At 39.0% G+C, this 57,671-nt stretch carries 55 protein-coding genes and 1 other RNA gene (1 of these 56 running past the window's edge); 32 read left to right on the forward strand and 24 right to left on the reverse strand.

The window, feature by feature from the left end:
* The 4 genes from tuf to rimI form a co-directional block, all read left to right on the forward strand.
* Positions 1-1,179 (forward strand): elongation factor Tu (gene tuf, locus ACLCEG_RS15055; RefSeq protein ID WP_019456510.1); only part of this gene is annotated, 1,179 nt, incomplete at its 5' end.
* A 202-nt stretch (positions 1,180-1,381) separates the two neighbouring features.
* The gene (locus ACLCEG_RS15060; RefSeq protein ID WP_004703331.1) at positions 1,382-2,263 is read left to right on the forward strand and encodes a metal-dependent hydrolase; all 882 of its coding nucleotides are present in this window, start codon (positions 1,382-1,384) and stop codon (positions 2,261-2,263) included.
* Positions 2,264-2,501: 238 nt separating this feature from the next.
* Positions 2,502-3,377, forward strand: coding sequence for a metal-dependent hydrolase (locus ACLCEG_RS15065; protein ID WP_191105599.1), 876 nt, complete (start codon positions 2,502-2,504; stop codon positions 3,375-3,377).
* A 108-nt stretch (positions 3,378-3,485) separates the two neighbouring features.
* Complete coding sequence (gene rimI, locus ACLCEG_RS15070; RefSeq protein ID WP_191105598.1) at positions 3,486-3,941, forward strand: ribosomal protein S18-alanine N-acetyltransferase; 456 nt, start codon at positions 3,486-3,488, stop codon at positions 3,939-3,941.
* A gap of 38 nt (positions 3,942-3,979) precedes the next feature.
* Here the strand turns inward: rimI and ACLCEG_RS15075 are convergent, their stop codons facing one another.
* From ACLCEG_RS15075 to trxB, 3 genes are all read right to left on the reverse strand, one after another.
* On the reverse strand, positions 3,980-4,795 hold the full coding sequence (locus tag ACLCEG_RS15075; RefSeq protein ID WP_004703325.1) for an arginyltransferase: 816 nt from the start codon (positions 4,793-4,795) through the stop codon (positions 3,980-3,982).
* 18 nt (positions 4,796-4,813) lie between these two features.
* Positions 4,814-5,545 carry a leucyl/phenylalanyl-tRNA--protein transferase gene (aat, locus tag ACLCEG_RS15080; protein ID WP_191105597.1) on the reverse strand — a complete coding sequence of 244 codons (732 nt, stop codon included), beginning with the start codon at positions 5,543-5,545 and terminating at the stop codon, positions 4,814-4,816.
* A 119-nt stretch (positions 5,546-5,664) separates the two neighbouring features.
* Positions 5,665-6,612 (reverse strand): thioredoxin-disulfide reductase, encoded by a 948-nt coding sequence (gene trxB, locus ACLCEG_RS15085; RefSeq protein ID WP_004703323.1) that lies wholly within the window; start codon positions 6,610-6,612, stop codon positions 5,665-5,667.
* A gap of 269 nt (positions 6,613-6,881) precedes the next feature.
* Here trxB and ACLCEG_RS15090 point away from each other — a divergent pair, with 269 nt between their 5' ends.
* Positions 6,882-9,914: a DNA translocase FtsK gene (locus tag ACLCEG_RS15090; RefSeq protein ID WP_410568128.1), complete on the forward strand. Its 3,033-nt coding sequence runs from the start codon at positions 6,882-6,884 to the stop codon at positions 9,912-9,914.
* A gap of 150 nt (positions 9,915-10,064) precedes the next feature.
* The gene (gene rhtC, locus ACLCEG_RS15095) at positions 10,065-10,685 is read left to right on the forward strand and encodes a threonine export protein RhtC (protein ID WP_004703321.1); all 621 of its coding nucleotides are present in this window, start codon (positions 10,065-10,067) and stop codon (positions 10,683-10,685) included.
* Positions 10,686-10,741: 56 nt separating this feature from the next.
* Here the strand turns inward: rhtC and ACLCEG_RS15100 are convergent, their stop codons facing one another.
* The 7 genes from ACLCEG_RS15100 to ACLCEG_RS15130 all read right to left on the reverse strand — a co-directional run bounded on the left by ACLCEG_RS15100 (position 10,742) and on the right by ACLCEG_RS15130 (position 15,787).
* Positions 10,742-11,281: a hypothetical protein gene (locus ACLCEG_RS15100; protein ID WP_410568130.1), complete on the reverse strand. Its 540-nt coding sequence runs from the start codon at positions 11,279-11,281 to the stop codon at positions 10,742-10,744.
* Between the two features lie 145 nt (positions 11,282-11,426).
* Complete coding sequence (locus ACLCEG_RS15105) at positions 11,427-11,714, reverse strand: PA4642 family protein (RefSeq protein ID WP_004703320.1); 288 nt, start codon at positions 11,712-11,714, stop codon at positions 11,427-11,429.
* An 83-nt stretch (positions 11,715-11,797) separates the two neighbouring features.
* Positions 11,798-12,070, reverse strand: coding sequence for a cell division topological specificity factor MinE (gene minE, locus ACLCEG_RS15110; RefSeq protein WP_003653273.1), 273 nt, complete (start codon positions 12,068-12,070; stop codon positions 11,798-11,800).
* A 2-nt stretch (positions 12,071-12,072) separates the two neighbouring features.
* Positions 12,073-12,885 carry a septum site-determining protein MinD gene (minD, locus tag ACLCEG_RS15115; RefSeq protein WP_019456834.1) on the reverse strand — a complete coding sequence of 271 codons (813 nt, stop codon included), beginning with the start codon at positions 12,883-12,885 and terminating at the stop codon, positions 12,073-12,075.
* 70 nt (positions 12,886-12,955) lie between these two features.
* On the reverse strand, positions 12,956-13,678 hold the full coding sequence (gene minC / locus ACLCEG_RS15120; protein WP_410568132.1) for a septum site-determining protein MinC: 723 nt from the start codon (positions 13,676-13,678) through the stop codon (positions 12,956-12,958).
* A 121-nt stretch (positions 13,679-13,799) separates the two neighbouring features.
* Entirely contained in the window at positions 13,800-14,846 is a 1,047-nt protein-coding gene (locus ACLCEG_RS15125; protein WP_100192767.1) for a hypothetical protein, read from the reverse strand.
* Between the two features lie 14 nt (positions 14,847-14,860).
* A complete protein-coding gene (locus ACLCEG_RS15130; RefSeq protein ID WP_019456831.1) occupies positions 14,861-15,787 on the reverse strand; it encodes an acyltransferase in 927 nt (308 codons plus the stop codon).
* 245 nt (positions 15,788-16,032) lie between these two features.
* Here ACLCEG_RS15130 and ACLCEG_RS15135 point away from each other — a divergent pair, with 245 nt between their 5' ends.
* The 10 genes from ACLCEG_RS15135 to ACLCEG_RS15180 all read left to right on the forward strand — a co-directional run bounded on the left by ACLCEG_RS15135 (position 16,033) and on the right by ACLCEG_RS15180 (position 26,040).
* Positions 16,033-16,686: an OmpA family protein gene (locus ACLCEG_RS15135; protein ID WP_004703310.1), complete on the forward strand. Its 654-nt coding sequence runs from the start codon at positions 16,033-16,035 to the stop codon at positions 16,684-16,686.
* A 193-nt stretch (positions 16,687-16,879) separates the two neighbouring features.
* Positions 16,880-18,919: a UvrD-helicase domain-containing protein gene (locus ACLCEG_RS15140; RefSeq protein WP_039254369.1), complete on the forward strand. Its 2,040-nt coding sequence runs from the start codon at positions 16,880-16,882 to the stop codon at positions 18,917-18,919.
* Between the two features lie 23 nt (positions 18,920-18,942).
* On the forward strand, positions 18,943-19,395 hold the full coding sequence (gene dut, locus ACLCEG_RS15145) for a dUTP diphosphatase (RefSeq protein ID WP_000868152.1): 453 nt from the start codon (positions 18,943-18,945) through the stop codon (positions 19,393-19,395).
* Positions 19,396-19,590: 195 nt separating this feature from the next.
* Positions 19,591-21,009: a phosphomannomutase/phosphoglucomutase gene (locus tag ACLCEG_RS15150; RefSeq protein WP_410568134.1), complete on the forward strand. Its 1,419-nt coding sequence runs from the start codon at positions 19,591-19,593 to the stop codon at positions 21,007-21,009.
* A 15-nt stretch (positions 21,010-21,024) separates the two neighbouring features.
* Entirely contained in the window at positions 21,025-21,933 is a 909-nt protein-coding gene (gene argB / locus ACLCEG_RS15155) for an acetylglutamate kinase (protein WP_004703301.1), read from the forward strand.
* 118 nt (positions 21,934-22,051) lie between these two features.
* Positions 22,052-22,834 (forward strand): GNAT family N-acetyltransferase, encoded by a 783-nt coding sequence (locus ACLCEG_RS15160; protein WP_077170047.1) that lies wholly within the window; start codon positions 22,052-22,054, stop codon positions 22,832-22,834.
* A 108-nt stretch (positions 22,835-22,942) separates the two neighbouring features.
* Entirely contained in the window at positions 22,943-23,791 is an 849-nt protein-coding gene (locus ACLCEG_RS15165) for a class II glutamine amidotransferase (protein WP_019456827.1), read from the forward strand.
* 250 nt (positions 23,792-24,041) lie between these two features.
* The gene (locus ACLCEG_RS15170; RefSeq protein ID WP_004703295.1) at positions 24,042-24,497 is read left to right on the forward strand and encodes a bacteriohemerythrin; all 456 of its coding nucleotides are present in this window, start codon (positions 24,042-24,044) and stop codon (positions 24,495-24,497) included.
* Between the two features lie 152 nt (positions 24,498-24,649).
* Positions 24,650-25,717, forward strand: a complete 1,068-nt coding sequence (locus ACLCEG_RS15175; protein WP_134262938.1) for a hypothetical protein — start codon at positions 24,650-24,652, stop codon at positions 25,715-25,717.
* The gene (locus ACLCEG_RS15180) at positions 25,717-26,040 is read left to right on the forward strand and encodes an RnfH family protein (RefSeq protein ID WP_019456825.1); all 324 of its coding nucleotides are present in this window, start codon (positions 25,717-25,719) and stop codon (positions 26,038-26,040) included. The genes ACLCEG_RS15175 and ACLCEG_RS15180 overlap by 1 nt, the downstream gene beginning before the upstream one ends.
* Before the next feature lie 55 nt (positions 26,041-26,095).
* Here ACLCEG_RS15180 and ACLCEG_RS15185 read toward each other — a convergent pair whose 3' ends face one another.
* On the reverse strand, positions 26,096-26,494 hold the full coding sequence (locus ACLCEG_RS15185) for an outer membrane protein assembly factor BamE (protein WP_004703289.1): 399 nt from the start codon (positions 26,492-26,494) through the stop codon (positions 26,096-26,098).
* Positions 26,495-26,605: 111 nt separating this feature from the next.
* Here ACLCEG_RS15185 and fur point away from each other — a divergent pair, with 111 nt between their 5' ends.
* Positions 26,606-27,043 carry a ferric iron uptake transcriptional regulator gene (fur, locus tag ACLCEG_RS15190; protein ID WP_004703287.1) on the forward strand — a complete coding sequence of 146 codons (438 nt, stop codon included), beginning with the start codon at positions 26,606-26,608 and terminating at the stop codon, positions 27,041-27,043.
* A 69-nt stretch (positions 27,044-27,112) separates the two neighbouring features.
* On the opposite strand, the gene ACLCEG_RS15195 is transcribed toward fur, so the two are convergent.
* Both ACLCEG_RS15195 and ACLCEG_RS15200 read right to left on the reverse strand, forming a co-directional pair.
* Positions 27,113-28,231, reverse strand: a complete 1,119-nt coding sequence (locus ACLCEG_RS15195; RefSeq protein ID WP_004703285.1) for a PilT/PilU family type 4a pilus ATPase — start codon at positions 28,229-28,231, stop codon at positions 27,113-27,115.
* 27 nt (positions 28,232-28,258) lie between these two features.
* Positions 28,259-29,296 (reverse strand): type IV pilus twitching motility protein PilT, encoded by a 1,038-nt coding sequence (locus tag ACLCEG_RS15200; protein ID WP_019456823.1) that lies wholly within the window; start codon positions 29,294-29,296, stop codon positions 28,259-28,261.
* A gap of 126 nt (positions 29,297-29,422) precedes the next feature.
* On the opposite strand from ACLCEG_RS15200, the gene ACLCEG_RS15205 reads away from it, so the two are divergent.
* Both ACLCEG_RS15205 and ACLCEG_RS15210 read left to right on the forward strand, forming a co-directional pair.
* The gene (locus tag ACLCEG_RS15205; protein WP_410568136.1) at positions 29,423-30,115 is read left to right on the forward strand and encodes a YggS family pyridoxal phosphate-dependent enzyme; all 693 of its coding nucleotides are present in this window, start codon (positions 29,423-29,425) and stop codon (positions 30,113-30,115) included.
* A gap of 107 nt (positions 30,116-30,222) precedes the next feature.
* Positions 30,223-31,065, forward strand: coding sequence for an undecaprenyl-diphosphate phosphatase (locus tag ACLCEG_RS15210; RefSeq protein WP_410568138.1), 843 nt, complete (start codon positions 30,223-30,225; stop codon positions 31,063-31,065).
* 126 nt (positions 31,066-31,191) lie between these two features.
* Here the strand turns inward: ACLCEG_RS15210 and ACLCEG_RS15215 are convergent, their stop codons facing one another.
* A complete protein-coding gene (locus tag ACLCEG_RS15215; protein WP_410568140.1) occupies positions 31,192-34,788 on the reverse strand; it encodes an SbcC/MukB-like Walker B domain-containing protein in 3,597 nt (1,198 codons plus the stop codon).
* A gap of 9 nt (positions 34,789-34,797) precedes the next feature.
* Positions 34,798-36,066: an exonuclease SbcCD subunit D C-terminal domain-containing protein gene (locus ACLCEG_RS15220; RefSeq protein WP_410568142.1), complete on the reverse strand. Its 1,269-nt coding sequence runs from the start codon at positions 36,064-36,066 to the stop codon at positions 34,798-34,800.
* A gap of 164 nt (positions 36,067-36,230) precedes the next feature.
* Here ACLCEG_RS15220 and ACLCEG_RS15225 point away from each other — a divergent pair, with 164 nt between their 5' ends.
* On the forward strand, positions 36,231-36,704 hold the full coding sequence (locus ACLCEG_RS15225) for an OsmC family protein (protein ID WP_410568144.1): 474 nt from the start codon (positions 36,231-36,233) through the stop codon (positions 36,702-36,704).
* Between the two features lie 73 nt (positions 36,705-36,777).
* On the opposite strand, the gene ACLCEG_RS15230 is transcribed toward ACLCEG_RS15225, so the two are convergent.
* The gene (locus ACLCEG_RS15230) at positions 36,778-37,155 is read right to left on the reverse strand and encodes a VOC family protein (RefSeq protein ID WP_410568146.1); all 378 of its coding nucleotides are present in this window, start codon (positions 37,153-37,155) and stop codon (positions 36,778-36,780) included.
* Between the two features lie 374 nt (positions 37,156-37,529).
* On the opposite strand from ACLCEG_RS15230, the gene ACLCEG_RS15235 reads away from it, so the two are divergent.
* On the forward strand, positions 37,530-37,982 hold the full coding sequence (locus ACLCEG_RS15235) for an ABZJ_00895 family protein (protein ID WP_410568148.1): 453 nt from the start codon (positions 37,530-37,532) through the stop codon (positions 37,980-37,982).
* A gap of 83 nt (positions 37,983-38,065) precedes the next feature.
* Entirely contained in the window at positions 38,066-38,971 is a 906-nt protein-coding gene (locus ACLCEG_RS15240; RefSeq protein ID WP_410568150.1) for a TIGR01777 family oxidoreductase, read from the forward strand.
* On the opposite strand, the gene ACLCEG_RS15245 is transcribed toward ACLCEG_RS15240, so the two are convergent.
* Positions 38,963-40,078, reverse strand: coding sequence for an NAD(P)/FAD-dependent oxidoreductase (locus ACLCEG_RS15245; protein WP_410568152.1), 1,116 nt, complete (start codon positions 40,076-40,078; stop codon positions 38,963-38,965). The two genes, ACLCEG_RS15240 and ACLCEG_RS15245, sit on opposite strands and share 9 nt — an antisense overlap.
* 25 nt (positions 40,079-40,103) lie before the next feature.
* On the reverse strand, positions 40,104-41,117 hold the full coding sequence (gene hemB, locus ACLCEG_RS15250; RefSeq protein ID WP_410568154.1) for a porphobilinogen synthase: 1,014 nt from the start codon (positions 41,115-41,117) through the stop codon (positions 40,104-40,106).
* A 142-nt stretch (positions 41,118-41,259) separates the two neighbouring features.
* Here hemB and ACLCEG_RS15255 point away from each other — a divergent pair, with 142 nt between their 5' ends.
* The 7 genes from ACLCEG_RS15255 (at position 41,260) to ACLCEG_RS15285 (ending at position 49,709) form a co-directional block, all read left to right on the forward strand.
* Complete coding sequence (locus ACLCEG_RS15255) at positions 41,260-41,757, forward strand: thioesterase family protein (protein ID WP_004703260.1); 498 nt, start codon at positions 41,260-41,262, stop codon at positions 41,755-41,757.
* A 267-nt stretch (positions 41,758-42,024) separates the two neighbouring features.
* On the forward strand, positions 42,025-43,176 hold the full coding sequence (locus ACLCEG_RS15260; RefSeq protein WP_019456813.1) for an EmrA/EmrK family multidrug efflux transporter periplasmic adaptor subunit: 1,152 nt from the start codon (positions 42,025-42,027) through the stop codon (positions 43,174-43,176).
* Between the two features lie 6 nt (positions 43,177-43,182).
* Positions 43,183-44,706 carry a DHA2 family efflux MFS transporter permease subunit gene (locus tag ACLCEG_RS15265; protein ID WP_077163484.1) on the forward strand — a complete coding sequence of 508 codons (1,524 nt, stop codon included), beginning with the start codon at positions 43,183-43,185 and terminating at the stop codon, positions 44,704-44,706.
* 305 nt (positions 44,707-45,011) lie between these two features.
* On the forward strand, positions 45,012-46,997 hold the full coding sequence (gene ggt, locus ACLCEG_RS15270; protein ID WP_410568156.1) for a gamma-glutamyltransferase: 1,986 nt from the start codon (positions 45,012-45,014) through the stop codon (positions 46,995-46,997).
* 161 nt (positions 46,998-47,158) lie between these two features.
* Positions 47,159-47,518: a transfer-messenger RNA gene (ssrA, locus tag ACLCEG_RS15275) on the forward strand.
* Between the two features lie 423 nt (positions 47,519-47,941).
* Positions 47,942-48,532 (forward strand): hypothetical protein, encoded by a 591-nt coding sequence (locus ACLCEG_RS15280; RefSeq protein ID WP_319915308.1) that lies wholly within the window; start codon positions 47,942-47,944, stop codon positions 48,530-48,532.
* 226 nt (positions 48,533-48,758) lie between these two features.
* Positions 48,759-49,709, forward strand: a complete 951-nt coding sequence (locus ACLCEG_RS15285) for a hypothetical protein (protein ID WP_319915307.1) — start codon at positions 48,759-48,761, stop codon at positions 49,707-49,709.
* A 24-nt stretch (positions 49,710-49,733) separates the two neighbouring features.
* On the opposite strand, the gene ACLCEG_RS15290 is transcribed toward ACLCEG_RS15285, so the two are convergent.
* Complete coding sequence (locus ACLCEG_RS15290; protein ID WP_005129407.1) at positions 49,734-49,982, reverse strand: hypothetical protein; 249 nt, start codon at positions 49,980-49,982, stop codon at positions 49,734-49,736.
* A gap of 20 nt (positions 49,983-50,002) precedes the next feature.
* Positions 50,003-50,746 carry a hypothetical protein gene (locus ACLCEG_RS15295; protein ID WP_319915306.1) on the reverse strand — a complete coding sequence of 248 codons (744 nt, stop codon included), beginning with the start codon at positions 50,744-50,746 and terminating at the stop codon, positions 50,003-50,005.
* Positions 50,747-51,066: 320 nt separating this feature from the next.
* On the opposite strand from ACLCEG_RS15295, the gene ACLCEG_RS15300 reads away from it, so the two are divergent.
* Positions 51,067-51,405, forward strand: coding sequence for a helix-turn-helix domain-containing protein (locus tag ACLCEG_RS15300; protein WP_005129404.1), 339 nt, complete (start codon positions 51,067-51,069; stop codon positions 51,403-51,405).
* On the forward strand, positions 51,398-52,249 hold the full coding sequence (locus ACLCEG_RS15305; RefSeq protein WP_410568159.1) for an ImmA/IrrE family metallo-endopeptidase: 852 nt from the start codon (positions 51,398-51,400) through the stop codon (positions 52,247-52,249). Before ACLCEG_RS15300 ends, ACLCEG_RS15305 begins: the two co-directional genes overlap by 8 nt.
* Positions 52,250-52,414: 165 nt before the next feature.
* Here the strand turns inward: ACLCEG_RS15305 and ACLCEG_RS15310 are convergent, their stop codons facing one another.
* Positions 52,415-52,699, reverse strand: coding sequence for a hypothetical protein (locus ACLCEG_RS15310; RefSeq protein ID WP_410568161.1), 285 nt, complete (start codon positions 52,697-52,699; stop codon positions 52,415-52,417).
* A gap of 767 nt (positions 52,700-53,466) precedes the next feature.
* On the opposite strand from ACLCEG_RS15310, the gene ACLCEG_RS15315 reads away from it, so the two are divergent.
* On the forward strand, positions 53,467-54,306 hold the full coding sequence (locus ACLCEG_RS15315; protein ID WP_410568163.1) for a hypothetical protein: 840 nt from the start codon (positions 53,467-53,469) through the stop codon (positions 54,304-54,306).
* 45 nt (positions 54,307-54,351) lie between these two features.
* Here ACLCEG_RS15315 and ACLCEG_RS15320 read toward each other — a convergent pair whose 3' ends face one another.
* The 3 genes from ACLCEG_RS15320 to ACLCEG_RS15330 form a co-directional block, all read right to left on the reverse strand.
* Positions 54,352-55,698, reverse strand: a complete 1,347-nt coding sequence (locus ACLCEG_RS15320) for an OprD family outer membrane porin (RefSeq protein ID WP_410568165.1) — start codon at positions 55,696-55,698, stop codon at positions 54,352-54,354.
* 77 nt (positions 55,699-55,775) lie between these two features.
* Complete coding sequence (locus tag ACLCEG_RS15325) at positions 55,776-57,161, reverse strand: MFS transporter (RefSeq protein WP_410568167.1); 1,386 nt, start codon at positions 57,159-57,161, stop codon at positions 55,776-55,778.
* A gap of 172 nt (positions 57,162-57,333) precedes the next feature.
* Positions 57,334-57,671 carry the 3' portion of a dihydrodipicolinate synthase family protein gene (locus tag ACLCEG_RS15330; RefSeq protein ID WP_000050876.1) on the reverse strand. The gene runs 607 nt beyond the window's last position, so the window shows 338 of its 945 coding nt (coding positions 608-945); the start codon falls outside the window, past its right edge; it ends in the stop codon at positions 57,334-57,336.

The raw sequence follows: 57,671 nt of genomic DNA on the forward strand, positions 1-57,671 counted from the left end.
AAGTTTGAACGTAATAAGCCACACGTAAACGTGGGCACAATCGGTCACGTTGACCATGGTAAAACAACTTTAACTGCTGCGATTGCAACTATTTGTGCAAAAACTTACGGCGGTGAAGCGAAAGATTACTCACAAATCGACTCAGCACCTGAAGAAAAAGCACGTGGTATTACAATTAATACTTCACACGTAGAATACGATTCTCCAATTCGTCACTACGCACACGTTGACTGCCCGGGCCACGCCGATTACGTTAAAAACATGATCACTGGTGCTGCTCAGATGGACGGCGCGATCCTTGTATGTGCTGCGACTGACGGTCCAATGCCACAAACTCGTGAACACATCCTTCTTTCTCGTCAGGTTGGTGTACCTTACATCATCGTATTCTTAAACAAATGCGACCTTGTTGATGACGAAGAATTACTTGAATTAGTAGAAATGGAAGTTCGTGAACTTCTTTCTACTTATGACTTCCCAGGTGATGACACTCCAGTAATCCGTGGTTCAGCTCTTGCTGCTCTTAACGGTGAAGCAGGTCCTTACGGTGAAGAATCAGTTCTTGCTCTTGTAGCAGCTCTTGACTCTTACATCCCAGAACCAGAACGTGCTATCGACAAAGCATTCTTAATGCCGATCGAAGACGTATTCTCAATTTCTGGTCGTGGTACTGTAGTAACAGGCCGTGTAGAATCAGGTATTGTTAAAGTTGGTGAAGAAGTAGAGATCGTTGGTATTAAAGATACAGTTAAAACAACTGTAACTGGCGTAGAAATGTTCCGTAAACTTCTTGACGAAGGTCGTGCAGGCGAGAACTGTGGTGTATTACTTCGTGGTACTAAGCGTGAAGACGTACAGCGTGGTCAAGTACTTGCTAAACCAGGTACAATCAAGCCGCACACTAAATTCGACGCAGAAGTATACGTACTTTCTAAAGAAGAAGGTGGTCGTCACACTCCATTCTTAAATGGTTACCGTCCACAGTTCTACTTCCGTACAACTGACGTAACTGGTGCAATCCAGTTGAAAGAAGGCGTTGAAATGGTTATGCCAGGTGACAACGTTGAAATGTCAGTAGAATTAATCCACCCAATCGCAATGGACCCAGGTCTACGTTTTGCGATCCGTGAAGGTGGTCGTACTGTAGGTGCTGGTGTTGTTGCGAAAGTAACTGCATAATCACTTTTCAGTGAAAAAAGCGCTCCTTTTGGAGCGCTTTTTTTATGCTTGTTGTTTGACAATTCAATTTAAAGCTGGCCTTAACTGATACTTCAATGTCCTTATTTGCACTTAAGCCTTTTTATTAAATTTGTATGATAAGAATCAAGAAAATGAACAATAAAGTTTATGTAACTTAGGTTACTGGTAAGGAGCTTTCGATATGAACGCTAAAGTGAATATTACGAATCGTGCTGGAGCAAGCTTTCCAGTACGTCGTATGAATTTTGACTTTAATGATGTACCAGAATATTGGATGAATGGTTCTGCTGGACTCACACATTTTATGACTGCATTATCAGCATTGTTTCCTGCTGGTGAGAAATTCTTCATCGATAGTGTACGTGCTGTACGTTATCATCCAGCTATTAAAGATGATGAACTGCTACAAAAAGAGATTAGTGCTTTCATTGGGCAAGAAGCAATGCACACTCAAGAGCATGTAAATTTTAATGCTTCTGCTCAAAAGTTTGGTCATGATGTAGAAACGTTAGAGAAATTTACTGATACAGCGATTCAAACAGCAATTAAAACTTTTGTAAAAATTGTCAAACCTTTTGGCATGACAAAAGAAATGGTGGATCTGACTGCTACTACTGCACTTGAGCATTTTACAGCTACTATCGCCTCACAATTATTAGTAAATAAGAACATTCAAGAGCTGATGACTGATGAAACCATGTCAACTATGTGGTATTGGCATGCAGTTGAAGAAAATGAGCATAAAGCTGTAGCTTTTGATGTATACGAGGGTGTATTTGGTAAAGGTGTAAAGGCTTATGCTTTACGTACGAGCTCTTTAGTATTTGCTATGACTTTAATCTTTTTGATTCAGTCATCGTTTGTACTTCGTCTTTTAAAACAAGATAATAAATTAAACTTAGCTGAGCTGTCTGTAATTTATAAATATGGTTATAGCCCATCGAAAGGTATTATTACAGGTATGGCGAAAGAAATGCTTGCTTATTTTAAACCAGGTTTTCATCCTAATGATTTAGATACAGTTAGCTTGTTAAAAACATGGAAAGCTAAACTTGGACTTTAACCAAAAAATAAAGTGAAAAGGGCTGTGAATAGCCCTTTTTTGTTGTCTTAAAAGTGCTACTCATTTTTAAAATTATAGAGTTTTATTTTGATTCAGGAAGGGGCTTTTAATGACCTCATCTGATAATTCGCTGTCCTCATCTGCACTTAAATAGCGATTTTAAAAGCGTATTATTATAAATATTAAGAAAATAAATAAGGATATAAGTGAATTTTTGGTTCACTTAAAGGAGTCTAACATGAATGCTAAAGTAAATATTTCTAATCGTGCTGGAGCAAGCTTCCCTGTACGTCGTATGGACTTTGAATTTGATCAAGTTCCACGCTATTGGGCAAATTACGATGCAGGATTAACTCACTTTATGACAGCATTATCGGCTCTTTTTCCTGAAGGTGAACAATTCTTTGTAAATAGCACGCGTGCTGTTCGAAATGATCCAAAACTTGCTGACCCAGCTCTTCAAAAAGAAATTAGCGCTTTTATTGGTCAGGAAGCCATGCATTCGAAAGAGCACTTAGCATTTAATGCTTCAGCGCAGGCTTATGGTTATGATGTTCGTCATATGGAAAAGCAAACTGGAAAAGTCATTAAGATGGGTACGGCTGTTGTAACCAAATTAATGAAACCTTTTGGCTACACCAAAGAAATGATTGATTTGACGGGAACATGTGCTCTAGAACATTTTACTTCGACCATTGCCGCTGAACTTCTACAAAATCCTGAAATTCAGGCGATGTTCCAAGATAACACCATGTATCATTTGTGGATGTGGCATGCAGTTGAAGAAAATGAACATAAAGCGGTAGCTTTTGATGTTTATACAAGCATGTATGGGCAAGGTCCGAAAGCTTATTTTATGCGTTCAACTGCTTTAATTATTGCCATGGCTTTAATCTTCGCAACTCAATCTTACTTTACGGCTAAGTTACTCAAGACTGATGAAAAGTTAACTTGGAACGATACCAAATACATGCTTAAGTTTATGTATGGTCGTAAAGGTTTTATGACACGTCAAATTCCAGAATTGTTGGACTTTTTAAGACCAAAATTTCATCCAAATGATTCGGATACCACGGCTTTATTGGCAACTTGGCGTGAAAAGTTAGGTTTCTAATAAATCACATAGAAAAAGAGCAATTTAATTGCTCTTTTTTTTGCTCGTTTTTTCTATTTAAGTTTCTATAATACGCTTAACTAGAAATCTGTAAATGTGTTGAAATTCATGATTCGTACTATGCAAGCCTCCGATGTGGATAGTGTTGCTCAAATTGAAAAGCTTGTTCAGACACACCCATGGTCAAGACAGCAATTTATTGAATCTTTGAATTTTTATCAATGCACAGTGATTGAGTTAAATAATAAGGTTGTTGGTTTTTGTATTTTACAACCCGTTTTAGATGAAGCAAATTTATTACTCATGGCAGTTGATCCTAAAATGCAAGGGCAGGGTTTAGGATATGAATTATTAAGTGCTTCAATTGATCAATTAAAAAATGAGCCAGTACAAATCTTTTTAGAAGTCCGTGAAAGTAATAAAGCAGCTATTGGTTTATATGAAAAAACAGGCTTTCACCAAATTGATCTGCGTCGCAATTATTATCCTACTCAAGAAGGTGGGCGTGAAAATGCGGTGATTATGGTAAAAACCTGTACTGATGATTTTGCATCATTATTTTAATCACTTATCTGCTTGCATTTGATAAGAATAGATTAAAACTATTTAATAATTAAGTTGTTCCATTCGGAAGGTAAGGTTGTCATAAGAGACGTGCCTAACTGTTGGATCTCTTCTGGTGACAATGATCTATTTAAACGGCGCCATTGCCCATCTAGTAAAAGTTCTAAAGGTGTATATTGCGATTTGTAGTTCATTTTGGCAGAGTGAGGTACCCAATAGCCTAAATAAAGATATTCTAAGCCAAGTGATTTTACATATTCGATTTGATTCAAAATCGAATAAACACCTAAAGATCTGCGGTGCTCATCTGGGTCGAAAAATGTATAGACCGCAGATAATCCATCATCCATTAAATCACAGGTAGAAACGCTAATAAGACGATTATCTTTCCATAGTTCCAAGAAGAAACTATCTGTACAGCTATGAACCAAGAATTTTTCAAACTGATCTAAACTTGGTGGAAACATATCGCCATCGGCATGGCGCTCGTTAATGTAACGTTCGTATAAATCATAATGAATTTGCGCAGCTTGCCGTGTTGGCAGAACAGTCATAGTAAGGTCTTGATTTCGCTTCCACGCTTTTTTTTGCATGCTGTTCATTTGGAAGTCGGCAACTGGAACACGACAAGACAAACATTGTCTACATAAGTGACATTCAGGACGATAAACAAAGTCGCCACTACGGCGAAAACCTAAACGAGAAAGCTCTGAAAGAGTCACCACATCGATGCGATGAATCGGGTCTAAAAAGACCATACGTGCTGACTTATTTTCTAAATAGCTGCAATCGTGAGGTGGGGTAATATAATATTGCAGATCATTTAAAAGGGACTTCGGGTGATATGATTTCATGATTGGTCCCTCCTGTTATCATTCCATTAATTTTGCATTTAATGCTATTGTTTTACTTGAAAATACACGTTCTTGATACTTTTTCCAATTGATAGAGGGGTGAATAATTACATCTTGTAACGATTTAAGATATTCCTGCCGAGAAAGTGTACAAGCCCCAAGGCTAATTAAGTGACTATTTACCAGTTGGCAGTCGACCCAAGGAAGCTGATTTTCTTGACCGATTAACATTAAAGTATAAAAAGCCATTTTAGAAACATCGGTTTGAGTACTAAACATAGACTCGCCAAAACAACCTTTTCCGATCGTTACCCCATATAAACCACCTACCAGCTGTTCGTCTTGCCAAACTTCTACGCTATAGCCATAACCTGCATCAAACATTGCACAATATCCCTGAATAATATCTTCGCTAATCCAAGTTTCGTTGGCATAGCTTCGAGGTAGTGAACATGAGCGGATGACTTGTTCAAAAGCACGATTTACCGTAATGGTGTAATCGTGCTTTTTCATGTTTCGAATGAGCGATTTACTTGGTTTATAGTTTTGAGGATAAATCACACAGCGTGGTTGAGGGCTCCACCAACAAATAGGCTCATCTTCATTAAACCAAGGGAAAAGACCATGGGTATATGCTTCATAGAGCGTAGAAGGCGAGAGGTCAGCACCAATACAAATTAGACCATGACCATCTGGATCGGCTTCCTCTGGATCTGGGAAAATATATTGAGATAGAGGTAGTGTGTTCATAAGACTAAAATAATATGTGCTTAAGGGTTATGCTATAAAAATTAATTTGAGACAGCCAGTAATTATTATAAATGATAAAAAAACAGCCGTTATAAAACGGCTGTTTGAAATATCTAAACTTAAAGGTTGTCTAGATATTTCTCTGCATCTAATGCTGCCATACAGCCTGAACCAGCTGAAGTAATGGCTTGACGGTAGATACTGTCAGCAACATCACCAGCAGCGAAAACACCCGCTACAGAAGTTGCTGTTGCATTACCTGAAGTACCACTTTGTACTTGGATGTAGCCATCACGTAAGTTTAATTGACCATCAAACATTCCTGTATTTGGTTTGTGGCCAATTGCTACGAATAGACCATGAACTTCTACATCTTGCTTAGTGTCATCTTTGGTTGATTTAAGGCGAACACTTGTTACGCCAGTATTATCACCCAAGACCTCTTCAACTTCATGATTCCAAACGATGCTGATTTTGCCTTCTTTTTCTTTAGCAAATAAATGATCTTGTAAAATCTTCTCAGAGCGTAAAGAATCACGACGGTGTACTAGAGTTACATGTGAAGCAATATTTGATAGGTAAAGCGCTTCTTCAACAGCAGTATTACCACCACCAACAACCATTACTTTTTGGTTTTTATAGAAGAAACCGTCACATGTTGCACAAGCACTCACGCCTTGGCCCATAAATTTTTGTTCAGACTCTAAACCAAGGTATTGAGCTGTTGCACCTGTCGCAATAATTAATGCATCACAAGTGTACTCTTCCATATCACCTTTAAGAACGAAAGGACGTACATTTAAGTCCACTTCGTTAATATGGTCATAGACAAGTTCGGTACCGAAGCGTTCAGCATGCGCTTGCATACGTTCCATTAAAGCAGGACCAGTCAAACCTTCAGGATCGCCCGGCCAGTTATCAACTTCGGTTGTTGTTGTAAGTTGGCCACCAAGCTGTAAACCAGCAATAAGTGTTGGTTTGAGGTTTGCACGTGCTGCATAGACAGCCGCACTATAACCTGCAGGGCCTGAACCGAGAATAATTAACCGAGAATGACGAGCACTCATTGAGGGTATCCTTATTTATTTCGAGAATTTTGAAAATTATACGTGAAATTGCCGACCAATAGCGTGAAATCGATGTGGATAATATTGATCAGGTCAATCGAATTAAGTTATATAACAATATAGAAGAGCCTTATGTTAACAACAACTGTAAAGAATCATGCACCTTTTTTGTAAGAACAGGTGCATAATATAAAGTTCATTCGTTGAAGATCTGAAATGTTGGTCTTCACATCTCTAAACCAATAATTAAATGGGTTACAGGACAGTATATGACTGCGGTGTCAAGTGTTTATGCACAGCGCTTATTGATGACATTATTCTTGGTCTCTTTTGGTATTTATATGTTTCTGGCGACAGTAACGTATACGCCATTTGATCCGGGCTGGATGCATATTTCAAGTGATACTCAGCAAGTATCTAATGCAAGTGGTATTGCTGGTGCATGGATTGCAGATTTGCTGTTTGGCTTTTTAGGCTGGGCAAGTTTGCTTATTCCAATTTTCTTGTTTGTTGAAGCCATTCAAGTCTGGTGGCCGCATAGTTTTCTAAACCGCCCATTTCGTTATGCTGCTCAATTCTTCTTAATTCTTGTTGTGTCGAGCTTACTCTATTTACACTGGAATGTACCTGCAGATACTTTAGATAATGCCGCAGGTGGGATTATTGGTTATGAATTGGGGCAGAGCTTATCTCAAGTGCTAACAATTTATGGTGCGACACTCTTTTTATTGGTTTTTGGGGTGGTTTTGTTCACTTTGGCATTTGGGGTGCAGTGGAGCAAAACTTGGGTTACGCTCAAAGCGATGCCAAGTTATTTACAAGACTTATTCTATAAGAACGTATCGCCAAATGAATCTGCTTATGATTTAACTACACAGCCAGCAAATAAAACAGCAAAGGTAAAAGTTGCAGAGATGCCTAAGGCCGAAGTTGCTGATGAGGCAGAGTTAAATATTCAACCAGAAAAAACACAAACAAAAGTTAGCTCTACACGACACGATGAAGTGGCAGAGCGTTTATTTGCCGATGTTTTAGCAAAAGAGCAAAGTCAGCCTGAAGCTGTGGAAGAAAAGCAAACTCCTCAACCAGAAAACTTTGAACATACACTTGAACAAGCTCATCAGCTTAAAAAAGATAGTGAGCGTCTGGTTGCTACTGGTGAAGTTTGGCGCGCTTTGCAACGTGATGATGCAAGTCATAAGCAAGAAATTGACGCCTTATTAAGAGCAGCTGATGATTCTAATGAACATGCAAGTACTGAGCATTTCCAAGAGGTAGCTTATCAGGCTAAACAAACTCAGCCTCAAGTCTCGAATACTCATCAAAGTTTAGATTGGAATGATGATGAGATTTTTGACGAGTTACTTGCCGCAGTTCCAAATAGTAAAACTGCCACTGATGTGCATACACCGTTCATTCAAGACCATCATGTTGAACCAGTTGTAACGCCGCAAACATCTCATGCATCAGTTGAAACATCTGTAGCTCCATCGAATTTAAACCAGTCACCTAAAAATTTATCAAATGAACAGGTGTTTGATGATTTTGATGACTTATTAATTGATGAAGATATTGCTCCAGCAACTCAACCAGTCAAAGCAAGTAGTTATGCTCAATCTTCAGCATTCGTACAAGCACCGATTCAAACTGCGATTGGTGCAGAGAAGCTTTCAAAAGAAGAGTTTATTGAAGCTTGGCAAGAAACTGCTGGAAAGCCTGAGGACGATTTTGAAGATGAGTTCGATTTTGATGCACCATTAACTGATGCATCTGGTCGACCAATGTCTCGTGCAATGCAGGTAGCTAAGAAGCGCTTAGATTTACCAACATTACCGGGCTTTGAACTGCTTGATAAGGTTGATCCAAATAAGAAAGTTAACTTTACCGAAGAGCAGCTTTCTCGTTTGTCTGAATTGCTTGAGATTAAATTACAAGAGTTTAATGTTAAGGCTCAGGTGGTTGAAGCTCAGCCAGGTCCAGTTGTTACGCGTTTTGAATTAGATTTAGCACCGGGTGTTAAAGCATCTAAAGTGACTAATATTTCCCGTGACTTGGCGCGTTCAATGTCTATGGCTTCAGTACGTGTTGTAGAGGTTATTCCGGGTAAACCATATATTGGTATTGAAGTACCAAATAGTGCCCGTGAAATGGTACGTTTGATCGAGCTATTGGAAACACCAACATATCGAGATCCAAGCGCACTGATTAGCATGGCAATGGGTAAAGATATTTCGGGTAATCCGGTATTAACCGATTTAGCAAAAGCACCGCATATGTTGGTTGCGGGTACCACAGGTTCGGGTAAATCTGTTGCAGTTAACTCGATGATTTTATCGATGTTACTTAAATATACGCCAGACCAGTTACGTTTAATTTTAATCGATCCAAAACAGCTTGAACTTGCAAACTATAATGATATTCCGCATTTATTAACGCCTGTAGTCACTGACATGAAAGATGCAGTTAGTGCATTAAACTGGTGTGTAAATGAAATGGAGCGTCGTTATAAGCTTATGTCCTTCCTTAAAATTCGTAAGTTAAGTGACTACAACCGAAAAGTTGAAGAAGCAATTGCAAATGGGGAAGACTTGATTGATCCAACATGGAAGCCAAGTGACTCAGCGACACAAGAGCGTGCACCTCGTTTAACGCCGTTACCATCAATTGTAATTGTGGCAGATGAGTTTGCCGACATGATCATGCAGGTGGGCAAGAAAGCGGAAGAAATGATTACACGTTTGGCGCAAAAATCTCGTGCTGCCGGTATTCACCTTTTACTTGCAACTCAGCGTCCATCTGTAGATGTTATTACGGGTTTGATTAAAGCCAATATTCCAACGCGTGTAGCTTTACGTGTAAACAGTAAAATTGACTCACGTACTATTTTGGATGCAGGTGGTGCAGAAGACTTGTTAGGTCATGGTGATATGCTGTTCTTAGGGCCAGGTAAGATTGAGCCAGAACGTGTACATGGCGCATTTATTAGTGATGATGAAGTGAACCGTATCTGTGATGCATGGCGTGAACGCGGTGAACCTGACTATGTAGATGAGATCTTGACGCCATTTGATGAAGAACCTACATCTCGTGGCTTTGAAGAGGGTGATGGTGCTTCAGACCGTGATGCACTTTATGATCAATGCGTATCGTTTGTCCTCGAAACTCGAAAGGCATCTACATCTTCATTACAGCGTAAGTTTAGCTTAGGTTATAACCGTGCTGCCCGTATTATCGACCAAATGGAAGAGAACGGTATTGTGAGTGCTATGGGTGCCAATGGTAAGCGAGATATTTTAGTTTAATATCTTTACTTGAAATAAAGCCTCTTTGGAGGCTTTTTTTATAGTTCAAAATAATAGCTCTGAACTGAAAGTTTGAGATTTTATCAAATAGTAAAAAATGCTAATGTGTGCTTCTAAATAAAAAACAATGAAACAAATCAGGAGGACAACATGCTAGTCGCGTTAATTACGTTAGCTTTTATTCATTTTTGTGCGCTTATTACTCCAGGGCCTGATTTCTTTCTAGTATCGCAGACCGCGGTAAGCCGATCTCGTAAAGAAGCAATGCTGGTTGTAGCAGGAATAACAGCAGGCGTTATGTTTTGGGCATCTTTAGCACTGATGGGCTTAAATATTATTTTCGAGAAAATGGCCTGGTTAAAGCAAGGGTTACTCATCGCAGGTGGTTTGTACCTATGTTGGTTAGGCTATCAAATGTTACGTTCGGCATTTTCAAAAAATCAGCAGGAAGAGGTTACGGAGGTTGAGTTGCCTAAAGCACCTTACTTATTTTTTATGAAAGGATTGCTGACCAATTTATCGAATCCTAAAGCTGTGATTTATTTTGGTAGTGTGTTCTCTTTATTTTTAGCTAATCCTCAGCTTGATCAAGTTCATTGGTTGCTTTTTATTATTGTGTCGGTTGAAACGATTTTATGGTTCTGCTTTGTGACATTTATTTTCTCGTTACCGAGTTTCAGAGTAGCTTACCGTAATTTTTCAAAATGGATTGATGGGATTTCAGGTGGTATTTTCACTGTATTTGGTATTTTCCTCATTGGAAATCGGTAAATCCAGACAATAAAAAAGCCTCTTAAAGAGGCTTTTTTTAATTACTAACTTTTAGATCACTTATATAGGAATGATATAACAAAACCGATAAAAATCAGTAGCCACATAATAGATCCTATAATAATTAAAATGATTTGAGAGGTATTGAATTTCTCTTGCTCAATTGTCGTTACTATTTGTTTTTGTGCATAGTTCAGTGCTTTAAATGCGGGTATTAAAAATATAATGTCGCAGAGAGAGATGAGCCAATAGGGCTCTGGTAAGTAAACCAGTAAAGTTGTAATTAGATATGCTAAATACATCCAGCCTGACGAGAAGTCATTAATATACCCTTGTTCTTTTGCATAGTTTTTTATGCGATTAAATAGTGAATATAAAAAGAATATAGAAAAAACTGCACGAACAGCAGGCATAATATTTAATTTATCTTTGATTAGAAAAAATCGCCATGCTTTAAATATCCACCAAATTTGGTATAGACCAAAAGAAATAAAGGATAGAAAGATAAACTTATTAACGCTAATAACTTTTAAATTTTCTATATGATTTGATTGGATAGATTGTGTTTGATTTAAATTAATAGGTTCTGGATTCATGAATTTATATTTGGAATGAAATAGTGCTGATGACTTTAAGATTATTTTTTATAAAAGTAAATAATTTAGATATTTGGATAAACCACATAATCTATCTACTAAGTTTTACTAAGATAGATTATGCAGTCTTATTCAAATAAAAAGCTTAAGCAAATTTTGCTAAAACTTCTAAAAACGGCGCTGATTGACGAGGAAACTTAGCAATCACGTCATGGATGCGTTCACCTTCAGGATCTGTTGCATTGATATCTCGTCCATCTGCAACAAATTTAGTCAAAAGACGTTCATAGTCATTTGGACGCATATGTTTGAAAGCATGGTAGAGCACATGAAAATCTGCGTTCACACCATTTGGAGGAAGTTGGTTGAGGTAGGCAAAAACACGCTCATCGGACCATTCTTCATTGAAAGTTGCTGGCTGTGATAATGCCATGACAATCTCCTCATTTTAAAAAAGGCAAAATAACTTGCGTTATTTTGCCTTGATTCTGATGTGTTGAATAGTCAGAAATAGAATTATCGTTCTTCAGGTAAATTGATATTCATTTCTAACATTTCGATATTTGCTTCAGAACGAACTTGCATTTGGATATGCTGTTCGCCTACACCGCTGACATAACGACTCACCACCTGCATGATTTCTTTCTTCATTTGGTCAATCTTGTCTTGGCTTAAGCGACGGCCTAAACCTTGTTCTGATGCAACAATAACTTTTAAACGATCTTTAGCAGTTTGAGCACTTGATGGCTTTTCGTCACTGCTAAATAATTTACTCCAGAATCCTGCCATATCTACGCTCCAAATAGTCGTGCTAACCAGCCTTTAGGTTGAGCTGTGATGTGTCGATAAGGGCGTTCTTCGCCAAGAAAGCGAGCAACCAAGTCATCATACGCTTGGCCAGCTTTAGTTTCTGAATACAGAATAACTGGTTTACCTTCGTTTGATGCTTGTAATACGCTTGGACATTCAGGAATAACACCTAATGTCGGTACGCGTAAAATATCTTTAGAAATATCATCAATCGTCAGCATTTCCTGACGGTCAGCACGTTCAGGGTTAAAACGTGTAATACATAAATGCTTACGTATACGTCCTTCGTTGTGTTCAACTTTTTTAGTTTTACTGTCTAACATTCCGATGATGCGGTCAGAGTCACGTACTGAAGAAATTTCAGGGTTTGTCACAATGATTGCTTCATCTGCATGGTACATTGCTAAAATTGCACCACGCTCAATTCCAGCAGGTGAGTCACAAATAATGTAATCAAATTCTTGAGCAAGTTCGTCAATCACACGAGCAACACCTTCGTCGCTCAAAGCATCTTTATCACGGGTTTGTGAAGCCGGTAAAATGTAAAGGTTTTCGATATCTTTATCGCGAATAAGGGCTTGTTGCAGACGTGCTTCATTGTTAATTACATTGACAAAATCATAAACAACACGACGCTCACACCCCATAATTAAATCAAGGTTACGTAAGCCTACATCAAAGTCAATCACAACAGTTTTATGACCACGAAGGGCTAAACCTGTTGCAAAAGATGCACTCGTTGTAGTTTTACCTACACCACCTTTGCCTGATGTTACGACAACAATTTTGGCCACCGAATCCACTCCTATTATGGTCATACATACACCCTTAAAAGGGCTGTTTTTTGGTGATTTGCTTAATAAACTAAAGTTCTAGAGCTTCAAATTCAAGCTCTTGCTTTTCATTTAAATAAATATGTACTGGCTTTTTTACCACATGTTTAGGGATATCATCTGCGACACAATATGTTCCAGCAATGGAAACGAGTTCAGCCTCTAAAGATTGGCAAAAAATACGTGCAGCAGCGTGCCCACCCGCACCAGCAATGACTCTACCACGAACCGTGCCATAAATATGTATATTTCCTGAAGCAATCACTTCAGATCCACTATTCATGCCAGCTTTTAAAATAATATCGCCTTGGTCTTGTACAAGAGATTGGCCTGTACGCAAAATTTCATCATGATAAGAGGTAATATGGGCAACTGCATTATTATTTAGTGGTTTTTTTGTTTCTGCTGAGGCTTGTGCAGGTGCTGGTTTCTCTACAATTGCGACTTGCTCGGCAGTTGCTTTAATACGTTGTAATGGCTGATCTGCTGGTAATACAGGGAACTGAATAGCGCGTGCTTCATCACCCAAAATACCATCAATAACTGCCATTGGTTGCAAACCTAAGCTGACTAACAGCTGAATTAAAGCAATCAACTCTTGTTCAACAGTACTATCTATAATAACGAGAGTTCCCTGATAGAACCCTTCATTTAATATGTTTGATAATTGCTGGCGGATCACATCATGATCATTCGTATCGAAGGTTATCCTGCTAAAGTTAACCATTCTGCCGGTAATCCGGATATCAGCCATAAGTCTTCCTTCAAGGCGTTAAAACGAGCTGTAATATCGTTAAGTTTATTGTAAATAGAGCAAATGCTAGAACAAATCGTGCCAATTCTCTAGCGTGTTTCATAAAAAATTAAGTAAATGCTTATTCTTTGATTCGATCACGCTCCGCAAGGGTTTGTTGCCACTGTTTGACCTTAACTTGTTTGCGAATTGCTTCTAGGCTTTCAAACACCACAGACTCTACAAGTTGCTCAAGCTCACGGTTATTAATATTCACGTTACTTATTTTTTCTGAAATTAATTGATAAGTTGCATTTGGGTGCTCTTTTGATCCTTCAACTAGAGGTTCAATTAAACCTGCACTGATATTTTCACCGAGCCGTTGTCCAATACTTTGGATTTGCTGTTCGATACGACCACCCACTAAAGGAATTAAGCGTAATAATTGAGTTAACTCAGGCGTATCCTCTATTGCCTGATCAACAATCTGCCCAACGCCTTTTGTGATTGCTGGCTTTTGTTCTTTTAAAGCAGTCGCTAATGATTCTTGCAATATAGAGGTCAGGGTAATTGTAAATTGTTCACGATGATGATTAACCAAGTCGTGAATAATTTGTTTATGTGTTGAGCTGGTCTGTAGCTCATTTCGAATGCCATCAATAACTGTAATAACAACACGGTCAGATAGTTCTTCCATAACGACGCGATAATAAAATAGCCCGTTTTTTCTCCAGCCTTCAGGAATAATAGGATAGCCTAATTCATATAAACGATAGGCAATAATGCCAGCACGAAACAAACGTAAAAAACGCAATTGAGGAATGATGGCTAAAATTTCATACCAGTGAATAAATGGGAAGAAGAACCAACGTTTATGGTGTTTATAAACAATAGAAATGCCCCAACGGACAAGAAATTCAGTAATTAAAAAACCAATAAACCAAGCTTCTGTTGTAATTACCCATGGATGTAAGTAGGTTTTATAAAAGGTGAGTACTTGGGGCAAGTGGATATGTTCAAAAAACCATGCCCCAATACTGCTCATTAAAAAGAAATTTGCTGCAAGACAGAACAGATTGAAAATAATAATAAACACCATAAAGATGTCATAAACCAAAAACAGCTTAAATGAAATGCTGTTTGGATCCATATGATAATATTTTGCTTGTTTTCTGGAACTGTTTTGCATAGCTATAAATGCTTTTAATGAGTTGAAGTAGTATATCGAGCTTTCATTTGTTCGATAAGTTGATCTTTTTCAGTCCAAAGCTCGTGTACCCATTGTTGAAAACGTTCACGATAAACTGGGTCATCTTCATAGTTACCACCGAGTACCCAAGCTGGTATTTCAATTTTACGAAGATTTACCGCAATTTTTGAAACATCACCTAACCAGAAGTCGCCATAGCCCGGTACACCGTCAGGGTAGACAATCGTCATATCAACCAAAGCATCAATTTTGTCGCCCAAAATATTTAGAGCCAACGCCAAACCACCTGCTTTAGGTTTTAACAAATGTTTATATGGCGAATTTTGTTGATCATGTTTTTCTTGAGTAAAACGTGTACCTTCTAAATAGTTTAATAACGTAAAAGGTTGGCTCAAGAGTTGCTCGCACGCTTTACGTGCTTCCATCATATCGCGGTCTTTGAGCTCAGGGTTTTTCGCAATTTGCTCTTTAGTATGACGCTTCATCATTGGAAAGCCTAAAATTTTAAAGGCTTGACCAACGAACGGAATAAAGATGAGTTCCCATTTGGTAAAAAAACGGGTAAGGGGCATACGTGTTAAACCGAAATACTGATTTACTGTCGTATCAACCCAACTTTGATGATTACAGGTCATTACATAACGGCCTTGCATACTCAAATCAAGACCTTCATCGATTGTAATATCCCATTTTAAATTAGGTAAAACATGATCAATGAGCCAGTTATTTACACCAAGCCAACTATTTGTAATTTGAATATTGGTTTCATCAACTTTAGACGATTTTTTTAACAGCTTAGTCAAACCTAAAGCCAATACAGGTGGTCCATGAAAAAAAGTACTACCTGTGATGACTGTACCTACAGTGAGTCCACGTGTAATTTTTTTTAGCGCAGATTGCTTATTGGGTGCAGTTGACATATAAATGACCCCGAATATCTAAAATCCATGGAAAGTTGTTCAACTATAACTATCGTGAAATGAAATACAACGATATCTTAGATAACAATGAAGAAATTGTGATGAGCGCGCATCTTAAAGTGCATCAAAATATTACAAAAAAATAACTAAACTGTTTATTATTAACAAAATATCAATGTTTTATACTTCCTTTTTGTTTCATTATTCATCCAGACAACAAAACACACAAAGTGAGGAGGCATGCAATGCGTGCACTAGTTATTTCAACAGTCGTAGGGGCAGCAGTAGTATTATCTGGTTGTCAGACAACAGGTAACAACCTAGGTGGAATTGAATACGATAAAGCCGCATTAGGTACTTTAATTGGCGCAGCAGCAGGTTATGGTATTTCTAAATCAAGTGCAAACTCTAGCCGTCAAAACAACCGTGCTGCGGCAATCGGTGCAGTTCTTGGTGCAGCTGGTGGTTTATATCTTGATAACAAAGAGAAAAAATTACGTGAGCAAATGGCGGGTACTGGTGTAGAAGTAGGCCGTAACCCAGATGGTTCTGTTCAATTGATTATGCCAGGTAGCATTACTTTTGATACAAACAAATCAAACATCAAACCAAACTTCTATGCAACTTTGGATAAAGTAGCTCAAACATTAGCTGAAGATAACAAGAGTGCGATTTTAGTTACTGGTTATACAGATAACACTGGTAATGACTCTATCAACATTCCATTATCTCAAGCACGTGCTCAATCAGTTAAAATGTATTTAGCTGGTAAAGGTGTATCTTCTACTCGTATTGATGCACAAGGTTATGGTTCTTCTAACCCAATCGCAGACAACTCAACTGCTTCTGGTCGTGAACAAAACCGTCGCGTAGAAATCAGCATTTATGCTAAACAATAAGATTTAATTTATTGTTTCGAAAACCACCTTCGGGTGGTTTTTTTATGGGTGCAGTACAAGAAATAATCACGACATTCTACGGCGCATAAATTGCATTATTAGACATCATTTATACATATCCGCAGATTTATTATTGGGATTCTAAAAAAGAGATGACTATAATCATGCTCGAAAAATTAAGAGGTAATACACGATGTCAGCTGCCAGTCAATTGAACGACAAGCAAGAAGAAGCCATGAAATATACTCAAGGCCCTTTATTGGTGCTTGCTGGCGCTGGTTCAGGTAAAACATCGGTAATTACCCGTAAAATTGCCTATTTGGTGCAGCATTGTCGTATTCCTGCGCATCGTATTACAGCGATGACATTTACCAATAAAGCCGCACGTGAAATGAAAGAGCGTGTAACCAAGCTTTTATCACGTGAAGAAGCAAAAGGCTTATCTGTTTCGACTTTCCATACGTTTGGCTTAAATCTTTTACGTTTAGAACTTAAAAATTTACCTTTAAAAGCTAATTTTTCGATTTTGGATGCAGATGACTGTAAACGTATTTTGATGGATTTGATGCATCGCGATAATTTGTCTGGTGCAGAAAGCAAAGAATTAATTGCTAAAGCAATGAAGAAAATTTCAGATTGGAAAAATGATCTGATTTTACCTGAACAAGCACATTCGACGTGTGAAACTCCTGAAGATGTGCAGTTTGCGCATCTTTATCAACTTTATGAACGTAATTTACGTGCCTACAATGCTGTCGATTTTGATGACCTGATTGTTATGCCAACCCGCTTACTGCAAGAAAATGCAGAAGTACGTGACAAGTGGCAAAACCGCGTTCGTTATTTATTGGTCGATGAATATCAAGATACCAACACCGCGCAATATATTTTAGTGAAACTGTTGGTTGGTGTAATGGGACAGTTCACCGCGGTAGGTGATGACGACCAATCGATTTACGCATGGCGTGGAGCGAAGCCTGAAAACATGGCTTTGCTTAAACAGGATTTCCCAAATTTACATATTATTAAGCTTGAGCAAAATTACCGCTCGACCAGCCGTATTTTGAAAGCTGCGAACTGCGTTATTCAGAATAACCCGCATATTTTTGATAAGAAATTGTGGAGTGATAAAGGCCATGGTGAGGTCATCAGAATTATTACCTGCCGTAATGATGACGATGAAGCTGAACGCGTAGTCAAAGACTTACTGACTCATAAGCTGATGAACGGTAAGAACTGGAAAGATTACGCTGTATTGTACCGTGGTAACTTTCAAGCACGTGTATTAGAAACCCAGCTTCGCCAAATGCAAATTCCTTATAAACTCTCTGGCGGTACCTCGTTCTTCGCTCGTGCAGAAATTAAAGATGTGATGAGCTACTTACGTCTTATTATTAACCCTGAAGATGACAGTGCTTTCTTGCGTATTATTAATACGCCTAAACGTGCGATTGGCCCAGTTACTCTTGAGAAGTTGGGCTTATTCTCTCAAGAAAATAATTTATCTTTACTTGGTGCATCTTCTGACCAACGCTTAAGCATGGTTCTTCCTAAAAAAGCAGAAACTCAATTGCATGAGTTTGCCGACTTTATTGCGACATTTACGCGTGAGTTGCTAGAAGATGATGAGCCTGTGCCTAAAGTTCGTCAAATGATGAATGAAGCGGGTTATATCGATTATATTCGTGAACAGTCTGCAACGCCTGCTCAAGAGAAAAGTAAACTCGATAACATCGAGAATTTATTTACCAGTATTCAAAATCTGATTAATCGTGCAGAAGATGTTGATGAAAAGAACATTGAAAGTGTTATTCGAAAACTGGTCTTGCTCGATTTGTTAGAACAGCAGCAAGAAGAAGAGGACACTGACAAAGTAAACCTACTTACTTTGCATGCAGCAAAAGGTTTGGAGTTCCCATATGTGTACATTATGGGACTTGAAGAAGAGCTTTTACCGCATAAAAACTCGATTGCAGCTGAAACCATTGAAGAAGAACGCCGTCTTATGTACGTGGGTATTACCCGTGCACGTCAAGGCTTAACTTTAACTTTGGCAGAACAGCGTAAAAATGGTGGTCAAATGAAACAAATGACCCCAAGCCGTTTTCTTGATGAGCTTCCGCAAGACGAGCTCGAATGGTTAGGGCGTAAAAAGAAAATTGCAGCAAATGTTGACCCTAAAGAACAGGCTCAACAATATTTGGCAAATTTAAAAGCTTTATTAAAGCGTTAATTTTTTAATTTTTAGGAAATCTCATGAAAGTTCAAGTTAAATTGCTCGATCCGCGTTTAGGTAAAGAATGGCCTTTACCTTCATATGCAACAGCAGGGTCAGCAGGTCTAGATTTACGTGCCTGTTTAGATGAAGCAATTGAAATTGAACCAGGCCAAACTGTATTGGTTAAAACAGGTATGGCAATTTATATTCATGATGTGAATTTTGCTGGTTTAATTTTACCGCGTTCAGGTTTAGGTCATAAACACGGTATTGTTCTTGGTAACTTGGTTGGATTAATTGACTCGGATTATCAAGGTGAATTGATGGTTTCAGTTTGGAATCGTGGTCAAACGACTTTCCGTTTAGAACCGGGTGAGCGTTTAGCACAGTATGTTTTAGTTCCAGTGGTTCAGGCTGAGTTTGAGCAAGTAGAGGAATTTGAAGAAACTTTACGCGGTGCGGGCGGCTTTGGTCACACGGGTAAACAATAATTAGCTTATAAAAAATTATTGAAAGAAACGCCTGTTTTACAGGTGTTTCTTTTTATGTCTTGAATGTTACAATGAATTATATTACAAAACGCTTTACTCATACTCTTTTAACTTTTTTAGCAAATACCCTTTCAAATTTTGAATACTCTATGTTTTTGCGATAGATCAGATTGATCTTTAAATAGAAGATACGTTATGAATGTAAGACACTCATTTCCAAAAAATATTTTCCGTGCTTACGATATCAGAGGCAAACTTTCTTATTTAACTACAGACGTCGTCCGTTCAATTGCCTATGGATTGGCACAACAATATAAACAAGCAGCACAAACTCAATTAGTAATTGGCTATGATGCCCGTCTCACAAGTCCATCTTACGCTCATTTAATTGAAGAGATGTTAATAGAGCAGGGTTTAACAGTTACAAATATTGGTTGTTGCTCGACCCCGATGATGTATTACATTGCACGTGAGTTTGGCGGCAATGGTATTATGGTAACCGCTAGCCATAATCCTAAATCAGATAATGGTATTAAATGGATATTAAAAGGGGAACCCCCATCCCCAGAAATGATTCAGCAAGTCGGTGAGTTTGCGCAAACTTATGTTCCTGTTCATCCAATATCATTATTAGAATTATTAACTCCTCAATTTAAATCAGAATTTTGCAAAAAATACCAACAGGCTCTTTTTAACGATATTCAACTCAGACGCCCATTAAAAATCGTATTAGATGGTTTACATGGTTCGGCAGGACATTGTGCGAAACTGGTACTTGAAAAAATGGGATGTGAAGTCCTTGCTTTACGTACTACCCCAAATGGCGAGTTTCCTGACCATGCGCCAGACCCTTCACATGCTGCGCATTTAAAAGAACTGCGTAAAACGATTATTGAGCAGGATGCAGATATTGGTATTGCGCTTGATGGTGATGGCGATCGTGTCGTATTACTCGATGAAAAAGCAAATATTCTGACAGCGGATCGTCTTTTATCACTCTTTGCACAAATGTGCCTAGAACAGCAACCAGATAAAGAAATTGTATTTGATGTGAAATGTTCGCTTATGGTTCAAAGAACTGTAGAGCAACTACGCGGTAAACCGAAAATGATTCGTACTGGAAGTAGCTTCCTTCGTTCATATTTATCCAAGTCTAAAGGGCAAGCCATTTTTGGTGGTGAATACGCGGGTCATTATGTGTTTAATGACGGACGCGGTTTTGGATATGACGATGGAATATATGCTGCACTGCGTGTAATGGAATATTTTACCCAATCTAAAGCAAAAACTATTTCTGAGTTATTTTCTATTTATCCTGAAAGATGCTGTACCGAGGATACTTACATCAGTACTCACCATTCAGACCCTAAACATGTACTACAAGACATTGAAATTTTGAGCCATCGTCTAGGCGCACATATTAGTAAAATTGATGGTGTACGTCTTGATTTTGAGGATGGTTTTGGCATTATTCGAGCATCAAATACAGGTGAGTATTTTACCGTAAGATTTGATGCTGATAGTCCTTTACGTTTAAAGGAAATCCAGCAAAAATTTATTGATATGTTGCAAGAGCGTTACCCGCAAATTGCACAAGAACTTTCTGAAGCCTAAGTAAGGAGAGGCGCAATGCCACAACATCAGCACCTTGGCGTCGACAAAGCAAAAATCTTAATTGAAGCTTTGCCATATATTCAACGTTTTTCCGGTAAGACGCTGGTGGTGAAATACGGTGGTAATGCGATGACTGATCCAGAGTTGGAAAGTTCATTTGCCCGAGATATCGTTTTACTTAAAACAGTCGGTTTAAACCCGATTGTTGTGCATGGTGGTGGCCCACAAGTTGACTCTTTCCTAAAACAATTAGGTCGTGAGTCTGATCGTATTGACGGTATGCGTGTGACCGATGAAGCCACTATGGAAGTGGTCGAAATGGTATTGGGCGGTAGCGTAAATAAATCGATTGTTAATTTAATTAATAAGCATGGTGGACGTGCGATTGGTTTAACTGGTCAAGATGGCAATCTATTACGTGCCCGTAAATTATTAATGGAAAAACAAGAAGAAGACGGTTCGATCAGACATATTGACTTAGGTATGGTGGGTGAAGTTACTGGGGTAAAAACAGATGTATTAGAGATGTTTACTCAAAGTGATTTTATTCCGGTTATCGCACCATTAGGTGTTGATGAAAAAGGTAATACCTACAACATTAATGCTGACTTAGTTGCTGGTAAAGTTGCGGAGGCATTAGGTGCGGAAAAATTAATTCTGTTGACTAATATTACTGGTGTGCTTGATGAAAACAAAAATCTGTTAACAGGTTTAAGCACCCAAGAAGTTGACCGTTTAATTGAAACCGGCGTGATTTATGGTGGAATGATTCCTAAAGTCGGTTGCGCGCTTGATGCAGTCAAAGGCGGTGTTGTCAGTGCTCATATTGTAGATGGCCGTGTACCACACGCGACATTACTTGAGATTTTTACAGATCACGGTGTGGGTACGCTTATTTCTAATCGTACAAATGCTTCTCACTAAAGTGAGTATTTTTATGAAAAGATCACGCTAAGTGGTCTTTTTTTATGTCATTTAATTTTGGTCATTTTTTTGTCATGAGCTTTGACTAGTGTAAGGGGTGTCACTAGGAGCGTTCATTATGCTGGAAAAATTTAATCAATATCGCCAAACCTGGACTTTACCTCTAAATCGTCATAAGACTACTAATCAAACACAGTTTCGCTTTGAATGGGTTGATAATTTAAAAGAATTACAAGATGTACAACGGTTCCGTGCACAACAGTTTAGTAAACAATTTGGCATTCATTTTGAAGATAATTTAGATCAAGATATTTACGATTTTAGTTGTGAGCATGCAGTATTACGTGAGAAATGGACGGGAGAGATTGTGGCTTATACACGACTTAAACTCTTCCAAGGCCATGAAATTGGACAAAGCTATAGTGCCCATGAGTTTGATATTGTTCCTCAGTTATCACACTTGCCAAACGTATTGGAAATAGGGCGTACCTGTGTGCATCCGCGCTTTCGTAATGGTAAGGCACTTTCTACGCTTTGGATGAACCTTGCACCTAAAGTGTTGTGGTCAATGCGTGCTAAATACTTGATGGGCTGTGTGAGTATTCACCTTCAGGATAATTTGGCTAGAGCGTATTATACGCATCGTCAGATTCAGCAATTACCAGAAAGTAAAACGATTGATATTCGTTCTAAAAAGATTTATGAACCTGAATATCCAGAGTTTAGTTTTCCTCAAGATGAGCGCATGCCGAAACTGTTCCAAATGTATTTAAGCATGCAATCTAAACTGTCTAAAGAAGCTTTTTTCGATGATAAATTTAATTGCCTGGATTACTTTGTATTCTTAGAAGTGAATAAAATTGCTACTTCATTTGTAATGAACAAAATGGCTCAACGATAAAGATATCTTATATTTTGTAATAGCGAGCGCATATTGGGATTTACAAGCTATTTTACTCTCATGCACAATAGTGCGTATGGGGTAATGAAGCGAAAAGTTTAGAACAATATGTGCCAGCTATTAGGAATGAATTGTGCAACACCAACGGATATCACTTTTTCTTTCCGTGGTTTTTCACAGCGCGCAGGAATTACCTCTGACCATAGTGATGGCTTTGGTATCGCTTTTTTTGAAGACAAGGCATGCCGCTTATTTGTAGATAACCAGTCTGCGGTTGAATCACCAATTGCCGACCTTATTCGTAATTATCCCATCAAATCACGCAATGTGATTGCGCATATTCGTAAGGCGACCCAAGGTAAAATTACACTGGAAAATTCGCATCCATTTATTCGGGAATTATGGGGACGTCATTGGATTTTTGCTCATAATGGCGATTTACATGATTTTGATCCACCTTTGAGCGGACGTTTTACACCTGTAGGTAATACAGATAGTGAAAGAGCATTTTGTTATTTATTAGACCAACTGGTAGAAGTATTTGGTTATGAAGAGCCAAGTCTTGAGCAAATATTTGAAGTATTAGAAAAGATTTCTCCGCAAATTGCAGAATATGGCACCTTTAATTTCTGTTTATCTAATGGTAAAGCTTTATTTAGTTATGCAATTACTAAATTGCATTGGTTAGTCCGAGAATATCCATTTAACAATGCACATTTAATTGATTTAGATGTTGAAGTTGATTTTAGTCAAGTGACTACTCCAGAAGATCGAGTGGCAGTCATTACCACTGAGCCTTTAACCCATAATGAAAACTGGACAGCTTATCAACCGGGTGAAATGATTTTATTCCAAAATGGAATGCCTATAAAAAAAGCAATAACACATGTTGAAAGATTAATACGTGAAGAGAAAAATCCGGAACTTAAGCGTATTACTCGTGCAGATCAATATTAATTTTAACTAAAATAAATATAATTCTTTTAAAAACATATATTTTTATTTACTTAGCGATAAAGTATTTTGATTAAAAAATACTTTATCGTTTTAGTTGGTTAATATTAATTAATTTTATGTAAATCAATACTTTGGGTTTTAATTTATTTTTATTATATAAAGCCGACAAAATAGGTTTGTTTTTATTTATCCCCTTTAACTATAAAATGCGATTTATGCAACAGTCATTGAACATCATTGGGGGTGGTGTATGAAAATGAAATGGGCTTTAGAATATAATACCGGTATTGAAGTTATTGATGAGCAACATAAACGAATACTTGATTATATTAATCAGATTGATGATGTAAAAGATGATGAAGATAGACGTCGTATTAAAGATGTTTTAGATAATATTATCGATTATACGCAGTCTCATTTTACTTTTGAAGAAAGTTTACAAGAAGAAGCCGATTATAAATATAGAGTACCTCATAAACGTGTACATGACTTATTTATTAAAAAAATTGAGCTATATCGTGAACGTTTTGAAATGGGTCATACCATTGAAGCCGAATTACAAGAAATTTTGGCTAAATGGCTCATTAATCATATTCAACATGATGATGCCGATTATGTAGGAGCAGTAAAAGAAAATATGATGGGAATCATTAGAGAAAAGGAAAAGAAGAAAGGAAAAAACTGGTTCGCTCGTTTTTTCTCATAACTTTAACTAGAAAAACTCTAAATTATCGTTAGCGCAGCAAACTATCGTTTCGGTGGTTTGCTTTTTTTATGGCGCAAACTTTGATTTTCATGCATGAGACGGGCAAAATATCTATAGACTTTTTCAAGGAATGCATAATGCAGGACATACCTATGTCACGTTGGTTATCGCCTCTTATGGCGTTTTGCTTATCTTTTGTCATCATGGCTACTTTGGCCCCAACTATGGGCATCCAGATTGATCGTCAGCTCGATTTCTGGTTATTGTGGTTTGGTACAATGTTGTTATTGGCATTACCAGTTTGTTATTTGGAAATTGCTTTAGCAAAACGATCTAAAACGACCGCTTTAAATGCGCTATCGAGTCTAACTCGTGAAGCAGATAGTTCATCTAAATGGCGTGTGGTTGGCTGGCTTGCTGTTGTTTTTATTCCTTTCTTAGCTGGTAATGTTTTGAGCACTGCAAGCAATATATTAGTTGCACAATTTGCTCCAAGTATTTCTGGGCAAATTATTTTTGCAGGCCTTGCTGTTGCTGCCTTAGTACTATCTTTTATTCCACGTCAAATTCTTATTTTATTAATGACTGTTGGAGTAATTGCTTCTATTGTGTTGGCAAACATGATGGGAACGACTTTACAACCTTGGCATTGGACCAATGTTGAGTTCAAAGAGTGGGGTAATGCAACTGTACTTGCTCTTGTAGCGAGCGGTTTGGGTTTAGGACTTTACTGGCAAAATACAGTGGGTACAGTTAAAGCAGAAGACGGTGCAACTAAAACTGTGCTGCCAATTTGGTTGGCCCAGCTCATTGCTGTAATTGCTTTTGGCTTCTTTTCGCTTCAAGCTCAATTACCTGTTTTGACGTGGATATTTACAGGTGTGATGACATCTGCGCTATTTGTGCAATTGGCGCGAGAACAATTAGCTCAGCGTCAGCTCATGATTGTTTTACAGTGGGTAATTCTTGTTGTTGCCATTGCAGTTTGGGCGGTGCCTGAACTTCATCACTTATTTACGCTAATTCTTATGCTTTGGGGCTTACTCATTAGTTTGATCTATGCCATTTTTGCTGGCTGGATTATGAAAATTAGCCATTTGCGTAAATCAATGAATTTCAGCAACGAGCTTTTCTATAATTTATGGCGTATTGCTGTACGAATTGTTTTGCCACTTTCAATTGTTCTGGCAATGGTTGCCGTAATTGGACAAAGTCTTTAATGGAACGTACTCAGCAAGTTTGGGTGGCTTTTGCCGCACCAGAACAACAGTTTCTCATTTCTATTCCATTTGTAGAGGGCATGAGTGCTTTGCAGGCAGTACAAGCAAGTGGTTTGTTAAATCAAGTTGAATTGCCAGAACCTCTTCAGCTCGGTGTTTTTGGAGTAAAAGTAGAAGCGGATACAGCATTACATGCGGGTGATCGAGTTGAGGTTTATAGACCTTTAACAATTAATCCAAAAGACATCCGCCGTAATCGTGCAGCGAAGAACCCTGTAGGCCGTTACATTAAAAGTAATCGCTTTAAGCAATCAGCTCAATAAGCAAAACCCCTCAAGTTTTTTCACTTGAGGGGTTTCTTTTTATTAGAAAAAACGATTATAGTGGCGGAGCAGTTAAAATCGCTTCTTTCGAAGCTGGTAAACCTGGTTGCGATTCTGGAATAGTTTCTAAACCTTCAATTTTAGTTACAGTTCCAGTACTATCAAAGTAAATTTTTAAATGCTGACCATGTGCTGCGGGGATTTTCGCTTTTTTAGCATATGTTCCCGGGATATAGTTGTAAATATAGTCCCAACGTTGTGGATTGAGAGGATCAGTCACTGTTGGGCTACCAAGCAAAAAGCGCACTTGCTGGAAATTCATGCCGACTTGTACTTGAGAGGCTTGAGCTTTAGTCAATGGAGTCCCTTGAGGAATATCAACCTTATATACACCAAAGATTGAACAACCAGCTAGGAGTGAAGTGACGAATAACGTCAGCACGAGTTTTTGCATTTTGCTACACTATCCCAATAAATTATGATGCATTTGATCAAAGGATAGATCATACTTCATCTAAATTCTATTGCCTATTCCAACTTGAGATTTGTTGAGAGACCTTTTTTCATGCCTATTTCCAATCAAGATTTGCGCAAAGCTGGACTTAAAGTTACCCTTCCACGAATTAAGATTTTGGAATTATTAGAAAATTCAAAACAACATCATCTTAGCGCTGAAGATATTTACAAGACTTTGTTAGAGCAAGGGGAAGATGTCGGCCTTGCGACAGTTTACCGTGTGTTAACACAATTTGAAGCTGCGGGCATTATTCAACGTCATCATTTTGAAAATAACCATTCTGTTTTCGAAATTATGCAAGAAGATCACCACGATCACTTAGTTTGCCAAAACTGTAACAAAGTTATTGAATTTACTAATGATGTTATCGAGAAAGAACAGCATGCTGTAGCAGACCAACATGGGTTTACCTTAACAGGTCACTCGTTAAATCTCTATGGTTACTGTAATGAACCTGAATGTCAGGATGCATTGCGCAAGAAATAATCGTTTTCACATAAAGAAAACAAATAAAAAAGGAAGGTTACGTTTAACCTTCCTTTTTTTATGAAGAAATTACTGGCGGTCAAAAGTCAAATGCTGTTTTTCTTCTGCAATTTGATCTGGGCCTTCATTTGCAAGCTTAATCGTCAAACGTAAATCGTTTGGTGAGTCGGCATGTTTAAGCGCATCTTTATAAGTAATTTGACCTGTTTTATATAAGTCAAATAAAGCCTGGTCAAAGGTTTGCATACCGAGTTCACGTGAGCGTTTCATTAAGTCCTTAATTTCATGAATTTCACCTTTACGGATGTAGTCTGAAATTAATGGTGAGTTAATTAAAATCTCAATCGCCGCACGGCGTGAATTTCCATCTGGCGTTGGAATAAGCTGCTGTGCAATCATAGCTTTTAAATTAAGTGATAAGTCCATGTAGAGCTGGCTATGACGGTCACTTTCAAAGAAGTGAATAATACGGTCGAGTGCTTGGTTAGCGTTGTTGGCGTGCATTGTGGCTAATACAAGGTGACCTGTTTCAGCAAAGCCAATCGCGTAGTCCATTACTTCACGAGAGCGGATCTCACCAATTAAGATGACATCGGGTGCTTGTCGTAAAGTATTTTTCAAAGCAATTTCGAATGAGTCAGTATCAATACCGACCTCACGCTGAGTAATAATACAGCCTGCATGTTCGTGAATAAACTCAATCGGGTCTTCAATAGTAATGATATGACCTTTAGAGTTATGGTTACGATGGCTGATCATTGAAGCCAACGAAGTCGATTTACCAGTACCTGTTGCGCCTACAAAAATAATAATGCCGCGTTTGGTCATTGATAAATCTTTAAGCACAGAGGGTAACTGTAAGTCATCAATCGAAGGAATTTTCGTTTCAATTCGACGTAGAACCATGCCCGGCATGTCACGTTGCTGAAAAGCACTCACACGAAAACGTGCCGTTTTATCGCGGTTCATGATGGCAAAGTTACATTCACGAGTGTCCGCAAATTCTTTACGCTGCTTCTCACTCATAATCGAATGTAAGAGCTGTCCAATCACTTCGCCAGAAAGGCTATTCTTTGAAATGGGAACAATTTGACCATTAATTTTCATAGATGGTGCAACGCCATCTGTAATAAAAAGATCCGATGATTTTTTTTCAACCATCAGATTGAGCAAGTCATTAAAATCCATAATTGTACTCTCGCTATTTTGTTATTTTTATAGGAATGATTCAGGCTGTTTTGCCGCAGTACGTGCAGTTTGTGGGCTAATTACGCCACGTGACACTAAACCTTTTAAGCTTTGATCAAGCGTTGTCATGCCATAGTTAGCACCAGTTTGAATAGCTGAATACATTTGTGCGACTTTGTTTTCACGGATTAAGTTACGAATGGCAGGAATACCAATCATGATTTCATGTGCTGCCACACGACCGCCGCCGTTCTTTTTAAGCAGGGTTTGCGAAATAACAGCTTGCAAAGATTCAGACAGCATGGCACGTACCATGTCTTTTTCTTCGGCAGGGAATACGTCAATTACACGGTCAATGGTTTTAGCGGCAGATGTGGTATGAAGCGTACCAAATACCAAGTGACCTGTTTCGGCAGCTGTAAGGGCCAAACGAATTGTTTCAAGGTCACGCATCTCACCGACCAAAATAATATCAGGGTCTTCACGCAGTGCTGAGCGAAGTGCTTCATTAAAGCCATGTGTATCACGATGGACTTCACGTTGGTTAATGAGGCATTTTTTTGACTGGTGTACAAATTCGATGGGGTCTTCAACCGTTAAAATATGGTCATAACGGTTTTCGTTAATGTAGTCCATCATCGCTGCAAGCGTGGTTGATTTACCCGAACCTGTTGGACCTGTAACTAGGACAATCCCGCGAGGATAGTCACAAATGTCTTTAAAGATTTGACCTAAGCCTAAATCTTCCATGGTGAGTACTTTAGATGGAATGGTACGAAATACTGCGCCAGCACCACGGTTTTGGTTAAATGCATTCACACGGAAACGTGCAACATTAGGTACTTCAAAAGAAAAGTCTGTTTCGAGTTTTTCTTCATAGTCACGGCGCTGTTTATCGTTCATGATGTCGTACACAAGGCGGTGGACATCTTTATGTTCTAAGGCTGGTAAGTTAATACGGCGAACTTCACCATCGACACGAATCATTGGTGGCATGCCAGCAGATAAATGTAAATCGGAAGCGCCATTTTTCACAGAGAAGGCGAGTAGCTCTGTAATATCCATAATTTCCCCAAGTAAATCAAAATATGTCATTATTTTGTAGAATAATATACGGCTTTCACTGAGGCTTACCAACACCTCGCTTTAGGTGAAAAGCAAAAAAGTTTTTTGAAAATGAGAACCTTGTCAATGAATTACCTGCAAGATGCGCGGCAGCACGTATTACAGCAAATTAAAACTGCTTGTGAACATGCTCAGCGTGCGCCTGAAACTGTGCAACTTTTAGCCGTATCAAAAACACATCCAAGTGAAAGATTGCGTGAAATGTATGCAGCTGGGCAAAAGGCATTTGGCGAAAATTATTTACAAGAAGCTTTGGACAAAATTGAAGCTCTGCATGACTTAGATATTGAATGGCATTTTATTGGTCATGTTCAACGCAACAAAACTAAGCATTTGGCTGAAAAGTTTGATTGGGTACATGGTGTAGACCGTTTGATTATTGCAGAGCGATTATCTAACCAACGTGGTGATGACCAAGCTCCACTTAATATTTGTTTGCAAGTGAATATTGATGGACAAGACAGTAAAGATGGCTGTGCACCAGAAGAAGTTGCTGAATTGGTTGCTCAAATAAGTCAACTGCCGAAAATTAAACTACGTGGCTTAATGGTCATTCCGGCACCAGACAATACCGCTGCTTTCGCAGATGCTAAAAAGCTATTTGATGAGGTGAAAGGGCAACATGCTCATGCGCAAGACTGGGATACATTAAGCATGGGAATGTCAGGCGATTTAGATGCTGCAATTGCAGCAGGTTCAACCATGGTCCGTGTAGGTACAGCTTTGTTTGGTAAGCGTGACCCGATTGAGAAAAAATAACTTTTACGGGTTAGCTAAATATTTTGTGGTGGAACTGTAATCAGTTAATTTAAATTTAATTTTCCTCATTTATAAACCAGATATTTTAATATTTGAGTGTGTAATGTATGGATTTGTTGCATGTTTTCATTCTGGCGGTAATTCAGGGTTTTGCTGAATTATTGCCGGTCTCTAGTTCCGCACACGTTATTTTAGCTGAAAAGCTCATGGGGTATGATCCATCTGCACCTGACATGACATTCTTACTTGTAATGTTGCATACAGGTACAATGTTTGCAGTGATCGTTTACTTTTGGAAATCTTGGCGTAAGACCTATTTTTCTTCTTGGGAAAGTTTTAAAAAACAAGCCTTCTATATTATTTTGGCAACGCTCATTACAGGCGTGCTTGGTTTAGCGCTCCAATCTATGATTAAACATGTGTTCTTCGGTGGCGCGAGTAGTTTCGAAATTGAGCACTTGTTTAGTAACTCTAAACTCATGGCGGCTGCGCTGATTTCGGCAGGTGTCCTGATTATTTTATCTTCGCGTTTAGATCGCGGCCAGCAAGGTGAAATTAGTTTGCGTAGTGCTTCTATTATTGGGGCAGTGCAGGCGTTATGTTTACCTTTCCGTGGCTTTTCACGTTCTGGTGCAACCATTTCTACAGGGCTATTTTTAGGTGTATCTCGCCAAAAGGCTGAAGAGTTCAGTTTTGCGTTGGCTGTGGTATTAACACCAGCAGTAATTTTAAAAGAATTATATCGTTTAGTTCATGCCCAAGGCTTACAAACTGTAGCTCATGGACAAGTGTTCCATTCGATGGTTCCAAGCTTGTTGGGTATGTGCTTTAGCTTTGGTGCTGGTCTTTTGGCGCTAAAATGGTTGTCTTCATGGTTAGAGCATGGCCGCTGGCATTTATTTGGTCTGTACTGTATTGGTTTCGCAATTGTAGTACTCTGCGTGAATTAATTTTTGATGTTTTAAAAATAAAAAATTAGTACAAGACTAAGACCATACAATAAACAAAGGGGCGTAAATGAAACGCCCCTTTGTTATATAAAATTGAATAAAGATTGAGATAAAGAACTTACTTAATTAACCCACGACCTCAATGGTACTTGCACCAGCACCAAGTGGTTTCACTTGTATTTGTACTGGAATACGCTCATGCATTTCTTGAATGTGTGAAATAAGAATGACCTGCCGACCCTGATTTTGCAATTGGTCTAAAGCATTCATGACCATGTGCAAAGATGAGGCATCCAAAGTACCAAAACCTTCATCAATAAACAGTGATTCAATTTTCATTGAACCCGAGGCCATATTGGCGATTGCCAATGATAAGGCCAGTGCAGTTAAGAATGACTCACCACCAGATAAAGAAGCGACAGAGCGAGTTTCTCCATCCATGTCGTGGTCAATAATCGCAAGACTTAAAGATTGATCTAGGCGTTTTAGCGTATAACGTTGCGACAGCATCGCCAGTTGTTGATTCGCATGTTCAACTAAAATATCTAAATGATATTGCTGTGCATAATCGCGGAACTCTTTACCTTTAGCGTCGCCAATCAAGCCTGAAATTTTGCTCCAGCGATGTTCTTCTTGCTGAATATTCTGAATTTGCTCGCCGTATTGTTGCTGTTTGGCAAGGTTTTGTTGGTGCACTTCAAGCTTAAGCTTAAGCCGATCACGTACTTCAAGTTGGGCTTTAAGCTCTGCAATATTGTCTTGAATGAGGCTAACAAGCTTTTCATGTTCAATATCTGACTGAGTTTGTAAGTGCTCGCTTAATTGCTCTTGCATGGTCTTAAGGGCAGAAGAAGCTTCACTTAATAAACGCTCGGCATGATTAAGTCGGTTACGAATGTCTTGCTCTTGGGCTGAATTAATTTGCATGAGCGCTGTAAGATCAGAGGCTTGAAAATCAGCGTGGGCCTTTAACCAGTTTTGAATTTGCTCATCAACCTGCTGCTGATGTTGCGAGGTGTGTTGATGTTGATGTTTAAGTTGATCAAGCGCCTGCTTTTGCTGTTCAAAGTGCTGTCTGGTTTGTTCGAAAAGTTGTTTAGCTTCATGATACGCCGTTTGTTGCTGCTGACGTTTAGCGTCGTGCTCAATTAACCATTCGTGCGGTTTAATATCAGAGCGGCCAGTCATTTGTTGAATGAGTGACACCGCTTTTTCATTATTTTGTTGGCCTTTAAGCGTAATCTCTTTGAGATTTTGATCGATCTCATCAATTTGCTTGGTTAATTGCTCAAGATTGGCAACTAACATTTTAAGTTCTTGTTGCTGCTGTTCAAAACGCTGTGCAAGCTGTTCTTGTTGCTCAAGTTGCTTGGCGCGTGCATCAAGAATAGTCCAAGTCTGCTTAGCTGTTTGGCTACTTGCTTGCTGCCATGCGTGTTGTTCAGTTTCCGATAAACACTCAACAATATGCTGAACTTGTTGTTGCCATTGCTGTGCCGTATTGAGCAAGCTTTCATTATGCTGAATAGCTTGAACAAATTGATTATGTTGTTTTATCGCTTGGGTTAAGCGAAAGTTTTCTGAGTCAAATGAATTTATGGCAGTTTGCGCGGCTTGTCTGAGTTCGTTAAGCGTTTGCAAGATTTGTTCAGGAGCTTGATTAAGCTCAATGTGTAATTGATTGAGGTTAAACGCTTGCTCAAGCTCTTGCTGCAAGCTTGATTGTTTGGCTGTAAGTTGAGTTAAGTACTTTTGAACTTGTTCAAGCTCGGCACTACACTGGGTCAGTGTTTGTTGTTGGGTTTGCCATGTATTAAATTTAGTTTGCTCTAACGCTACTGCCTGTTGCTCTTGTTGTTGCTGCAAGTCGAATAAAGCTTTAGAAACTGCATTGTCATCAACACGATAGGGATGATCTGTGCTTCCACACACTAAGCAAGCTTCGCCGTCTTTAAGATCGGCCCGTAATTTTTCGATATTTTCTGTGTGTAATAAACGCTGCTGTTGTAAAATGTGCTGTAACTTTTCACGTTCAGTTTTTGCTGTTTGGTACTCTTGCTCAGCTAACTGGCAAAGGGTTTTAAGTTGCTGCTCTTGCGCAGAGGTTTGAGTATGTTTTTCAGTGAATTGCTGAAGCTCAGCATAGAGCTCATGATAAATTTTTATTTTGTGCTGAATTAGATCTAACTGCATGATTTGGGCAAGTTTCTGATCTTTATCTTTACGCTGTTGCTCAAGTTTTAAATCAATTTGTTCAACTGTGCCTAGTAAGGCTGTCAGTTGTTCGAGTTCACTTTTAGCTTCCGATAGCTTTTGACGAGCAAGAGTAGGGTTTCCAAGCTGTTGTTCAACTGCTTCATAATTTTGAATAAATTGTCCAAGCTGATGTAGATGTGCTGAAAGTCCTTTGTCTAATACAGCGTATTGCTGAGTCTGAGTAAGCTGCTGTTGTAAATAAATTTTGTTCTGCTCAAGCTGTGCAATCTGCTGTTGCACAATGTTTTGCTGTTGTTGCAGTGGACTGAGTTTCTGCTCAAGTACATTTTTCTTTTCTTTGCACTTTTTATATTCATCGGCAATAAATGCGCGTTCTTGAATGGACTGTCGAACTTGATTTAAAGCTTGTTGATGCTGTTGCTCAAAATCGAGCGTGTGTTTGAGCTGTTTTTCTGCAAGTTGATATTGTTTTTGTTCCGTTTCAAAAACTTGTAGCAGGTCATTAAATTTGGTCTGAGCTTGCTGAATTTGTGGCTCAAGTTGTTGTAACGTTTGTAAGTTTTGAGCTTGCTGAAAAACTTGTGGGCGTATTTCAGAGAAAACTTCGAGTCGTTTTAATTGCTCACGTTCACTAGCCAATTGTTGATGATGATTTTGCTGGGTTTGAAACTGTTGCTGTTTAGCCTGAACTTCTTGCTCAAGTTTTGCTTTGCGTTCAAACCATTGTTGCTGTTTGTCTAAGACATGTTTTTGTTGTTCTAACTGTTGATGGTTTTTTTTGGCTTGCTGATATTGTTCGGTAAATGCAGCAATCTCTTCATCAGACAAAATTTCAATATGGCCTAAGAACTCTTCAAGCTGTTTACGCTGTTTTGCAATATCTGCTGTTTTACGAAAAGCGAGTTCACCGATTTTGGCGAAAATACTGGAGTTGGTCAGGTACTCAAGTAACTCGCCACGTTCGCTGTCTCGTGCTTTTAAAAATGCAGTGACTTCTGACTGAGCAAGCAATACCGCACGAGTAAACTGTTCAAATGAAAGCTGGGTAATTTGTTTAACTTTTTCATCAACCGCTTTTGCTTTGTCGGCAAGTACCACCCCATCGGTCAAGCATTTTAAGTGGCGCTGCACACTTTGCAATTTACCATTTGGGTTTTCACGTGCACGTTTAATTTCCCAACGAGCCAAATAACGTTTTTGATCTTGCGCAATAAAGCAAAGCTCAGCAAAACCATGACCTGTACCACGGCGTAAGACAGTTAAAGGAGAGTTAGTGAGTAACTCTGAACCATCGACATCTTTTAATTTGCCATCACTGTCTTTTAGGCGCGGAACTCGATTAAACAAAGCCAGACACATGGCATCTAAAATGGTCGACTTACCAGCCCCCGTTTTTCCCATAATCGCAATGAGACCTGCATGGGCTAGAGGTGCGCTTTCAAAATCAATAAAGTGTTCATCAGAAAGAGATGCCAGATTTTTTATTCGAATGGATAAAATTTTCATGACATATCCTTAAGGGGTTGCATCATTTTCAAGATTTTTTTCTGCTTCTTGTACCAGACTGAGAAAATCTTTTAAGACTGAATCATCGGCGCTGTAACCTTGTTTTTCCCAGATATTTTGAAAGAGTTTTTCTGGTGTTGGCGGTTCAAGGGCGATTTGTTGAGTAGTATTTGAATCGGTAGCGTCTTTGTTTATATATTGACGTGAAATACGTACTAAACGATAGCGGTCAGGTGGTAGAGCTGCTTCAAACTGCTGGCGTAAGTTCGGCTGCGGCGGTGTTAAACTATAATATTCAATATCGACATATTCACGGTGGTCAATATTTTCAATCAAGCCGTGAGGCAAGGCTTTGAGTTGTTGCAGCACTTCGTTTAGTTCACCACGAATGCGGTGCAATTGTATGCAACGTGGAATTTCGACAGCTTCAAATTGCAAACGGCTGTCTGTGTTTTGAGCTGGGTCAATTTTGACCTCAACCACTTGATGCTTATAGTTAATTTCACTAAAAGACAGCGGAATGGGTGAGCCACTATAGCGAATATGCGGCTGACCTACTTTTTGTGGTTTATGTAAGTGCCCTAAAGCGACATAGTCAACAGCATCTTCAAATAATGTCGTTGAAAGCGCTTCTTCATTACCAATAATAATTGGGCGTTCAGAGTCGGATGTTTCCCCACCTTGCATGTGGGCATGCGACATCAAAATAAGCGCTTGATCTGATGTCTTGCGACGTTTGGCTTCAGCAATGAGTTGCTGATGCAAATAGGCAATCGCATTTTTACTGTTGGTGGTATGTTCATTAAAGCCCGTAATTTCGGCCGAGCGTAAAAAAGGCAGGGCAAGACACCATGCCACAATATCTTGATTTTGATTATAAATAGGTAAAAGTAGCCGATCGAGATCTAGAGTTTTATCTTTATTCCAGCGAACTACACCCACGGTTTTTGCATTGTATTTTTCTAAAAGCGGTTCGACCTGTTCAATTCGGTAGCCTGAGTCATGGTTGCCGGCAATCATGAGCGTTTGCATGTGCGGTGCAATACGATGTGCATCTGCTAAAAATTGGTAGAGTTGCTTTTGTGCTTGAGAACCTGGGTTAATAACATCAAAAATATCGCCAGCAATAAGCAGGGCATGCGGTTGTTTTTCTTGAATTTGAGTGAGTAACCAGCTTAAAAATTGTTGGTGTTCGTAGTGGCGTGAATGATTATAAAAAAACTGCCCCAAATGCCAGTCAGAAGTATGTAGAAAATGTACGGACATAGAAACAGACATCAAGCCAAAATAAACACAGATACGTTAGCATAAATTGGCAGGAGATTTTATCAAGACATTTTAAAGTGCTCGTTATTTAAGCCTACCGTAAAACCTGAATTAAATTGTTCACTTTAAACGCCGCTTTGTTACTATCAGGTCAAATCAAGAACTTTGAGAACAAAATGACTATTCATAAATATGAAGTAAAAATACAGTGGGAAGGCAATACGGGCACAGGTACTTCATCTTATCGTTCATATAAACGAGACTTTAGTATTCAGCATCCGCAAAAGGCTACCATTCAAGGTTCCTCAGACCCAGCCTATTTAGGTGATGTGACCAGATGGAATCCAGAAGATTTATTGGTCGCTTCAGCTTCAGCTTGTCATAAGCTTTGGTATTTGCACCTATGTGCAGTCAATCATATTCACGTTGTGAGTTATATCGACCATGCGCTTGGATTTATGGAAGATGCAGATCCCGTTAAACGCGGTCACTTTACCCACATTATTTTAAGGCCCAAAGTTGTTTTGGAAAAAGGTGCTGACCAAGGGCTTGCTGCAAAACTGCATGAAGAAGCACATCATGAATGTATGATTGCCAATTCGGTAAATTTTCCAATTACATGTGAAGCCACTTTTAGCTTTGCTGAATAATTAATATGAAATAGCCACCGATAAAAAGGCGGTGGCTATAAATTAAAATAAATAGAGCTATTAGATAAAATCTTTAAGCTGCATTTTCATCGGCTTGAAAAATACCAAAAACGTTGTGGTCTAAATCGACAAAGTAACCATGCCAAGCACGGCCCGGAATAGCGAATTTATCCATTGCGACAATACCGCCTTGGGCTAAAATTTTTGCAGCCACTTCATCGAAGTTTTCCACATGAACTGAACAGGTAAATGCGTTGGTGCCATATTCCATTGGAGGCGTTTGAGCGGGACGTTTTAAAAGACCGCCCATAATTGAAGGGGTTTCAATACGGTAATATTCAATTGGTAAGCTTTCATCAAGTTTAAATTGCCAACCAAACACAGCTTCATAAAACTGCGCATCGCGAGCAGGGTTTGAAGACTGGATTTCAAAATAGGCAATGTTGTTCATATTATTTAAAACATATTTTTATGATGTAAAAAGTATACGCATGCCTTTCATGGCTATGAAATAACGATTGTGTATGTTGAGCGTAAAATGAACGTGCTAGAAAATAAAAACCGACGATTCGAGTGATGAGAGAATCGTCGGTCAAAGACTTCATCAAGGGTTTGGCTGCTAACAAAACCTAATCTGAAGGAAGAAAGAGTCGTAATGAAAGGTCACCGAAACAATTTTGCGGATGCCGTGCAAAGGAAGTATTCGGTTGCTGCGACCTTGTTACTCTATATAACGTCAAGAGATTCGGATTGGTTGACAGAAAAATGAAAAAAAATCGAAAAAAATTTATAATTATTTTTTGAACCCATAAATTAGGCAAAAATATGACCAAATTACGTTCTTACTTTCTCTGGTTTTTTGCTATATGCATCATACTTACCTTAATTGTAGGCGTTGTTGCAGCACTATTGCCAGCGAATGTAGGTGGTATTTTAACAGCCGTTCCATATTTAGGTGCAATGATTTTTGTCTTATTCAGATTTTTAAAGAAAGAACGCCGTGCTCCGACTGTACCAGAAAAAAAGAAATTTACTTTAGGGTTTACCCTCATATTCTGGGGCTATAACTTATGCGGTGTTTTATTTGGTTTGTTTTTATTTTCAAGACAAGACCCTGAAATTTTGCAAAACTTTATGCTTTACCTCAAGCAGCCTCAGTTCTTAAGTATTATGGTCATTATGATTTTAATGCTGGCTATTCCGCTTTATTTAATTACCTACTGGTTTTATGGCAAACAGGCACAACGCATGGCTGGCAAAATGTTGAATGTACAATAGATCACTACAAAAACAGCTACGATTAAATATAAATGAGTTTTATATAATGAAATAAAACAATTGTCCTCAGCTTAGGAGGAAATATGAATAAGAATGTATTAATCACGGGTGCTAGTGGTTTTATCGGAACGCACTTAATTAAGTTCCTATTACAAAAAAATTATAATGTGATTGCTGTTACACGGCAGGCTGGAAAGGAATCTGACCATCCTGCCTTGCAGTGGGTACAAAAGTTTGAAGATATTACGACCCGTCAAATTGACTATGTGGTGAATTTGGCTGGTGCAAATATTGGCGAGAAACGCTGGACCGAGTCACGTAAAAAACAACTCATCGAAAGCCGTGTAAATACGACCCGAAAATTGTATGCGTGGCTCAAGCAATCTCAAATTTTCCCCGAAGTAATTGTCTCTGGTTCAGCGATTGGTTATTACGGGATTGATGTTCAAGAAAAGTGGGCAGAGGTGTGCATCGAACAAAGCTCGCCACAGCCTATTTTTATGTCCGAGCTTTGCCAAGAATGGGAACGAGCAGCTTTAGCAGATACTCAGCAAAATACTAAAATTATTCGTTTAGGCGTAGTGTTTGGGCAGGGCGGTGGCATTTTGCCTAAAATGTTATTTCCTATACGCCTCAATTTAGTCGGTCAAATTGGTCATGGTCGTCAGCCTGTGGTGTGGGTACACATTGAAGACGTATTAAACGCCATCGAGTTTATATTTAAACATCCTCAATCTGCTCAAGTTCATAATGTGGTGGCACCAGAAAACGTGACTCAAAAGGTATTTGTTGAGCAAGCTGCTGCGGTACTTAATAAGAAACCAATGTTGTCAGCACCAAGCACGGTTTTTCGCTGTTTGTTAGCAGAACAGTCGCAATTGATTTTAAATGGTCAATACGTTAAACCTGCTGCCTTACAAGCTGAAGGATTTGAGTTTACTTATCCTCAGTTAAAAATGGCTTTAGAGAATATACTCGCGTCAGGCTAAGATTTTATTTTGCAAACGCTTTGGGGAATATGCTTTTGCATCAACTAATGTCGGTTGACCCAGCATAAGCTGACGGAGCAATTGCGCAGAGCCTGCGCCCATACAGAGACCATTTCTAAAATGACCAAAGTTTGCCCAGAGGTTATCCATTTCAGGCATTTTGCCAATATAGGGAACGCCATTTGGTGAGCTTGGTCTAAGGCCTGCCCAGCGCTGTACGATCGGGAAATCGGCCAGTTCAGGCACCATTTCTAAACATGCTTCTAAAATATTGTGCTGAGTCGTTTCGTCGGTAGAAGTGTCAAAGCCACGATGTGCCATGCTAGACCCACAGACAATATGCCCGTCCATACGTGGAATCAAATACATGACTCGATTCATACACATGGTCGGTAGCCAGTGAGCAGGGGTTTTAAATAACAGCATTTGACCTTGAACAGGTTCGACTGGAATGTCGAGTTGTAATTGTGAGTTCCAGTAATGGCTCCAAGCGCCCGAAGTTATTACAAAATGATCTGCTGTGTGTTTGCGACCATCTTCGGTTTGTAGCGCCTGTATCACATCACCTTGTTGAATTAGTTTTTTGACAGCAGCGTGTTCAAAAAACTCAACATTTGGATGTTGTTTTAAATAACTAATGAGAGACTGTAATACGCGAGGGTTACGAATATTAGATAGTTCAGGGAAATAAATGGCTTCTTGAAACTGATCGGAAATATGTGGATTAACTTGTTCTAGGGCATCGCGCTGTAAATATTCACAGCGTTGCATCGGTTCTTGATGCTGCTCGGCGTAGGAAAGCCCAACGTCAAAATCTTCTTCATCAAAAATCAGCATGCCTGTGTCATGTATTTCAAAATCAATTCCTGTAACAGGGTAGAGCTTTTGGTTCCATGCTTGATAAGAGGCTTTACCAAATTGAGCAAGTTGGTTCACTGCATGCACATAACGCCACGGGTACATCGGAGAAAGAATACCTCCGCCAGCCCAAGAGGCTGCTTGTCCCGCTTGTTGTTGATCAAAAATGCTGACTTTACAGCCTTGTTCAACCAACTCCAGCGCAGACATTAATCCACTTATGCCCGCGCCAATAATTGCAATATGCATGCAGTGTTATCCTTTCTCTGCGAACTTAGTTCATTTCCTTGAGTTTTTCAGCAGCGGTTTCTGCAAAGTAAGTCCAGATTCCGTCTGCACCAGCGCGGCGGCAGCACATCAGTGATTCTAAAATCACTGAATCTGATAACCAGCCATTTTGAATTGCGCCAGCTAACATGGCGTATTCACCACTTACTTGATAAATGAAGGTTGGAACACCAAAGGTATCTTTCACTTCACGTACTACATCCAAATATGGCATGCCCGGTTTTACAATCACCATGTCGGCGCCTTCTTGAATATCAAGCGCGATTTCATGTAACGCTTCGGCACGGTTGGCAAAGTCCATCTGGTAGTTATATTTATTACCACCTTTTAGGTTGGATGCAGAGCCAACAGCATCACGGAATGGGCCATAGAAGCTAGATGCATATTTTGCAGAGTAGGCCATGATGTTGGTGTAGATGTGACCATTGGCTTCTAAAGCCTGACGAATCGCGCCAATACGCCCATCCATCATGTCACTTGGTGCAATCACTTCGGCACCAGCTTCTGCGTGACTCAATGCTTGTTTAATCAAGCATTCTACTGTCTCGTCATTGAGCACATAGCCAGTGTCATCAATAATGCCGTCTTGACCATGCGTCGTATATGGGTCGAGGGCACCATCAGTAATTAGTACCATTTCTGGTAATTCTTTTTTAAGCAAACGGCAAGTGGTTTGTACTAAACCATCTTCACGCCATGCAGCTTCTGCGGTCAGGCTTTTATCTTCTTGCGGGGTAACTGGAAAAAGAGCCAGTTTTGATACGCCCAATTCCAGAAGTCTTTCAGTTTTTTTCAGTAACAAATCTGCCGACAAACGCTGAATGTTTGGCATACTTGGAATATCTTGGGTCTGATTTTGTCCCGGTAATACAAATACTGGATAAATCAAGTGATTGGTAGTGAGCTGTGTTTCGCTGACCATCGCACGCAACTGGTCATTTTTACGGATACGGCGCATGCGAGTGGCTGGAAATGCAGGACGATTGAACGTATAAGTCATAACAATCTCGATGTTCGGTATTACACTAGGATAGGTTGGCGGATATTCCATTACTGTCAACCGACTGCTGTATTGTAGCCCCATAATGCTGGATTTGTACAAAATTATGGGTGTTTATCATGCTTTTAAATTTAGGCAATGTATGAGTGATGAAAAGAAAAATTGGACTGGGAACATCCATTTAGGTGCAAAAACTGATCTGACTGTGGTGCTCAACCAATTATGTAAGGCGTTTAATAGCTCTCCTTTTTTTAAGCATAGTGGAATGATTATGCGTGTGGTAGATGGCCACATTGAAGGCTATATCGAGATGCAACCCAACCTGATTGGTAATCTGGCATTTCAGATTTTGCATGGCGGCGTTGCTGCAACTTTGCTCGATAGTATTGGTGGAATTGTGGCAATGGAACACCTCTATCGCCGTTCGACTCCTGAAACTTTAACCGAAACCATTAAGCAAGTATCACGCTTGGCAACTGTCGATATGCGGGTAGATTATTTGGCTCCGGGACGCGGTAAGTATTTTATTGCACGTGCGGAAGTGTTACGTTTAGGTCGTAAGGGCTGCACTATGCGCATGACGATGGTCAATGATGAAGATAAAGCCATCGCAGCAGGGATTGCTTCATATGCTTATTAGGCGATGAATTGAACCATTTTAAAGCGCCATGTGCGCTTTTTTTAGTGCTTAAAAAGCTGGAATTTTCATAAAAACTTTGAGATAAACATTAATTTAATTAGAACGAACGCATGAGTTATATTTTTTTATTCTCATATTGTGAGGTTTTAGCGTTAAAATTGACTGCTTTGACAATGCGATATGTCTTGTTTATAGAAAAATAAAAACTCTATAACAAGGTGTAGTGCGAGATTGATGGCAAAGCCAACTCATCTTTAGGAACATACCATGACTGATGCACAAAGCAATGTACAAGAAACAGTGCCAACAACATCTGCCTCGGATGACAACAACCAAAACAAGCGCAAAAAATTTCTTGGTTTTTTTGCGCTGATTTTATTGATCGCCGCTATTTTGTATGCAATTTGGGCATTATTTTTAAATCACTCTGTAAGTACAGATAATGCCTATGTCGGTGCAGAAACCGCGCAAATTACCTCAATGGTGAGTGGTCAGGTCGCTCAGGTTTTGGTAAATGATACTCAAACAGTTCATCGGGGTGATGTGCTGGTTCGTATTGATGAACGTGATGCCAAAATTGCATTGGCTCAAGCTGAGGCAGAACTTGCTAAAGCAAAACGCCAATACAAACAGACTGCGGCAAACAGTAGCTCTTTAAACTCCCAAGTTGTGGTTCGTGCCGACGAAATTAACAGTGCCAAAGCACAAGTTGCACAAGCACAGGCCGACTACGACAAAGCTGCTTTAGAACTCAACCGCCGTACGCAGCTTGCTGCCTCTGGTGCGGTATCTAAAGAAGAACTCACCAAGGCACAAAGTGCAGTGGAAACAGCTAAAGCAGGGCTAGAGCTTGCTAAAGCTGGTTTAGCGCAAGCGTCTTCGAGCCGTAAAGCTGCTGAAAGTACTTTAGCTGCTAACGAAGCCTTAATTCAGGGTGTAAGCGAAACATCAACTCCGGATGTACAAGTTGCGCAGGCTCATGTTGAACAAGCACAGCTTGATTTGGAACGTACCGTGATTCGTGCGCCAGTTGATGGTGTTATTACGCGCCGCAATATTCAAGTTGGTCAACGTGTTGCACCGGGTACCAGCATGATGATGATTGTGCCGCTGAACGAGTTATATGTAGATGCGAACTTTAAAGAAAGTCAGTTGAAAAAAGTCCGTCCGGGTCAACCCGTGACACTGACTTCAGATTTATACGGTGATGACGTTGAATATCACGGCAAAGTGGTAGGCTTCTCTGGTGGTACAGGCTCTGCCTTTGCCTTAATTCCGGCTCAAAACGCAACAGGTAACTGGATTAAAGTGGTTCAACGCTTACCGGTTCGTATTGCACTTGACCCGAAAGAACTTGCTGAGCACCCACTGCGTGTTGGCTTGTCGATGGAAGCAAAAGTCGACTTATCTGCGAAGTAAACGCTTATGAAAACGCAAACACCTTTTGCCGAGTTAAGCGGTGGCCGTTTACTACTGGCAGCGTTTGTTATTGCCTTGTCGAACTTTATGGTCGTACTTGATACAACCATTGCCAATGTCTCTGTACCGCATATTACCGGTAACCTTGCCGTCTCAAGTACACAAGGGACATGGGTTGTTACGTCCTATGCAGTTGCAGAAGCGATTTGTGTACCTTTAACAGGCTGGCTTGCGGGCCGCTTTGGAACGGTGCGGGTCTTTATCTTTGGTTTAATTGGCTTTACGGTCTTTTCTTTCCTATGCGGTTTGGCAACATCGTTAGAAATGTTGGTGTTTTTCCGTATTGGACAGGGGCTTTGTGGTGGTCCACTTATGCCACTCAGCCAAACTTTGCTTATGCGTATTTTCCCTCAGGAAAAACATGCACAGGCCATGGGGCTATGGGCAATGACTACTGTGGTGGGGCCAATTTTAGGACCAATTTTAGGCGGTCTGATTAGTGACAACTTGTCTTGGCACTGGATCTTCTTTATTAACTTACCTGTCGGTATTGTCTGTGTATTAGCAGCAATGCGCTTGTTAAGAGTGGCTGAAACAGAAACCATTTCTTTAAAAATTGATACGGTTGGTTTAGGACTGTTGGTACTTTGGATTGGTGCGCTACAACTCATGCTCGACTTAGGGCATGAACGTGACTGGTTTAATAGTACCAGCATTGTGGTGTTAGGTTTAACTGCCGCTATTGGCTTTGTGGTGTTCCTGATATGGGAACTCACCGACAAGCACCCCGTCGTGGATGTGAAAGTCTTTAGGCATAGGGGCTTTGCCATATCGGTACTGGCCTTGTCGCTTGGCTTTGGCGCATTCTTTGGCAGCATTGTACTGATACCGCAGTGGCTGCAAATGAACCTTTCCTATACCGCCACTTGGGCTGGTTATTTAACCGCAACCATGGGCTTTGGTAGTTTGACCATGTCACCGATTGTGGCAAAGCTTTCGACCAAACATGACCCACGCGCACTTGCAAGTTTTGGTTTGATTTTACTGGGTATAGTGACCTTAATGCGGGCATTCTGGACCACAGATGCTGACTTTATGGCTTTGGCTTGGCCGCAAATCCTGCAAGGTTTTGCTGTGCCGTTCTTCTTTATTCCACTGTCGAATATTGCACTCGGTTCGGTACTCCAGCAAGAGATTGCGTCTGCTGCGGGCCTCATGAACTTCTTAAGAACCATGGCAGGGGCGATCGGTGCTTCAATTGCAGTGACTGTATGGGACGACCACGCTAAAGTTGCCCGTAGTGAAATGGTATCAAACCTGAACCCAACTGAAGTACAAAACAACCTTCTGCAAAATGGTTTTACGACTGATTCGACCTTAGGAATTATTTCTAACCTTGTCGATAAAGAAGCCATTACCATGTCGGCAAACCATGTATTTTTGCTGTTTGCGATCGTGTTTGTCTTTGCGGGATTGGTGATTTGGCTATGTCCAAAACCCAAACAGGTCAGCGGCATGCCTTCGCACTAAACATAAAAAAAGCATCTCTTCGGAGGTGCTTTTTTTAGGCTTACTAAAAAATGAGTGAATTTATAAATAGCAGATTTCGCTTACATTTAAAGAAATAAAACATGCCAGAATTGGGCAAATCAGTTATAAAAGAATGTGATATCAAGCGAGGAGGCATAACACAGGGCACAGGATCCATGCCCTTAATCATTTAATATTATTAAAATCTTATTTTTATCAAAGATTAAAAAAACTTAATACCTGAAAACAAAGAAGCTTGCATGGCAATTGCATGGATAGGCAGGCGTATATATTGGAGTTATCACGTGAATAAAAGATATTCATTTTTGTTCAGTAGTTTATTAGCAGTCGGTTTATTACAAGGATGTGGAGATGACTCCTCGTCAGATCAGCCCAAGGATGATTCAAATACAACCCCGCCCAATTTAATTGTAGATAATGATCCCACCAGTTGTAGCAAACTGGCACAAGATGGTTCAAGCGTGGTGGTCGGTTCAAACCAAAATGGTGACCCCGCTGCGCCAGAGGGTGCATCGGGTTATAGACTCGGTAACACGGTTAAATACGCAGATAAATATATGGTGGTGGCAAACACACCACTTGCGGTAAAAGCGGGCTGTGATGTTTTAAGAGCAGGCGGTAGTGCAGTCGATGCAGCCGTTGCGGTACAAGCGGTGCTGGGTTTAGTCGAGCCACAGTCGAGTACCATTGCTGGTAGTGGTTTTATGATGTATTACGACGCTAAAACCAAAAAAGTCACAGCTTATGATGGCCGTGAAACCGCACCTGCCGCAGCCAACGAATATTATTTAATTCGCCAAAATATGGATGACCCGAACTCACCAGCACCTGTACCAAGTGCGCGCCGTAGTGGTCGCTCGATTGGTGTGCCGGGTGTGATGCGTTTGCTTGAACAAGCGCAACGGGAACATGGCAAACTTAAGTGGAACCAGCTTTTTGGTGAAGCGATTGGTTTGGCTGACAGTGGTTTCCGCATTCCGGGGCGTTTGGCAGATGCAATTGCAAGCAATGCAAACAGCTTAGCGCTTGATGCAAATGCAATGGCGACCTATTTCTACCCAGATGGATCACCACGTAAAGTCGGCGAGACCATGACCAATAAAGCCTATGCCAGAACACTTGAAGCACTTGCCACGCAAGGTGCAAATGCACTGCACACTGGCCCGATTGCGCAAGCGATTGTAGCAAAAGCAGGACAGACGTTAGGGGATGACCCAGCAAAAACTCCAATTACTCCAAGTTTGATGACCTTGCAGGATTTATCGAACTATCAGGTTAAAAAACGCGACCCGATTTGTACGACGTATCGTGACCGTTACTATGTTTGTACCATGCCGCCTCCATCTTCGGGAGGAATTGCAGTTGCACAGACGCTGGGTATTTTAGAAAACTTTGATATGTCGCTTTATCCACCTAAAAACCCTGAAAATGAAGGCGGTGTACCTGATGTCATGGGCGTGCATTTAGTGTCTGAAGCAGAGCGTTTGGCCTATGCCGATCGTGATAAATATGTGGCAGATACTGACTTTGTGGCTTTACCAGCACAGGGTATTGCAAGCTTTATTGATAAAAACTACCTGAAACAACGTGCAGCACTGATTAACCCGAACCAAAGTATGGGCGTAGCACCAGCGGGTAATTTCAATCCAGCTTCGGGTGTCGACACCACTGTTGAACACGGTACAACTCAGTTCACGATTGTAGATGCCTATGGCAATGTGGTTTCAATGACATCGACTGTTGAATCGAGCATGGGTTCATTCCACATGGTGGATGGCTTCTTGCTGTCAAACCAGTTAACTGACTTTAGCGCGAACCCTTATGACAGCACTGGGGCGCTGGTTGCTAACCGTGTAGAAGGTGGCAAACGCCCACGTAGTACTATGGCACCAACCTTAGTGTTTAAAGGCACCACGCCAGATGAATTTTATATGGCAACAGGTTCACCAGGTGGCGGTACCATCATTCAATATGTGGTTAAAACTTTGGTGGGTGCATTGGACTGGAACTTAAATGCACAGCAGGCCACTTCGCTTGTAAACTTTGGCGCGACCAATAGTCCAAATACCAATATTGATAGCTCGAATGTACAGCTTTCCTTAGTTGACCTGATTGAAGGTTTAAAAGCAAAAGGGCATGGCATATCGAACACTGCGCAAACCAGTGGTATTTCAACGATTATGAAAGTAAATATAAATAATCAAAGTAAATACGCAGGTGGTGTAGACCCACGCCGTGAAGGGATCGTGTTAGGCAATGGTGCTTTATAGGCCAAATTTTAAAAAAAGCTGTCATTTTTGGCAGCTTTTTTATAAGGGGCCTTGAAAAAAACAAAAGGCACTCAATTATGTACGTATGTTCATCAGTGGCAGACTGTTGATAAAATGCACAGCATTTTATTTTAGTTATGCTATGATGTGCAGACATTCATGGGGATGTTATTGGCTTCGACGCCGGTGATGAAACTCATAGATGCATGCCGAGAGCGCATTTTCTCTCGTAAATAAAATTTGCATTTAAATAGTCGCAAACGACGAAACTTACGCTCTAGCTGCCTAAGGGCCGCTTGTCCGCTTCCTAGAATACTTGTGGTCTGGGAACCCGACTGAAGCGCACGCACACAAGTCCGTATAGAGTCAAGCCTCGGGGCTTTATACCAAACTTAGAGGATCGCACCTTGTACCCTGTTCGTCGGGTCACTTGGTGTTAAAACAATAGACGATATCTAAGCATGTAGTATTCTCGAGCGTAGTGCTGGCGGACGCGGGTTCAACTCCCGCCATCTCCACCAAGATTCGTGAAAAGCCCTGAAACGTAAGTTTCGGGGTTTTTTCTTTTTAAGATTCAAATTATTAAATTATCTGAGCGATGAAAGAAAAGGATGACTTTTAAATTCTCCTAAAGTTAAGAAAAGCCTTTATATATGGTTTTTATAATTTAAACTCTCTCAAATTTAAGTTTTTAAATTCCTTGTTTTTTAATTGATTCTAGTTTTTACAAATATGATTTAGCTATATAACAAGTTTGAATATGGACGTGTAATTAATTATTTAAATTTTCATTTTATTTAGCCCGAATGAGTCAGAAAGAAGAAACAATAAATCGATAACAAAGATAAAAGAAGTAGAACCTTATCTATTCTTTATAAAGACTTACTTGCGTAATGTTTTGTAATCTCGGTATAGTCTAACCTCTAATATATAGGGGTTAGATTGTGAAAAAAATAATAGGAATATTTTTATTTTCCTTAGTGTTAGTTGGTTGTGGTAAGTCGGCAGAAGATATTGCTAAAGAAAAGCAAGCTCAAGAACAAGCACTTAAAATAAAACAAGAACAAGAGAGACAATTAAAAGAACAGGCTGAACTTAAAAAAGTTGAGGATGCTGTTCGCTATTATCTTAAAGATGGTGATTCTGCAAAATTTAGAAATGTCATTAAAAATTGTGGTGAGGTAAATGCTAAAAACTCATGGGGGGCTTATTCGGGTTTCTCCAGATTTATAGTTAAATCAGAAAAACAAGTTATCTTTGATGGGCCTGATAATTACTATTTTGATAGTTTGGTAAAGGCATATTGCCATAAAGATTATTTAGCTAAGTTTCCAGTGCAAACAAGTGAAGATATAGCAATTGATGCGAATACAACTGAACAAATATCAGCGGCAGCGGCTGCTGATGCGGCAGCGGGAGAAACTTTAGAAAATGAAACAAGATCAGTTAGTAAACGTAAGAAAGAGGAAGTAGCTATTGAGGAATTAGCTACTGAAGATAAAACGTCAGATACTGGCAGTTCTGAAAATTATTAAGGTATTTAAATTTAAGAACCCGCATATGCGGGTTTCTATATATAGAGAATATTGTGGCAAGTAATCTTGGTATTTTATACCTAAATTTTTGGACATTATTAAACAGGATGTGAAAACATACTCTGAAATTTGGGGAAATTTCAAAACATGATTACTCCGCTGGGGAGCGGTTTAAAAAAGAGTAATTATCGATTCTTAAATAATTTATAAGATTTGGTTAGATCAAATGAACGACTTGATAACGAGATATTTAAATAATCTGGGGCAGTGGCATGAAGTTGCGCTGACAATGACTAAAGCGATTATTGCAATAGGGGTGTTGTGTTTAGTTGCTTATCTTTTAACAATTAGCTATATCCCTTCAGAAATTAGCTTTGGCGATACACTTATTTTTTTACTGATTTTTGCAGCATTTTCTATTGTCTATACTGCGTTCTGCATGATGCTATTTTTCTTTGGTATCTCTTTAATGCCAGTAACTTGGTTCATCTTAAATTTGGTTGATAAGTATTTGCCATCTCACGTAAGAATTGGACAAAAACTTCCTTTTCCAAAGATTAGTATTATCACATTGGGAGTATCTATTTACTTTCTATATATTATTCGTGTTTTATTTTTATTAGATTGGAAAATTAATGCCTATATGGGTATTACAGTAAGTCTAATTTCTTTATTTTATTATGCTTTTTACGTTAATCAGAAGAGAGTCAAAGAATATCGTTTAAAGTTTGAAAATTTAAGAGATATTATTGATGATCCTAAAGCAAGTGAAAATCTAAAAAAATTTGCAGAAACAAAGTTAAAGCAATTAGAAATATGGATTAAAAACTCTATACAATCAGCTCTATTTCTTATTCTTACTCCACTAATCTTCATGTTCTTGATTGGAGATGTTGGCAAAATTTTTTTACATTACACAATGCAAAAAACTGGTGTAAGAATAGAAAAAGCGAATTTATACATCAAAGAACCTTATGCCAATCTAATTGAATTACCAAAACTGACCACTAAAAAACTAAGCCAAGACCAAATTTTTATTTTTAGGGGTATGGAAGTCCCTTTTCAAGGAATTGGTAAAAATACTTTAGTTTCTTATAGGGTCAAAGAGATTGAAAAGCAAATTGTGATTCCTAATGAATATATTACTGTAGAGCGAACTGAAAAGATCGATAACTAAATATTTAATAAGCAAAGATAGTAATTATCTTTGCTTATTAGATTGTGAAAGAAGTGATGCCGCTAATGATTTTGTAGTATCACTATATTTGTCACTTTGTAATACTTTTGATGCTTTTGTCTCCATCTCACTTCCTGTTTGTTTACTTGAATGTGTTTGAGACAAGGCAGAAGCAGCTAACTGTTTTTGTATTGCAGAAGATGAAGAGTTACGTAATACATCCGATGCTAATGAGCTAACTGCTTTAGATGTTTGTTTCGTATTTTTGGACATAATAAATTCTCCTATGGTGATTAGTCTTTTTTGTGATTTTTCTTATATCGATAGAAAGCAACTTTCTCTCGATATTCTTTTAGAGCTTCTGGGTGATCAGTTATAAATTTCCCCATTCTTTTTTTTCCACCTTTATATTGATCATTTTCCCTCATCTTTTTAAGATCCGCTTTATAGCCTCCTGATTTTGTAGCTCTGATAAAAGATGCACCAGCAGCTATACCTTGATTAACGAAATAAGGGGTTGCGATATTTGTAAAGAAATATGAAGTTCCATACGCTGATTGCTTAGCTAAAGTGTTTATAGGCAATAAAATAATTTGCCCCTTTTCTTTTTCTTCACCGATAAGAGCATGAGGTAAGTCAAAAAAATCTGATTTCCACTCATTATCTAAATGACAAAAGTAATTAACTTTTTTATTTATTCTCTCTAATGGGATATTTAGCTCATTACATTTTTCTTGCGTAAACTCTATAAAATGTTTCATCCCTAGGTTTATTGTTATATCTGAGATAGTATCTAAACCTAATCCTTCAACAACCAATATTAGTTCTTCTAAATCTTCAATTGCACCAGACATAACTGCTTCAGAAGAAGTTAATGCTTCCAGCAATTTAGCTGCTTTTATTTCTCCAGCTCCTCTGCCTTTATAACTTTTCTTTGTCCATCCAATCCCTGTGCCTTTAGGTTCCTGAAAGTGACTACATAATTCCGTTGCCAAAGTGTGATTATTATCTTTTAAGGCGGTTAATAAAGTTTCCATAAATGCCTTAATACATTTATGCGCATTCCTGCAATGAACGTTGTTAGTCATTGCAACACTGTAGGGATCTAGAAATACCTTTGTATCTTTTTCCAACTGCAAGTTAAGAAAGTCTAGAGACTCGGGCGGTGGTACCTTAAAAAAATCAAGAAATGTAGTCAAAGTTTAAACTCCAATGTTACTAAAACATGATAAAAAGTTCGCTACACCGAACTGTGATCATTATTTATACTAAATTTTACATAGTCAAGCTTTTTTTTACGCTACTCCGAACTTTTTTCTTGTAAAATATACTCAGTATCAATCAAGAGACATATGAGATGGCAAATACACTTGGTGATAAAATTAGACTTCTTAGAAAAGAAAAAAAACTTACTTTAGAAGCCTTAGCTAATAATGCTGGATTAAGTAAGAGTTACTTATGGGAACTAGAAAATAGAGAATCTCAGAAACCCTCAGCAGAAAAATTATTATCAATAGCTCAAGCTCTAAAAGTTGACGTTGAATTTTTTTTAGAAATGGATTCAAGAACTCCAGAGGAAAAACATATTGATAATGCTTTTTTTCGTGAATATAAAAATTTAAATTCTCAAGAAAAAGAACAAATAAGGAATATAATGGCAGTAATTAAATCATCTTCAGGTAATAAGAATGGATGACAAATTAAGTCCACCAAAAGCTGCTAATAGATTATTAAAGATTATAGATGTTTTTTTTCAGGCGCAAAGTTTAGATAAATTTCCGATTAATGTTGATATGCTTGCATATGAAGCTGCTAATATTTTTAAGTGGAATGATCCTATTACTGAAATTAAAGAAGTCCCAATAAAAAGATTTGATGGCGCCTTATTTAAAAAAAATATCCATCAATGGACTATTTTATATAATCCAACAGTTGAATCATCAGGAAGAATTTTATTTACAAAAGCTCATGAGTTAGGTCATTACATACTTCACAGAACAATACAGGATGAGTTTTTATGTGGTGCCGAAGACTTGCAAACTTATGATATTGCTTCTATTGAAACAGAAGCTAATAAATTTTCATCTTATTTGCTTATGCCAATAGATGATTTTAGAAGACAAATCGATCAAACACAGTTAATCCAATCCTTATCTTTATGTGCATTAAGATATGGGGTTTCTTTAACAGCTGCGATATTGAAGTGGTTAGAATTTACAGAAGAAAGCGTAATTCTAATTAATTCTAGAGATGGTTTTATGAATTGGGCTGTTTCGAGTCGGTCAGCAAAAAATAATGGAGCTTTTTTTAAAACAAAAAAGAATATTATTGAGATACCTGAGCAATCATTAGCTAGTAATAGTTTAGTTCCAGAAGAAAAAAATGGTGAAAAGGTACAAGCTAATATCTGGTTTCCATATGCTCATAAAGATGCTTCGGTTATAGAATATAAAATTACATCAGAAAGATTTGACCATATATTAACTTTAATTTTATTGCCTAGAAATTTAAAGGTATGGAAGCCCAAAGATTTAAATTAAGTTTGATAAGTAGATTTAAAAAATATAATTGTATTATTACTGATAGATGAATAATTAAATTCATTTTATCCAAGGCCCCCGTGCCACAACAGAACTTTAATTTTTTGCGCTGATTTAAAGTCATCCACCGTTGCGACACAGAGATAAGGGAGCTAAGCCAAACGCTTAGCCCATGTCGTTTTTATCGCACCGCCGCATTACACTAAAAAAAGTAGGGGCAAAGTCCTGTGGGAGAGCAGGACTTTGCAAACTGACATGTTCTAGACCTTGCATGAGCTGAGGCGAATACACTTGTTCAAGCCGTTGGTATATACAGTCGCAACTCGCGAGTGTGTGCCCACCCGACAGGCATATTTTTTCAAAATCCTGCTGAGTATGTATGTCACAACCAGAAACGCTGTAATCGCCGACAACGAGGCCTAAAACCAAAATAGTTTTATAAAATTTCATATTATTCTCGTGATGATTTGGGGATATCTCAATGAGAAAAAATAAATCGCTATATTTTAAGTTTTAAAATCATTTTTAAAGGCAATAGTTAACCCGCCTATAAAAGCAATAAAATAAAATGACTTAAATTTTAAAATAAAAATAATTTATAAATTAAAAACTTTAGATAATGGAAATCCTAAGTTTTAAATAAATAAAAAGTTTATAAGGGAGAGGGGATAAGTTTATATAGTGGCATGGTCAACTCCTTAGAATGTATGGAGTCCTACCACCAAAGATCACCGTCAATTGATTTGGGTGGTAGAACGAAAGAGGGTTGACAGACCGGACATACAGAACCAGCACACCCGAAGGTGTCCCCCTTCCGCCCTACCGTAACATTAGGGGGACGGTGGTTTTCACACAGATTTCTCCCTCAGAAGGATAAATCTGATGTGCTGTATGTAAAAACGGTCTGTCAAAACCGACTGGCAATGTAGGCCAGCGAGACCATAATAATCATAAGTTTTTAACAGGTCAATTCAATTTAAATAAAATATTATAAAAAAATTAATTATAATTTTATATTTTAATAAAACTCAAAGTTAGTCCATTAAAATAGGTGAATTAATAAAGATAATAAAGTTAAACTAAACCATTATATGAAGTTTAAAATGCATGAAAGTAACTTATAAATATAAAGTTCAGGTCTTTGTCTTTATAGATTTCATTATTTATTTTTTCTATAAAAATGAGTATTCTATTTCGAAATTAAAGGATTTGATGATATGAAAAGATTACTTTTATGTGGGATAATTGCGTTTTGTACTATATTACATGCTAAAAATTTAACTTCAATTAATGATATCTATAAATTAAAAGATAAACAATTTGAAGACTGTAAGGTTAGTGGTTTTAGTTTGCTTAAGTTAGATAAAGACTTCATTGTTGGTCTCAATGCTAGGCTAAAACCTTTTGGAGCTTTAAAAGCTGATAATTTTGATATGAGTGAATGCCTAGCAAAAAGAAATTTACAGAACAATGTGATAACGACATTTTTTTGGCAAAAGAATAATGAAATTTTGGAACAACATATACAAAGTTATATTGCTTATGACCGTTTTAATAAAAATATGCTGGTTATTTTATTAGATAATGATTTAAATACTTATATCTTAGGTAACCGCGATCAATATCTTATCGATGCATTAAAGAACAGTAGAGAACCAGATGATGGAATATTTAATAGTATTAACTGGAATTCTAGTAGATCTTTTAGAGAACTTGGGCTAAGCAAAGGAGTTCCAAGTAAAGATGATTTAATCGAAATGGAAAATCAGAGATATGCCATCGAAAAAAAAGGATTATTGTGTAGAGCTGCATTTGATATTGCTGATTACGTTATGAAAGCGCGCCAAGATGGGATAAGTAAAACAAATCAGTTAGAAACACTCCGTCAGAATCCTCATAAGGACAATGATTACACCAAATATGAATTCTCTTTAATAGATAAAGCCTATGATGAACCTGCTTATAAAACAAATATAGAAAAATTTGCAGTGACTAAGAGATTTGCTTATAAAACATTTTTTGACTGCCACAAAAGCATATCTAGCTTAATTCCATAAGCGGAAAGGCGGTTTTTAAAGCTAAGCGTTGAGCTTAGCTTGAACTTAAAATGTATATCGGTAATTAATTAATACTCGGTGCTGGTCCCAATCTTTACGGGTCATACCATTTATTTTTTCACCTAGGTTTGCATTTTCAAACTTTGATTCATAATGCAAAAATGAATAACGCACATCTAAGTTTTTCACCCACGGCAGGGCATAACTCACCGTAAAGTCAAAGTAATGCTCTTTACCCTCAATATCACTGCTAATGTTACTTTGGTGAGCGCCAAAGCCATAAATATACTTCGCTTCGGTTTTTAAACCTTTGACGTAGTCTTTCCAGTTATATTTCAAGCGCAGGGCAATTGCGGTTTCATCATTATTGGTAAAGTCGGGGCCAATGGTCGCAGAAGTCGGAAACGGATTGGTACCGTGGTCTTGCGTTAAAACTGAGTTGCGGGCGGAGTGCACGGCAAAGTTATCTTCAATCCAAAAACCATCAAACTTTGAAACAGCAATGCCACCTTCAAGATTATTCTTGGCTAGATTTACATCTACAAAATAACCATTGCCACGGTTGTTAATGTCTTGGCCTTTGACACAGTCCAGCTCGGTTTCGGCACCACATTTAAACAGCTTGCCATCATCACGCGAGAAAAAAGCACCTGTGTTAAATGTCCACACCAAGCCATGCAAGGGAAATTTATATTGAGCAATCGCCCCGTACTTTTTTAAATAATCTTTGCTATTTAAATATTCGGCATTCACGCTCCAGTTTTTGTATTGATACTTGGCACCAAGCAAACCGACATAATCAATTCGCTCGTCATTTTCAGTCACCAGTTTTTCAAAAGAGTCCATGCTGCGCGGTTTCCAGCGGTCATAGTAGGCCATATAGGTCTGTAGCTGATCATTCAATTGAAACTGACCACTGGCACCCGAAAAAGTGTCGGGCACTGCGCGGTTATTGGTGCTTTTAAGTAACAGTGAATCGTGCAATTGGCGACCTAATTTAATTTCGCCTTTGTCGCCCAGTTTTGCCTTGATGTAGAGCTGCCCTAAAGTTGCAAAGTTTTGATCAAGCTTGCCGTTATTTTCGACCTCTAAAAGCTGAGCGCTAGGCTTGCCAGAGTCAAATAACTTGGTGACTGCATAGAGTGAGCCATCTACCCCAAGCCAGTCCCATATGTAGGGTGACTGATAATTTAACTCAAGGCCTAAGGCACTTTGTTCATATTCACTAGATGAAGGTGAAGGGTTAGCAAGCGTAGGGTGGGCCGTGCCCTCATCGTTCCAGTAACGGGTATTAAGTTTTAATTCTAGCTTGCCAAATTGTTGAGGAAGCTCTGCATATGCGTTGCTCACGCTGCCTAAACCAATACAGCCCCATAGCAAATATTTATTCATTTTAAATTCCTTTTTAAGCATGAATAAGCCCTTTGCCTAACGCTGAGGTTAGGCAAGCTTTTTATGAAATGGATGAATTAAGGAGAGAGTTTTTCGAGCACTTGGCCTTTGGTTTCAATAGCAAACAAGAAGGTCACTAGACCACCAATGAGCGCCACAACGGCAAGCACACTAAACACATATTGAATGCCGTAACCACCAACCACGAGGCCCACCATAACAGGCCCAATTGCAGAGCCGGCACGTAACCATGCGGTACTAAAACCAATGCCCATCGCACGTAGGCGAGTTGGGTAAAGTTCTGCAGCGTAAAGGTATAAAGAGAAGGAAATGGTTTGCAAAATGGCATAACTCAGTGTTGCTAAAATCACTACTTCCATCGCCGATTTTGCACCTAAAATCGAGAGGCTCATGAGTGGAATAATCGCCAAGAAAAACGCTGCACTGTACCAAGGACGGCGGCCGACTTTATCAATCATTAAGGCACAGATAATAGATGCAATCACACCCACACCCGAGGTAATCCAGCCATAACCTAAACTGGTTTGCAGCGACAAGCCAAAGTGTTGTTTGTAGAGAGATGGCAGCCAAGTCACCATGGCATTGTTCACCATATACACGCAAAACCACATGCCCCACAGGGTAAAGGTTCGTTTGCGGTAAATGCCACGGAACAGCTCGCGCCAGTCGGTTTTTGCCATGCCTTGCGGGTTAATTTCTTTAACCACAGGTTCAGGCAAAGTTTTACTGCTTTTGATGGCACCGTCTTCAAAGCTTTTAACCACTTGATCGGCTTCTTTAAAACGGCCTTTGGAACCAAGCCAGCGTGGTGACTCAGGCAAGAAAAACCGTAAAGGAATGACCAAGATTGAGGGGATTAAACCCACAATAAACATGACTTTCCAGCCGTAAATTGGCATCAGGAAAAATGCCGCCATGCCTGCAAACATAAGACCGAGTGGGAATAAAACTTCATAGAGCAAGAAAAACTTACCGCGCTTTTCTGCACCAATAAACTCATTAATATAGGCACTCGCAACGGGCACTTCACCGCCTGTTCCAACACCTTGTAAGAAACGGAAAATTAACAGCGACATTCCGCTCCAAGCAAAAAGACAAGAAATGTCCATTGCCACAAACAGTAAAATGGTAAAAGACAGCACTTTTAAACGACCGACTTTTTCGGCAAGAGAACCAAAAAAGATCGCACCGACCAGTTGCCCAACATAGCCCGCAGCAATGATCGCGCCGACATAGGCAGGCGTCAGGTGCCATTCGGTTATGAGTTGGGGTAAAGCAAAGGCAATCGCAAGAACAGTATAAGCGTCAAAAAAGGTCGCGATACCAATGGTAATTCGCATAAATTGCAATCGTCCGGTGACGGGTAGTCGTTCGAGTCTTGCAATAATTTCCGCATTTTTTTGATGATGACTAATTTGTTCTACATCCGCTAGATTTGTCATCTTATATCTCCTTATCACTACATTCCTCGTAGTTTTGTTGTTCTATTTCGCACTACCTGTTCACCACAGTTTGCATGCTTTTTATTATTGTTTTTAAGAGACATGCCCGATGTTTGGCCTCAGGCAGCGTACAGGAAAAAAAGGCTAGCGTATATGCTAGCCCGAATGGAATTTAAGCAACGGCTTGGGTTAAATCGACCTTGCCAATTCCGGCTTGACGCATCGCATCATGAATTTCTTGCTCAGCACCATCTGCAAGTGGAAGCAGTGGCGAACGCACAGTGGCATGGTCCAAAATTCCGCGAGCAACCAGTGCATGTTTCAGCGCGACCGTGCCTTCCATGTGAGAACCACGGTGATAAACATTGCGAGTCACTGGTAATAATTGATCGTGAATCGCACGAGCTTTAGCGTAATCTTTAGCTTTACCTGCTTTAATCATTTCAATTAACAGTTCAGGAGCAATGTTGCCATAGCCAACCAAAGCGCCGTCTACATCAAACATGGTGT

Origin of the sequence: Acinetobacter sp. H1(2024), from assembly GCF_046557555.1 — a bacterium.
GTDB classification, from domain to species: domain Bacteria; phylum Pseudomonadota; class Gammaproteobacteria; order Pseudomonadales; family Moraxellaceae; genus Acinetobacter; species Acinetobacter seifertii.

Excerpts from the sequence above, each read along its gene's own strand:
- ACLCEG_RS15060 (WP_004703331.1), top strand. The coding sequence starts at position 1,382 with ATGAACGCTAAAGTGAATATTACGAATCGTGCTGGAGCAAGCTTTCCA.
- ACLCEG_RS15065 (WP_191105599.1), top strand. The coding sequence starts at position 2,502 with ATGAATGCTAAAGTAAATATTTCTAATCGTGCTGGAGCAAGCTTCCCT.
- rimI (WP_191105598.1), top strand. The coding sequence starts at position 3,486 with ATGATTCGTACTATGCAAGCCTCCGATGTGGATAGTGTTGCTCAAATT.
- ACLCEG_RS15075 (WP_004703325.1), bottom strand. The coding sequence starts at position 4,795 with ATGAAATCATATCACCCGAAGTCCCTTTTAAATGATCTGCAATATTAT.
- aat (WP_191105597.1), bottom strand. The coding sequence starts at position 5,545 with ATGAACACACTACCTCTATCTCAATATATTTTCCCAGATCCAGAGGAA.
- trxB (WP_004703323.1), bottom strand. The coding sequence starts at position 6,612 with ATGAGTGCTCGTCATTCTCGGTTAATTATTCTCGGTTCAGGCCCTGCA.
- ACLCEG_RS15090 (WP_410568128.1), top strand. The coding sequence starts at position 6,882 with ATGACTGCGGTGTCAAGTGTTTATGCACAGCGCTTATTGATGACATTA.
- rhtC (WP_004703321.1), top strand. The coding sequence starts at position 10,065 with ATGCTAGTCGCGTTAATTACGTTAGCTTTTATTCATTTTTGTGCGCTT.
- ACLCEG_RS15100 (WP_410568130.1), bottom strand. The coding sequence starts at position 11,281 with ATGAATCCAGAACCTATTAATTTAAATCAAACACAATCTATCCAATCA.
- ACLCEG_RS15105 (WP_004703320.1), bottom strand. The coding sequence starts at position 11,714 with ATGGCATTATCACAGCCAGCAACTTTCAATGAAGAATGGTCCGATGAG.
- minE (WP_003653273.1), bottom strand. The coding sequence starts at position 12,070 with ATGGCAGGATTCTGGAGTAAATTATTTAGCAGTGACGAAAAGCCATCA.
- minC (WP_410568132.1), bottom strand. The coding sequence starts at position 13,678 with ATGGCTGATATCCGGATTACCGGCAGAATGGTTAACTTTAGCAGGATA.
- ACLCEG_RS15125 (WP_100192767.1), bottom strand. The coding sequence starts at position 14,846 with ATGCAAAACAGTTCCAGAAAACAAGCAAAATATTATCATATGGATCCA.
- ACLCEG_RS15130 (WP_019456831.1), bottom strand. The coding sequence starts at position 15,787 with ATGTCAACTGCACCCAATAAGCAATCTGCGCTAAAAAAAATTACACGT.
- ACLCEG_RS15135 (WP_004703310.1), top strand. The coding sequence starts at position 16,033 with ATGCGTGCACTAGTTATTTCAACAGTCGTAGGGGCAGCAGTAGTATTA.
- ACLCEG_RS15140 (WP_039254369.1), top strand. The coding sequence starts at position 16,880 with ATGTCAGCTGCCAGTCAATTGAACGACAAGCAAGAAGAAGCCATGAAA.
- dut (WP_000868152.1), top strand. The coding sequence starts at position 18,943 with ATGAAAGTTCAAGTTAAATTGCTCGATCCGCGTTTAGGTAAAGAATGG.
- ACLCEG_RS15150 (WP_410568134.1), top strand. The coding sequence starts at position 19,591 with ATGAATGTAAGACACTCATTTCCAAAAAATATTTTCCGTGCTTACGAT.
- argB (WP_004703301.1), top strand. The coding sequence starts at position 21,025 with ATGCCACAACATCAGCACCTTGGCGTCGACAAAGCAAAAATCTTAATT.
- ACLCEG_RS15160 (WP_077170047.1), top strand. The coding sequence starts at position 22,052 with ATGCTGGAAAAATTTAATCAATATCGCCAAACCTGGACTTTACCTCTA.
- ACLCEG_RS15165 (WP_019456827.1), top strand. The coding sequence starts at position 22,943 with ATGTGCCAGCTATTAGGAATGAATTGTGCAACACCAACGGATATCACT.
- ACLCEG_RS15170 (WP_004703295.1), top strand. The coding sequence starts at position 24,042 with ATGAAAATGAAATGGGCTTTAGAATATAATACCGGTATTGAAGTTATT.
- ACLCEG_RS15175 (WP_134262938.1), top strand. The coding sequence starts at position 24,650 with ATGTCACGTTGGTTATCGCCTCTTATGGCGTTTTGCTTATCTTTTGTC.
- ACLCEG_RS15180 (WP_019456825.1), top strand. The coding sequence starts at position 25,717 with ATGGAACGTACTCAGCAAGTTTGGGTGGCTTTTGCCGCACCAGAACAA.
- ACLCEG_RS15185 (WP_004703289.1), bottom strand. The coding sequence starts at position 26,494 with ATGCAAAAACTCGTGCTGACGTTATTCGTCACTTCACTCCTAGCTGGT.
- fur (WP_004703287.1), top strand. The coding sequence starts at position 26,606 with ATGCCTATTTCCAATCAAGATTTGCGCAAAGCTGGACTTAAAGTTACC.
- ACLCEG_RS15195 (WP_004703285.1), bottom strand. The coding sequence starts at position 28,231 with ATGGATTTTAATGACTTGCTCAATCTGATGGTTGAAAAAAAATCATCG.
- ACLCEG_RS15200 (WP_019456823.1), bottom strand. The coding sequence starts at position 29,296 with ATGGATATTACAGAGCTACTCGCCTTCTCTGTGAAAAATGGCGCTTCC.
- ACLCEG_RS15205 (WP_410568136.1), top strand. The coding sequence starts at position 29,423 with ATGAATTACCTGCAAGATGCGCGGCAGCACGTATTACAGCAAATTAAA.
- ACLCEG_RS15210 (WP_410568138.1), top strand. The coding sequence starts at position 30,223 with ATGGATTTGTTGCATGTTTTCATTCTGGCGGTAATTCAGGGTTTTGCT.
- ACLCEG_RS15215 (WP_410568140.1), bottom strand. The coding sequence starts at position 34,788 with ATGAAAATTTTATCCATTCGAATAAAAAATCTGGCATCTCTTTCTGAT.
- ACLCEG_RS15220 (WP_410568142.1), bottom strand. The coding sequence starts at position 36,066 with ATGTCTGTTTCTATGTCCGTACATTTTCTACATACTTCTGACTGGCAT.
- ACLCEG_RS15225 (WP_410568144.1), top strand. The coding sequence starts at position 36,231 with ATGACTATTCATAAATATGAAGTAAAAATACAGTGGGAAGGCAATACG.
- ACLCEG_RS15230 (WP_410568146.1), bottom strand. The coding sequence starts at position 37,155 with ATGAACAACATTGCCTATTTTGAAATCCAGTCTTCAAACCCTGCTCGC.
- ACLCEG_RS15235 (WP_410568148.1), top strand. The coding sequence starts at position 37,530 with ATGACCAAATTACGTTCTTACTTTCTCTGGTTTTTTGCTATATGCATC.
- ACLCEG_RS15240 (WP_410568150.1), top strand. The coding sequence starts at position 38,066 with ATGAATAAGAATGTATTAATCACGGGTGCTAGTGGTTTTATCGGAACG.
- ACLCEG_RS15245 (WP_410568152.1), bottom strand. The coding sequence starts at position 40,078 with ATGCATATTGCAATTATTGGCGCGGGCATAAGTGGATTAATGTCTGCG.
- hemB (WP_410568154.1), bottom strand. The coding sequence starts at position 41,117 with ATGACTTATACGTTCAATCGTCCTGCATTTCCAGCCACTCGCATGCGC.
- ACLCEG_RS15255 (WP_004703260.1), top strand. The coding sequence starts at position 41,260 with ATGAGTGATGAAAAGAAAAATTGGACTGGGAACATCCATTTAGGTGCA.
- ACLCEG_RS15260 (WP_019456813.1), top strand. The coding sequence starts at position 42,025 with ATGACTGATGCACAAAGCAATGTACAAGAAACAGTGCCAACAACATCT.
- ACLCEG_RS15265 (WP_077163484.1), top strand. The coding sequence starts at position 43,183 with ATGAAAACGCAAACACCTTTTGCCGAGTTAAGCGGTGGCCGTTTACTA.
- ACLCEG_RS15285 (WP_319915307.1), top strand. The coding sequence starts at position 48,759 with ATGAACGACTTGATAACGAGATATTTAAATAATCTGGGGCAGTGGCAT.
- ACLCEG_RS15290 (WP_005129407.1), bottom strand. The coding sequence starts at position 49,982 with ATGTCCAAAAATACGAAACAAACATCTAAAGCAGTTAGCTCATTAGCA.
- ACLCEG_RS15295 (WP_319915306.1), bottom strand. The coding sequence starts at position 50,746 with ATGGAAACTTTATTAACCGCCTTAAAAGATAATAATCACACTTTGGCA.
- ACLCEG_RS15300 (WP_005129404.1), top strand. The coding sequence starts at position 51,067 with ATGGCAAATACACTTGGTGATAAAATTAGACTTCTTAGAAAAGAAAAA.
- ACLCEG_RS15305 (WP_410568159.1), top strand. The coding sequence starts at position 51,398 with ATGGATGACAAATTAAGTCCACCAAAAGCTGCTAATAGATTATTAAAG.
- ACLCEG_RS15310 (WP_410568161.1), bottom strand. The coding sequence starts at position 52,699 with ATGAAATTTTATAAAACTATTTTGGTTTTAGGCCTCGTTGTCGGCGAT.
- ACLCEG_RS15315 (WP_410568163.1), top strand. The coding sequence starts at position 53,467 with ATGAAAAGATTACTTTTATGTGGGATAATTGCGTTTTGTACTATATTA.
- ACLCEG_RS15320 (WP_410568165.1), bottom strand. The coding sequence starts at position 55,698 with ATGAATAAATATTTGCTATGGGGCTGTATTGGTTTAGGCAGCGTGAGC.
- ACLCEG_RS15325 (WP_410568167.1), bottom strand. The coding sequence starts at position 57,161 with ATGACAAATCTAGCGGATGTAGAACAAATTAGTCATCATCAAAAAAAT.